We start from the raw sequence: 57,283 nt of genomic DNA, 5'->3' as shown, positions 1-57,283 counted from the left end.
GACAGCAGCGCACGGGTATAAGGGTGTCGCGGATGTTGGAACACCGTATCAACCGTACCTTGTTCGACAATCTGGCCCAGATACATTACGGCGACGCGGTCGCTCATGTGCCGGATCACGGCCAGATCATGGGCGATGATGACAACCGTCAATCCCAACTCGTCGCGCAGATCGCCCAGCAGATTGATGACTTGGGCCTGCACCGACACATCCAGCGCTGATACCGGTTCGTCCCCGATCACCAGTTTTGGTGCCGATGCCAGCGCGCGGGCGATGCCGATGCGTTGGCGCTGGCCGCCGGAAAATTCGTGCGGATAGCGTTCGGCGTGTTCGGGTCGCAGGCCGACCCTGCCCAAAAGTGCTGCCACCTTGTCCCGCCGCTGTTGCGCGGTCATGTCCGGAAAATGGGTTTCCAGCGGTTCGCCGATCAGCTTGCCCACGCTCATGCGCGGGTTCAGCGATGAAAACGGATCCTGGAATATGAACTGCATGTCACGGCGTAGCGCGGTCAGATCGCGGCCCTTCAACGCGCCCATATCAACCCCGTCAAAGGTCACGTCGCCTTCGGTGGGCGTCAGCAACCGCATCAACAGCCGCGCCAGCGTGGATTTGCCACAGCCCGATTCACCGACAATGGCAAAAGTCTCGCCGCGTCGGATATCCAGCGACACATCGTCGACGGCGCGGATCAGGCCACTGGCCCCCATCATGCCGCCGCCGGTTTTGAAATGCTTTTTCAGTCCGTGGGCCTGAAGAATGCTGTCGCTCATGCGCTTTCCTTCAGCTTGATTTCCAAGGGCGCGAAATGGCAGGCCACCTGATGACCGTCACCTGCTTCAACCAGCGGCGGTTCGGTGGCGCAAACCGGGCGGGCAAAGGGGCAGCGCGTTGCAAAACGACAGCCCGTTGGCATGTTTTGCGCTGTTGGCACCATGCCCGGAACAGTCGAAAGCCGCCCGCGCGCGCCGGTCAGTTGCGGAATCGAGGACATCAGCCCGATGGTATAGGGGTGCTGCGGGTCGTTGAATATCCGCTCGGCGGGCCCTGTTTCCACGACAGTTCCGGCATACATCACGGCCACCGTATCAGCGATTTCCGCAACCACACCCAGATCATGGGTAATCATGATGGTGCCCATACCGGTTTCTGCCTGAAGATCACGGATCAGTTCCAGAATCTGAGCTTGAATGGTCACGTCCAGCGCGGTCGTCGGCTCGTCTGCGATCAAAAGTGCGGGATCGTTGACCAAAGCCATTGCAATCATCACGCGCTGGCGCATCCCGCCCGAAAGCTGGTGCGGATAGTCGCGCATCCGCTTTTCAGGGGCGGGGATGCCGACCCGTTGCAACATGGCCACCGCACGGTCGCGGGCTTGGGCGTCGGTTGCATCGCAATGCGCTTTGACGGCTTCGACAATTTGGTCGCCGATGCGAAACACCGGATTAAGCGAGGACATCGGTTCCTGAAAGATCATCGTCATCCGGCTGCCGCGAATTTTGCGCATGGCCTTCGGATCGGCAAGGTTCAGGGTCTGCCCTTCGAACAGCATTTGGCCCGAATTGATCTGTGCCGCCCCGACGGGCAAAAGGCCCATCATGGCAAGCGAGGTCACGCTTTTGCCGCAGCCGCTTTCGCCCACGATACACAGGGTTTTACCCGCGCTGACAGAAAAGCTGACGTGGTTGATCTGATCGCTTGGCGCACCGCGAAAGCGCAGGCTGAAATCCTGCACAACCAGCAGTTCCGGCGGTGCGTCGGTGTTGACCAAAGACAAAGGGTGCGCTCCTTGAACCAATAGTGAAACCAATATGGAATTGGTTGAATATGCGGTGCCTGATATTGGCCTGTCAATCAACTGTTCCGGTTTTTCCGGAATCGTTGATGATTTTGGCCGGAATAGCCCGATTAGGTAGCAGGTTCTGCGGGTGGGGGAATTGCCCCCACCCCCACCCAAGTGCCATCAGAATCCGGCGGCCTGACCGTCTTTGCGCGGGTCCGAACCGGCGGCATAGCCACCATTTTCCAACCTTTGGACCAATTGCGCGCCGCCAAAGCCAAAGGCGTTGTCCGGTGCCTCAATCTGGATGTGGTGGCCCAGTTTTTGCAACCCTTCGATCACGCCGGATGGCATGGTCGGCTCGCAGGCGACATCCAGTTCCTTGATCGTGCGCCAGCGCGGTGCGTCTGCGGCGGTTTGCGGATCCTGATCCCACAACTGGGTGCGCAGCAGCAACTGCATGTGTCCCATTGCCTGAATCGGGCCGCCCATCATGCCGAACGCCATCAAGGGCGCGCCATTTTTCATCGCGAAACCCGGAATGATGGTGTGGAAAGGGCGCTTGCCCGCAGCCACCTGATTGGGATGACCCTGTTCGGTGGTAAAGCCCAACCCGCGGTTCTGCATTGAGATACCGGTGCCTGGCACCACCACGCCAGAGCCGAAACCGGCATAGTTGGACTGGATAAAGCTGACCATCATACCCGAGGCATCCCCAACATTCATCAACACCGTGCCGCCCAGCTTTGGCGCTCCTGCGCCAAAATCCTGAGCCCGATCAAGGTCGATCAGCGCGGCGCGTGACTTGAGGTAGTCCGGATCCAGCAGGGCCGTTTCGTCAACCTCGTCCATGTGGTCGCGGTCCGAGACATAAGCATGCAAGTCGCTATAGGCCAGTTTTACTGCCTCGATTTGCAGATGGACGGCGGCCAGATCATCGGGGCCGTGGTCGCGGATCGCGGTGTGTTGCAAAATGCCAAGCGCCATCAACGCCGCGATGCCCTGACCGTTTGGCGGGATTTCATGCAGTTCCACCTCGTCAAAGCTCTGGCTGATTGTTCCACACCAGTCGTTGCGGTGTGCTGCCAGATCCTCGACCGTCATCGCGCCGCCGTGCGCTTTGGCAAAGGCCGCGATTTCCTGTGCTATTTCGCCTTCGTAGAACGCGCGACCTTTGGTTTCCGCAATCGCGCGCAATGTGCGCGCCGCGCCGGGATTGCGGAACATCTCACCCGGTTTTGGCGCACGGCCATCGGGCATGAAGGTTTCCGCAAAACCGGGCTGGTCTTTTAGAATAGCGGCCCCTTTTGCCCATGCCGTGCCAACAACCGGCGATACTATAAACCCGTCTTCGGCATAGCGGATCGCGGGGGCCAGCACAGTAGCAAGACCTAGCTTTCCGAATTTCTCGGAAAGCTCGACCCATGCGCTGACGGCACCTGGAACGGTGACAGAATCCCAGCCGTGCTCGGGCATGCCTCCGGCGAAACGCTCGGGTGTCCATGCAGCAGGTGCGCGGCCAGATGCATTCAGCCCATGCAGTTTTTTGCCATCCCAAAGAATGCAGAACGCATCTGAACCCAACCCGCAGCCAGTCGGTTCGACGATGGTCAGGGTTGCGGCCGTGGCAATGGCTGCGTCTACGGCGTTGCCGCCTTGTTGCAGGATCGCAAGACCGGCTTGGGTGGCCAGCGGCTGTGACGTGGCCACAACATTTTCTGCAAGAACCGGCGAACGACGGGAAGGGTAAACAGGATCATGACGCAGGTGCATCGGGCGACCTTTCTGTGGGTTTTCGGGATTTGATGTGATTGTGAACCGCCCAGACGATCGAAGCCATCGCAGCGACTAGAAAAATCAGACTGATTGGGCGGGTGAAGAAAAGTGTCGGGTCTTCATCTGTCATCAACGCGCGGCGCAGATTGGTTTCCGCAATTGGCCCCAGGATGACACCCAGCACCAGGGGTGCCAGCGCATAGCCAAGGGCGCGAAGGGCATAGCCCGCGATGCCGATGAAGATCAGCAGATAAAGGTCGGTCACGCGGTTGTTAAGCGCAAAGGTGCCCACCACACAGCAGGTCATCACAACCGGCACGATTAGCCATTTCGGCACTTCGGTAAGCCGCAGGAACAGCCGCATGGAAAACACCGATACGACCAGCATCATAAACGAGGCCACAACCATTGCGATGAACATGCCATAAACCAGATCGCCATGATCGAGAATCAGCCTCGGCCCGACCGAGATGCCATGCACCATGAGAGCGGCCATCAGAATGGCATCTACCGCCGACCCCGGAATACCGAGTCCGATCAGCGGGATCAGCCCGCCGCCTGCCGTGGCAGAATTGCCCGCCTCCGAGGCGACGATACCGTCAGCTTCTCCAGTTCCGAATTTTTCGGGGGTCTTTGAGGCCCGCTTGGCCTGATCATAGGCGACAAGGTTGGCGATGGACCCCCCCGCGCCCGGAAGTGCGCCGATCAGCACGCCCGCCAGCGAAGACCGCAACAGATTGATGGGCCGCATCAGTACTTCTTTCATCACCTTCCAAGTCTGAAAATCGATGGCCCCTGTGATCAGTGATCTCCCCGACCTTACGTTGTCGGCATCCTCGACTTCTGAAACCAGTTGCGAGATGGCGAAAACGCCAATCAGGACCACGAGAAACGGCAGGCCTGTCTGCAACATCTCGATGCCGAAATCAAACCGTGGCCTGCCCATGATAGGGTCAGTGCCCAAGGTCGAAATTGCAAGGCCGATCAGCCCTGCAAGCATTCCGCGAATAACTGAAGTGCCCACAAGACTAGCCACAATCGTCAGTGCAAAGACGATCAACGAGAAATATTCCCATGGCCCCAGCCGCACCGCAAACAGCGCCAACGGCGGCGCGGCAAAAATCAGCACGACGGTCGAGATCAGCGTGCCGAAGAACGACGCCCAGATACCGATGGACAGAGCCCGCCCCGGCTCTCCATTGCGGGCCATCGGAAAGGCGTCAAAGGTTGTGGCAACCGACGACGGTGTGCCGGGAATGCCCAGAAGTGCCGCGGAAATCAGCCCGCCGGTATAACCACCAACATAGACCGACAACATGACGGCAATACCCTGCAACGGGTCCATCGCGAAGGTCAGCGGCAGCGTCAGTACGATTGCCATTGTCACGGTAAAGCCCGGAATGGCGGCGGCCACGATTCCCGCGATGGATCCGGCCAGCATGCAGATCAGGGTTGAAAGGGTAAGAATTTGCGCGGCACCGCTTAGGAAATCCGACATTTCAAAGCACTCCACGCGGCAGGAATACGGTGAACACTTCGGCAAAAAGCCAGTTCAGCCCGAACGAGAACACAAGTGCGACCACGGCGGCAATGACAATGGATTTGGTCTGGCGCGGCATCAGCACCAGTTGCAGGCCGAACAGAAACGCAAAGCTGGCAATCGAAAACCCGAGCAAGGGGATCGCCAGCAGATAGACCGTGAGGGCCGCGAGACTGACAAACACCAGATAGCGCCGTTTGACCCACGCCTGCGTCTGGCTGGAAAAGTCGCGGTAGGCGGCAAGCGGTATCTGCCGCAGGGCATCGATAACCGCCAGGGCCGACATCAGAACCATTGCCGCAAATACGATTTTGGGAAAGGCACCTGCCCCTAGTTTTTCAAACCGCGACGCGGGGATGGCTGTTGCCGAAATGAACAGCCCGCCAGAGGCTGCGAACAGAAACACATAGCTGAGAAGGCGGGCAATCATGCCCGCCTCCTGCTCTTTTACAGGGGCATTGCCGCTCATGGGGCCAGAACCGACGACAGCGATTTCACCGTTTCATCCAGTTTGGCCAGATATGTGCGATAGGCGTCTTGTCCGCGAAACCCGACGTCGGCACCGGCGTTGTTTGTCTTTTCGATATAGTCGGGGTCTTGTGACAGATTCCGTAACGCGACCTCAAGCGAGTCACGCACCTCTTGCGGTGTGCCTTTGGGTACCACGATGCCACGGGTCACGTTCAGTTCCGGATCGTGACCCAGCTCTTTGAATGTGGGCACATCTGGCGCAGCTTCCATGCGGTTGGCAGAGCCTACGGCAAGAAAGGTCAGATTGCGGCTGTCCACAAATTGCTTGGCCGAACTGATATCGCCAATGGCCAGATCCAGATTGCCGCCGACCAAGGCGCGGATACGTTCGCCTGTTCCTTCATAGCCTACATATTTGAATTGTAGCCCGAACGCCTGTTCGATCATCGCGGCGTGCAGATGCGGCACGCCGCCAAGGGTCACGCCAATGGAAATTTCGCCGGGATTGGCCTGTGCATAGGTCACGAATTCTTCGAAGGTGCTGTAGTTGTCGCTGGCACCGGCCACCAGATACTGGGGCGAGGCTGTCATCAACGCGACGGGTTCGAAATCATCCCACGCCAGATCGGTGATGCCGGTTTCGGTCGCAACCAGAAGGCCTTCGTGAATCTGGCTGATGGTATAGCCGTCTGCGGCGCGGCGCGATGTTTCGCGCAGGCCTACAGTGCCGCCAACACCCGCTATGTTGATAACAGGCATCTCGGCACCCAGAAAAGGTTCTACATTGTTTGCGATCAGGCGCATCAACGTGTCAGACCCGCCACCGGGGGACCACGGCACAATAAATTCGACAGCGCGTTCAGGATAGGTATCGGCGCAGGCCGGCGCTGTAACAAGCGTGGCTGCGGTAATCAGGGCGGTCAGGCCTGCGCGAAATGTCATGATGTGGCTCCCGTTGAGAGAACGCAGCGGTTTGATCGCCGCAGGTTGTGTTTGCAGCACAGATAACACAAGAATAACCATGACAAAGTGCGTAATTATTGCCTTTATATATAGAATATCTTATCTTGATGCATGGACACTCGCCAACTGGAAACCCTTCTTGCCATTCAGCAACACGGTGGCTTTGCTGCGGCAGCACGGGCTGTCAATTTGACAGCTTCGGCAGTGAGCCAGCAAATCGCCGCTTTGGAGGCCGAGTTGGGCACACAGTTGTTCGACCGTTCCCGCCGCCCGCCGGTGCTGACTGTAAAAGGTGCCGAAATGGTGCGTTCCGCACAGTCGATATTGCAGATCGTGCGCGAGACGAAAGCGTCGGTTGGCAGTGGACCTGTGCGCGGCACTATGGCCTTCGGGTCGTTGCGCACGGGGGCCAGTTCGCTGGTTCCCAAATCGCTTGCCACACTCAGGGCCAGCTATCCCGACCTGCACTTTCGTTTGCGCGTCGGCATGTCCGAGGAATTGATGAGCGAGGTCGTGTCGGGGCAGCTTGATGCAGCACTTGTTGCCGATCATGTTGCCGTTCCGGCCAGCCTGCGCTGGACGCCGGTGATGACTGAGCCGCTGATCGTTCTGACGCCACCGGCAACCGGTGGCCTGTCCATCGATGAATTGGTAAACACTGTGCCTTACGTCCGCTACCGCACACAGGTGCCGCTGGCGCGTCAGATCGACACCGAAATTGCGCGGCTTGGTGTGGCACCCCGACAGATTGTTTCTGTCAATACCATGTCGGCGGTGGTGGGGTGTGTGCAGGCGGGGCTGGGGTTTGCCATTGTTCCGCAGGTTGCATTGCAGGATATGGTCACTGCGTCGCTGGACTGGTTTCCTTTCGGCTCGCCACCTATTCATCGCAGGCTTGGCCTTGTGCGGCGTGCCACGTCACGTCGCGAGGAAGTTCTTGTGGCTCTTGTCGCCGCGTTGACCCATCATGGCCGCCCGCGCGACACCCATGACTAGATACATTCGTATCACTTGGAGAGGTTGCATCGTCAAAGCCGACGGGGAAGATGGCCGTAACCGGGACGCGCATGTCCTCCAGTTCATCTGATAGCCCCTGAACAAGACCCGCCTGTGCGAACCTTGCAGCAGTAAATACCATCGACACCCTTTCAAGCAGAAGGTTTTGCACCCCGCTCATCGATACGATCATGTGGATGTCGGTATCCTCCCTCGCTTTCATACACCGGAGGAAATGGCGGGTCAGGATCAACGATGTAGTGGTGCAGACCCGGCGCAGGTCTCTATTTCAATGTCGGAATGCTCATTCGCAACGAGCGGACCCGCGACCTGACAAATTTCATTATCGACAAGGTCACAAATGACCGTACCCCTAACCAGACCTTTGCGCGATTGTATCGGCCCTTGTTCAAAGCGCTGCCTTAATGCGGCCTAATAAGATAAGGCGCGGACCTGCATCGGCCATAACAATGGTCAACGCGGCACCAAGCCCACGCCCGTAGTCGGGTATTTTTCGATCGGTAATTCGCATCTGTTTATCTTCACTATGTTCTAGCGTCGCGACTTCAGAGGTTGATGGCTGCAATTTCAAGTTAACTTGAGGTTAAAAGTTACTTTTAGGGCAATAGAAAGCTCAGGTGAACATATTGCGATACTCACTCAACTGAACTCCGAGTCGGCGCTGGAATGCCCGGCGCATACGTTGTATATCGCCAAAACCGCTCTCGGCGGCAATTTGCTTCAGCGGCAGGATGCCTGACAACAGGCTGCGGGCGTGATCAACGCGAACCTTTTCCACGAACTGCGCCGGTGTTTCGTTTGTGTCGCGCTTGAACCGCCGCGTCAGGGTACGTGCGTTCATCCCCGCCGCATCCGCCAAGGCGTCAAGCGACCAGTCCAGGTGCGGTGCTGCAACCACCTTTTCAATAAGCTGCGTTAGGGTTTCGCCCTTCGCGAATTGTCCGGCCAGGTGAAAGGCATACTGGCTTTGCCCGCCCGTGCGGCGCAACTGGACAACAAGTTCGCGCGCAACCGAAAGCGCGACAGTCGGCCCGCAATCAACCTGAATGATGGAAAGCGCAAGATCGATGCCGGTGGTCACGCCAGCGGATGTGAAAACCTTGCCCTGGGTGATGCTGATGCGATCCAGGTTCCAGGAGATGTTGGGATAGTTGCGGGTGTCTTCCTCGCGCGACCAATGTGTCGTCGCCTCCAGTCCGTCCAGAACGCCTGCCGCGGCCAAGATCAGTGCCCCTGAGCAAACAGAGATCACGCGACCCTCGGTTTTGGCACGTTGTTGGATAATTTCGCGCAAGCTGGCGTTGCCGATCAAGGCATCGACTCCCGCGCCCCCGGGGATCAAAAGGTCTGCGCCCCTCGCTGCAGATGTAAGCTTGTCATCGGCAACCAGCCGCAAGCCACAGCCCGAGCGCACGGGTGCCCCGTCAATTGAAACAAACTGGATCTGGTACCTGTTGCGACCATGCGTATTCGCCGCCTCGAACGCCTGAACCGGCCCTGCCGCGTCCAGCAGATTCACATCGTCGAATAGCAACACATCTATTTTGCGACCGCCGCGGTGATTGTCCATAATTGAGACCTTATTGTCATTTAAGACATATCCTGTCCGCCCTATACGTGACTGTGTCAACCCGGGCGAACAGGAATTTTGCAGATGTCAGTTGTGTCATTTACCCGAAACGGGAATTTTATAGGCCTGCTGTTGGCCAACACGATTCTCGGGTTTGCGATGCCGATGCTGCTTATTCTGGGCGGCTTGACGGGACTGCAACTGGCCTCGGACACGGCGCTTGTCACTTTGCCTGCTTCAGTTCAAACGCTGGCTGGGATGCTGGCAGCAGCGCCATTTTCCGTGGTAATGGGGCGGTTTGGCCGCAGGGCTGGCTTTGCTGCCGGCGGCATATTGGCCCTTGTGGGGGCCGGGATCGGTGCGTTTGCACTAATCACGGGCAACTTTGTTCTGTTGTGCCTGGGGCATTTTATTCTTGGCGCGGCCTTGTCGTCGTTTCAGTATTTCCGCTTTGCCGCTGCCGAGGTAGTCAGCCCTGATTGGCAACCAGTCGCGATCTCGCTGATGCTGACCTCTGGCCTCGTGGCTGCGATTGGCGGGCCGCAAATTTTCATCATGGCCAAAGATGCACTTGCGCCAATTCCCTTGGCGGGTGCTTACGTGGCTCTAGCAGCTGTGATTGTGGTCGGTATGGTGCCGTTGGCATTGGTCCGCATCCCAACGGCACCCATTGCAAAGACCCATGCAACCACCAAACGATTTGCGTCTTTTGCTGTTTTGCGGCGCGGCCCTGTGCGGCGAGCGGTCGGCATTGCGGCAATTTCTCAAGGCGTGATGATTTTCATGATGATACCAACACCTCTCGCGATGTTGGGTTGTGGGTTTACCGAAGCTGTCGCGGGCGATGTCATACGGTGGCACGTCGTTGCAATGTTCGCGCCAAGTTTTGTGACGGGGTTTCTGATAAAATGGTTCGGCAAGGAGAGCATTGCGCTGACTGGGTTGGTGATCCTGGCGATCGCCGCGGTTGCGGGTGCTGCTGGCCTGTCCTCAGCGCATTTCTACGGGTCGCTGATCTTGCTGGGGGTCGGCTGGAACTTTAGCTTCATAGGCGCCACGAGCATGTTGGCAAGTGCGGTTACAGACGCCGAAAAGTCTGCGGTGCAGGGGGTGAATGACACGATCATTGCGCTTGTATCAACGATTTGCGCTTTCGCGGCGGGATTGGTTGTTACCGGGCTTGGTTGGGCGGTGGTTGCCATTGTTTCGATGATCATCGTGGTGCTGGCGGTTGGGGCGCTTGTATTGAGCAAAGCGCAACCCGCCTCCGCCTAGCAATTGTGTTTATCAGCCCGCCTGATGCCTCCAATTCTCACCGGTTTTGAGGATCGCGTTTGCGATGGTGATCAGCCTTCGTGCGATGGCAATGATGACTACCTTGTGCGGCTTTCCGTGCTCTTTCATGCGCTTTGCCACTGTCTTCAGCAGCGGGTTGTGGCATGCGGCGGCAAGTGCTGCCTAGAAGAGGACGTGTCGCAGTGCCCGTCGTCCTCCAGCGATTGCCCGCCTGCCTCGCATTGCGCCGCTGTCATGAGGCACTGGCGCCAAGCCCGCCATGGCTGCAGCCTCGCCTGCTGTCATGCGGCCGAGCTCCGGCATCTCCGCAATCAACATGGCTGCAGAAACCGGGCCGATGCCGGGAATGGAACGAAGAAGGTGAGCTTTGGTGGCGGACGTTTCTTCGCTTGAAATGGCGCGGTTGATGCGCTGCTCGAGGTCGCTGATTTGAGCATCCAGCATGGCTTTCAATTCGGCATCGAGATCCTCGATGTCTGCGGGGATGCCTTGTTTCTTGCGTGCCGAGATCTGCGCCGTCAGCCGCTTGCGCATTTCGACGATCTGAGCGCGTCGCGTCGTCAGGGCCCTGAGAACACGCAAGTTATCACTTGGCAACGTCCGCCCGGCCTCGGGCCGGAACATCATGAAATGGGCGATGAGTTCTGCATCGATCCGGTCCGTCTTGGCCCGTGTACCCCGCGACATGGCAAAAGCCTTGATCTGGGCGGGAGGAAGTTGCCGCGCCTCGTCCCCCGCCTCGACAAGCGCGGCCCACAATGCCCATTCCTGTCCGCCGGTTGCCTCAAACCCGACCTGAACGAGTTCGGACATCTGACAGATCATCGAAATCAGTTCTTCATGCCCTTCTGGTGAATTGGCCAAGCGAAACCTCTGCAGGCCAGGAAGACGAAATCCGTCCAACCAGTCGCGGGACACATCTATCCCGATCACATTAATTGCTGCTATCATGTCACTCTCTCTTCCTTATGCTTCGCGGTCCCACGAACGGGCCGCCGTCAATTGTTCGAGACGGTGAGGAGAGGTAGGATCAGCCGGCTAGCGCACGTGGTCAGGCCACAAGGTGTTCAGCGCTGTATCCTACCCCGTCGTTGGCCCTGGCCGGGGCCGACGACGGGCCGAATATAGCAGAGACGGGACACATAAGATGTTTGATCCCACGGTTTGATGGGGCGATCCTTTCGCAGGAATGGAAGGAAGCATAGCGGGACAAGTTCGTCACGAAAGCGCCACGGCCATGCCCGCCGTCAGAGCCGCAATACAGGGTTCCACTGTCCGGCAGTGCATTGGGCAGTAATGGTCCGAAAGGGGAAATCTTCGCTCGCGCAGTTGAGCAAGGAACTGGGTATCAATCCCAAGACCGTCGCGAAATGGCGCAAACGTGCGACGGTCGCGGATTTGAAGACCGGGCCGAGGGAGTCGCGTTCGACCGTTCTGACCGAAGCGGACGAGACAATGATCGCCGCATTCCGGCGGCACACACTGCTGCCGCTGGATGATTGTCCCTATGCTCTCCAACCGTCCGTTCCGTATCCATACGATCCTGATTGTGAGCGGCATCCAGTCCGCCAAGCGGTCACATAATCCGAGCACAACATTTTCGCGGCAGATGCGGTTCGACATGATCTGCGAGGCAAATGGGATCGAGCATCGACTGACCAAGCCAAACCTTCCGTGGTCCAATGGTCAGGCCAAACGAATGAACCGCATGATCAAGGAGGCGACAGGAAAGCGATGCCATTACGACAGCCATGATCAACTGCGCACGTACCTCGCCGACTCCATGGCCGCTTACAACCTTGCACTTCGGCTCAAGTCCCTCAACGGCGCTCACGCGCTACGAAAATATCTGCAAGATCTGGACTTCTGCGTCAGACAGATTCATCATCAATCCGATGCACCAAACGCAGTAACTGAGCACATAAAACCGTTTGAGCGCATCAACCTTACTGCGGTTGCACGGCTTTGCTGCGTGCCATATCTTGGCGAATTCGTCGCTGTTGTGGTCTTGTTTGCGCACGATCTGTTCATACTCCGTGCCGATAAATCCGGACGCTTCAACGCCCAGCAAGCCGCAAAACCGTTCGTTGATCGACATGATCTTGCGGTCGGGCGAGACGCGGGCAATGATATGGTCGGCTTTGGACATTCGCAATTCCGGTTTCAAATCGTCCAACCCGGGATTGTTTTCTTGGCCCAAACCATCGCGGTATCCGGGGGGCCAATTCACAACTTCGGCCGCCAATGACTTTAAAACCGTAAAGATGCCTGCAATTGGGCGCCTCACCTCTTTTTGTGAAATTGCCGATAGAGCGTACCTTTTGTTGGGCAGATCGCAATAACGCCCACGTGCGTAACGCAAGGTTTTGCCCTGTTTCCAAGCGATTGGTCGCAATTGCAGCCTGGTAGAGCTACATTATCCGCGAAACCGCATGTTAGACGTTGCTGCGACCCAAGCGCGGCGCGATGGTGCGCGAAAGGAGACTTTCATGTCGATCACCGCAAGCATCTATCACCTGACGCATTATAAGTATGACCGCCCCGTCACGCTCGGGCCGCAAATTATCCGTCTGCGGCCTGCGCCGCATTCACGCACGCGAGTGATTTCGCACGCTTTGTCGGTCTCTCCATCAGAGCATTTCGTGAACCACCAGCATGACCCCTATGGCAACTGGATGGCGCGGCTGGTTTTTCCCGAACCGGTTCGGGAATTCAAGATCGAGGTGGATCTGGTTGCGGATATGTCCGTTTATAACCCGTTCGATTTCTTCGTCGAAGACAGCGCCAAGGATTTTCCGTTTACATACGGTGAAGAGATCGCGGATGACCTCTCAATCTACCTAAAAACCGAAACTGCGGGCCCGTTGCTTCAGCAATTCCTGACATCGGTGCCGCGCGACAAGATGGTTACGATCGACTTTCTAGTGGCGTTGAATATGCGGCTGGCCAACGAAATCAACTATGAAATTCGCATGGAACCCGGTGTGCAAACGCCCGAAGTCACGCTGGGCCGCGCCTCCGGGTCGTGCCGCGACAGCAGTTGGTTACTGGTGCAGATTCTGCGCAATCTCGGGATAGCCGCGCGTTTTGTTTCGGGCTATCTGATCCAGTTGAAACCGGACCTCGTCGCGTTGGACGGGCCTGCGGGTACAGACCATGATTTTACCGACCTGCACGCATGGGTCGAGGTTTACCTGCCCGGTGCGGGCTGGATCGGTCTGGACCCGACTTCGGGATTGTTGGCGGGCGAAAGCCACATTCCGCTGGCCGCGACTCCGCACTACGCCAATGCCGCACCAATCACGGGCGTTGCAAGTTTTGCCGAGGTTGCTTTTTCCTTTGACATGCAGGTCAAGCGCACAGCCGAACATCCGCGCATCACCAAGCCGTTCTCGGATGCGTCATGGGACGCGTTGAACGCCTTGGGCCAGAAGATCGACAAACGGCTTGAGGATGGCGATGTGCGTCTGACCATGGGCGGCGAGCCGACATTCGTGTCGATTGACGACTTTGAAAACCCCGAGTGGAACTCGGATGCTGTTGGCCCCACAAAACGGGTGCTGGCCGACAAATTGATCCGCCGTTTGCAAGACAGGTTTTCAAACGGTGGGCTGCTGCACTACGGACAGGGCAAATGGTATCCGGGCGAGACGCTGCCGCGTTGGACCTTTTCGCTGTACTGGCGCAAGGACGGCAAGCCGATCTGGAACAATCCCGACCTGTTGGCCCGCGAAGATACCAACGAGGACGTTGGCCCCGAAGACGCCAAGGCATTGCTGGACAGTATCGCCGAACATCTGGCCGTGCCGCAGGAAAACGTGCTTCCCGCTTTCGAAGATCCTGCCGACTGGATTATCAAAGAGGCCAGCCTGCCGGAAAATGTGACACCCGAAAACAACAAGCTGAAAGATCCCGAAGAGCGCGCCCGTATCGCGCGGGTGTTCGAACGTGGTCTGACCACACCTGCCGGATATGTGTTGCCGGTGCAGCGTTGGCAGGCGCGTGCCGAAAGCCGCTGGATGTCCGAAGTCTGGAACATGCGCCGCGGCAAGGTTTTTCTGGTCGCCGGTGACAGCCCTGTGGGCTATCGTCTGCCGCTGGGAACGTTGCCGCATATCCCCGAGACCGACTTTCCCTTCATCAATCCGCAAGACCCGATGGAAGAGCGGGCACCGCTGGCCAACCCCGCTGACATCGCGGCGCGCCCGCAGGCTGTCGCGCACCGCACCGATGCCACTGCAGGGCAGGAGGTTGTGGAACAAACAATGGCCAAGGACGGCGATCTGAGCGGCGCCGTGCGCACCGCCATCTCGGTCGAGCCGCGCGACGGACGTTTGTGCGTCTTCCTGCCGCCTGTGGAAACGCTGGAGGATTATCTTGAACTGATCGCTGCGACCGAAGCAGCGGCCAGAACGACCGGCCACAAGGTGCTGATCGAGGGGTATAGCCCGCCCGGCGATCCGCGTATCGACGTGATCCGCGTGGCCCCCGATCCCGGCGTGCTCGAGGTTAATATTCACCCTGCGTCCACTTGGGGTGAATGTGTGAACACAACCGAGATCGTTTATGAACAGGGGCGCCAGTGCCGTCTGGGCGCGGACAAATTTATGATCGACGGACGCCATACGGGCACCGGCGGTGGTAATCATGTGGTTGTCGGCGGTTCCAAACCCGCCGACAGCCCCTTTTTGCGCCGTCCAGATCTGCTGAAAAGCCTGATCCATTTCTGGCAGCGTCATCCCAGTCTGTCCTATCTGTTTTCGGGCACCTTTGTCGGCCCGACCAGTCAGGCGCCGCGCATCGACGAGGCGCGTCATGACCAACTTTACGAGGTGGAAATCGCGCTGGACCAGATATGGCCGCCAGAAAAGGGCGATGTGCCACCACCTTGGCTGACCGACCGTTTGTTGCGCAACAGCCTGATTGACGTCACCGGCAACACCCACCGGACCGAGATATGCATCGACAAGTTGTATTCGCCCGATGGTCCGACGGGCCGCTTGGGTCTGGTCGAATTCCGCGGCTTCGAGATGCCGCCCAACCCACGCATGAGTCTTGCGCAGCAGGTGTTGATCCGCGCGATCATCGCACGGTGCTGGGATGACCCGATCAGCGGTAAACTGACCCGTTGGGGTACGCAGTTGCACGACCGCTTCATGCTGCCCGAGTTTATCTGGGACGATTTCCTCGAAGTGCTCGACGACCTTCAGGCGCACGATATGGCGTTGGACCCGATGTGGTTCGAGGCCCAGGCCGAATTCCGTTTCCCGTTCTGCGGTCAGGTCACTTACGAAGGGTTGACACTGGAATTGCGTCAGGCACTTGAGCCATGGCATGTGCTGGGGGAAACCGGCGCGATTGGTGGTACTGTGCGCTATACCGACAGCTCGGTCGAGCGATTGCAGGTCAAACTGACGGGCGCAAACCCCGACCGCTATCAGGTTACCGCCAACCAGCGGGTCGTGCCCTTGGCCCAGACCCGTGCGCCGCAGTCGCGTGTGGCGGCAGTACGCTACAAGGCGTGGAAGCCTGCGCAGTCGATGCATCCAGTGCTTGAGGTTGACGCGCCGCTGACCTTTGACATCTACGATACGTGGACAGGCCGATCGCTTGGCGGGTGCCGTTATCATGTGGCACACCCCGGCGGGCGTAACTTTGACACGTTCCCGGTCAACGGAAACGAGGCCGAAGCGCGGCGCTTGTCGCGGTTCGAACCGCTGGGTCACACCACGGGTGCCTTTACGCCACCATCGGAAATACCACACCCCGAGTTCCCATTGACGCTTGACCTGCGGAGACGCGCGGGGTTGTAGTCAGCCGGATATGGCCAGCAGACAAATAAACACAGGCGTGGCAGGCAATGACTTGCTTGCCAACTACGCCACACAACCGGGCGTCCACGACGAGATGATCGGCGTGGACGGCGCAGTGAAACCTGCATGGCGTGACCTGATGGACCACCTTGGCGGGTTGACCACCGAAGGGTTGGCCCACCGCTTTGCCCGTGGCGACCAGTATCTGCGCGAGGCGGGCGTGTTCTATCGTCAGTATGACGACACGGTGTCGTCCGAACGCGAATGGCCGCTTAGTCATATTCCGGTGGTATTGGGCGAAAGCGAATGGGCCGAGATCGGCGCAGGGCTGGTTCAGCGTGCCGACCTGCTGGAATATGTGGTGCGGGATTTCTACGGCGCGAACGATCTGGTCCGCTCGGGTCAGATCCCCGCAGCACTGTTGGGTCAGAATCCTGCGTGGTTGCGCCCGATGATGGGCGTCCAACCCAAATCCGAACCCTTTCTGAATTTCCTGTCTTTCGAGATCGGGCGCGGTCCGGATGGCAAATGGTGGGTCATCAGCGATTTGGTGGAAACACCTTCGACCACCGGCTTTGCCATCGAAAACCGCGTGGCCCTGTCGCGTGTGTTTCCGAACTTTTTCAGCAATTCCAACGTGCATCGTATCGCAGGTTTTTTTCAGGCAATCCAGCAGCGTCTGTTCGACCTCAAGGGCAAGGGCGCGGGCCAGATCGCCATGCTCAGCCCCGGACCGATGAACCAGCACTATGCTGAACACACCTATCTGGCGCGCTATCTGGGTCTTTTGCTGGTCGAGGGCGAGGATCTGATCGTCTCGAACGGTCAGGCGATGGTGCGCACGGTCTCGGGGCCAAAACCACTGAGCCTGCTTTGGAACCGTGTCCCTGCGGCGATGATCGACCCGCTGGAACTGGATGCGGGATCGCTGATTGGCACGCCGGGCTTGCTGGACGCACTGCGCAGGCGCACGCTGCGGACCCTGAACGCAGAAGGTGCCGGCCTGCTAGAGACCCGCGCATTGATGGCCTTTCTGCCCAAGATTGCGCGGCAGCATCTGGGCCAACCCCTGATTATGCCCAATATCGCGACGTGGTGGTGTGGCCATGCCGCCGAGCGCGATCATGTGATCAAACATTGCGAACAGATGATGGTGGGCTCGGCCTTTTCCACCGTGCCGTTGATGGCGGATCCAAGCATGTTCGTGTTCGATGCGGACAAACAGGGCAGTTTTCCCGATCATGTGATCAAACTGTTGCAGACCTCAGGGCGCGAACTGGTGGGGCAAGAGACCGTGACCCTGTCGACCACGCCGGTCTACGAAAACAACCAGCTTGTGGCGCGGCCAATGTGTCTGCGGGTGTTTCTGGTACGCACGGCCAGCGGCTGGCAGATGATGCCCGGTGGCTATGCCCGCGTCAGCGGTGGCAACGACCCCAAGGCGTTGGCAATGCAGCGCGGCGGGCAGGTGGCCGACGTGTGGATCGTATCCGACACGCCAGTGCCGCAAACCAGCCTGTTGACGCCCAAAGCCGATGCGCCCGCGCGCGCCTTCTCGGAAGCGGCGCTGCCGTCGCGCGCCGCCGACAACCTGTTCTGGGTCGGGCGCAACGTCGAACGCGCCGAATTCAACGTGCGCCTGTTCCGCGCCTATTTCGCCCGCGTCAGTGACGGCGTGCGCCACGATGCACCGATCCTGCGTTATATCCGCAAGCATCTGATGTACGGCGTGGCCCAAGACGTGGCAACGATGGCCGGACGGTTTGAAACACCACTGTATCAGGCGTTGCAGGCCGCAACCAAGATCGGTGACCGCTTTTCGCCCGACGGGATGAAGGCGCTTAAGGACATTGTGTCGGACGTGGACCGTCTGCGCGCGGAAAAGGTCGAGCCGGACGAAATTCTGTCGGAAATCAGCCTGCTCTTGCGCAAGATCACCGGGTTTTCCGGCTTGGTGCACGAGAACATGTATCGCTCGCACGGGTGGCGCTTTCTCAGCCTCGGCACTTCACTTGAAAGGGCGGCCGGCATGACGCGGGTGCTGCGCGAACTGGGGCACAAGGATGCGCCCGATGGCGCGCTGAATCTTGCGCTGGAACTGGGCGACAGCATTGTGTCGCACCGCGCGCGGTTCTCGGTGGTGGCAGACATCGCATCGGTGTTTCACATGCTGGCGCTGGATACCTACAACCCGCGCTCGATCCGGTTTCACGTCGCCCGCGCCAACGAGCAGATCAAAGAGCTTCCGGGCCAGACGGGCGGCGCGGTTCTGGGCGATGTGGCGCGACGCATCTTGCTGTTGGACACCCAACTGGCAACCATCACCACCGACGGGCTGACGCCCAAGCTGTTTGACAAGATCGAACGCGAACTATGGGCGCTGTCCGACGCGCTGACCGAAGCCTATCTGGTGTGACAATGGAATATGATATCCGCCTGTCCCTGTCCCACACCTATCATTTGCCTGCAGGAAACGGGCGGCATGTGGTGCGTGTGGTGCCGCGCGCACTGGGCCAGCGCCAGCAGTTGAAGCTGTCGATGCTGACGATCACGCCGTCACCGTCCGAGCAGTTCGACAGCGTTGATTTCTTTGGCAACCAGACCACCACCTTTGTTCATGCGGATGTGCACAGCAAAATGGTGATTTCGATGGCCTGCCGGGTTGCGGTGCAAGCGCCCGCGCCGTTGCTGGACTTTCCGTTGGACGCGGCGCAACTGGCGGTCGAACTGGCGGACCTGCGCGAAATGGGGCCGCTGTCACCCACGCATTTTCTGGGCCCGTCGCCGCGTCTGGCTGCAAACTCCGAAATCTCGGCCTTTGCCCACAGCATCCGCCGCGATGCAGAAAGTGTTGCGGACACAGTCGTGCGGCTGGGCGAGGCGCTGCACGCGCTTATGACCTTTGATCCGACAGCCACCACCGTGGACACCAATCCGGTCGATGCCTTTATCCAGAAACGCGGGGTCTGTCAGGACTATAGTCATATCATGATCCTCGCCCTGCGGTCTCTCGGCATTCCCGCAGGCTATGTCAGCGGCTACTTGCGCACCTTGCCGCCCAAGGGGGGCACCCGTCTGGAAGGGGCCGATGCCATGCACGCCTGGGTCAAGGCGTGGTGCGGTGCGGCGTTGGGATGGGTGGAGTACGACCCCACCAACCGCTGCGTCGTGGGTACGGATCACATCGTTGTGGGTTACGGGCGCGACTACGCCGATGTCAGCCCCGATATCGGCCATCTGCGATCGGCAGGGAACCAGACCACCGTACAGTCTGTTGATGTCAAAGTGGTGACCTGAGCAGCGCCACCTGCCCAGACCCCGCGCCGCACGCGCAAATACCGCCCTGATCCCTTCGCCCTGTCAAACGGCAGGGACACCGCCAAGACGGCCTTTTAGAACGGACCACACGCAATGCGTATTCATGCCTGCCCCAACTGCAAGGCCACCGCTTACTTCTCGAACCTGCGCTGCATTTGCGGCAACACACTGGTCTATGATCCTGAACAAGATGGCTTTTTCGCTGGCAGGAAAAGCTGTGCCAACCGGTCGCGGATCGGCTGCAACTGGGTGGCCGAGCAGGGCGACACGGACCTTTGCCGGTCGTGTGCCATGACTGAAGTGGTGCCCGATATCGAACAGGGCGACAATCTGGCTCTGTGGTCGCGCGCCGAGGCGTCCAAGCGTTGGGTGCTGGCGACGCTGGGCCGCTGGGGCTGGTTCACCGATGCCGATCAGGGGCCGAACCCGCGTTTTCATCTGCTGTCCGAGGACACCGCCAAAGGCCGTACCAACGTCATAATGGGTCACCAGAACGGACTGGTCACCATCAATTTGGCAGAAGCCGATCCCATCGAAGAGGTCCGCCGCCGCGAGGCGCTGAGCGAACGGTTGCGCACCATGACAGCCCACTTTCGGCACGAGATCGCGCATTTCCTGTACGAACGTCTGGCCGTCGATCACCCCGATTTTGCATCCCGCTTCGGTCGGGTCTTTGATGATCCGCAGGCGGATTACGGTGCTGCGCTTAAACGTCACTATGCCAACGGCGCGCCTGCCGACTGGAACAACCGCTTTATCACGCCCTATGCTTCGGCCCACGCGCACGAGGATTGGGCAGAGACATCGGCGCATGTGATGCACCTGACCGACATGCTTGACAGCGCGGTCGAGGCAGGGCTGACGCTTCCGGTCCTGAACAACCTCAAATACGACGCCTATGCCGAATCCAGCGCCAAGGCCCTGATCGAAACGGCGGGGGCATATGGTCTGGCGCTGAACCATGTGAACCGGTCCATCGGTCAGAACGATATCTATCCCTTCGTGCACAGCCGCATTGTTCTGGAGAAAATGGTGTCAGCACACGGCTGGCTTTGCAGGGCAGGGGGCCGTGCCTGATTATTGCACCGGCGTTTGTTCGTGTTTGCCGCGGACAATACCAGTGCAAAAAGCCCCATTATAGTGTGACCGACACGGCAAACCCGTCTGTTGTTCTGTTCAGCCCGGTTGAGCAATCACCACAAGGTGGTTGTCGTAGGCAAGTTGGGCTGCGTTCAGTGTCCGCGCTTTGTTGTCGGCATGGATTACGCGGCCAAGTCCGGTGGTCGCCAGCAATCCATCCTGTGCCGCGGCCACGCCGCAAATGTCCGCCTCGGCCAGTCGCTGAGCCAGTGCGCGTGTCTTTACGTCGAATACTTCAAGCGTGCCGCCACGGGGGGACGTAATTGCCACCTGCGTGCCATCACCGGAAAAGGCGATGCTGCCCACGTAACCTTCCAGCGCCGAAGCATCCCCCAGCAGCTGCAACGGTCCACCGCGCCGGTGTAGCGCCACAAGAGCAGGTGCGCGCGCCACGTCGCCCTGCCATTGCATCCCCACCGCCACTAGCCCGTCACCGCGCACGGCCAGATGACGGGTCGAGGCGAGGTGCTGCTCAGGTTCGACCACCTCAAGCAGATCGCCGTCTTCGGATAGATATGCCAGATTGGGCCGCATGGTCGGCAAGTTCAGCTTCAGCCGTCCACTGTCGGGATGGGTGTCGATGCCGCCGTTGGCAACGACAAAGCCGCCCGTAGGCAGCCGCTTGATGTCATGCGGACCGACACCGCCCGAGGCAAATTCGCCGATGCGGGCAAAGCCCTGTTGCACGTCCCAAACGCCAATTCGCCCTGCGCCAGCATCATAGTCGTTTTCGGTGGTGAACAAATATTGGCCCGTCGCGTCAAAGCTGCCATGACCGTAGAAATGCCGCCCTTCGGGGCTGTCCAATTGCGCCAGAACCGTGCCATCGCGGCAATCCAGCGCCAAGGCAAAGCGACCCGGCCTGCGGGCGAAAGCCACTGCAACGGGGCGTGTGGGGTGAGCGGCGGCAGCATGGCCGCGATCGGGCAACGGAATGCGAAAACGCTCGGTGCCTGCGCGGTCCAGTCCGGTCAATACATAGCGCCCGTCGGGCAGACGGGCCGCCGACAGATAGGCGGGGCTGCCCGCGTCGGCCCATGTGGGTACAGGGGCAAGGCCAGAGGCCAACAGCCCTGCAAGGAACTGACGGCGGTTGGCCATGTCAATCGCCGTCCAGAGAGTTGAAGCCGACGCTTACGCCCAGTTGCGGCCCCAGTTTCATTGCCAACAGGTCGCGGATGCTGTCGATGTTCTGTTGCAGAACTTCCAGCTTCAGACGGTTTTGCGGTTGATCGACCAGACTGAAATCAGCGCCGCCGTCGATCCGGGCGATCTCGTCGGCGCGGGCAAATGCAACGTCGAATGCGGCGTCTATTTCACGCGCGAGCGCAGGGTCTTGCGATGCCAAGGCCTGCGCCAATTGTTGCAGGCTGGTCAGCGACACCACTACGTTGTTGAGGGACCGTCCCGACCGGCGCATTTCGGCGCGGGCTGCGCGGGGGCGGTCAAAGCTGCCCAAGGGGCGCCCGATGCGGGTGTCCGAGGTAAACTCAAGGCCCGTTTGCAAGGCCTTGTACAGCTCTTGCAAGGCTTCGGTATCGGATTGATAGGTCGGGTTGGACGGGTCACGCAGCAGAGCGGCATAGCGGTCGGTCCAGTCCTGCGCTATGGCCGTGGCCGTTGCGCTGGCGTCATCGGCCAGTGCATGCATCAGCGCGCACCGCGTTTCGCTGGCAGGATAGGCCGGATCGAACAGCAGGAACTCCATCGCATAAAACCCGCGCCCTGCCACCGATGCATCAGCCACAGCGGGGGCCGCATCACCCAGCAAGGTGTTCAGCGCCTTGGGCGTTGCGCCGCGCGGGTCAGGCCAATACGCCAGCGCAAAGCCGCGGATGTCCACTTCGGTGGGGCCAAAGCGCAGGTGCGATACCGCCTGCCAAGCGTCCGATGCCTGCGCCCATGCCGCGATGGGTGCGCAGTCCTCAGAACCTGCAAGCGCGGCGGTGCTGTCAGCCAGACGGGCCAGACTCGGCAGAATGTGCTGGTCAAGTGCAGCATCAACCCGCCCGTCGGCCAAAGCAGAAAAGGGTAGCAAGGCAAAGAGGATGGCAAAGCGCATCAGAGGCTCTCCAGATAGGCTATAAGGGCGTCGCGGTCCGGTTCGGGCATGGCCAGTATCCGGTCACGGGCAGGTTGGGCTTCGCCACCATGCCACAAGATCGCCTCCATCAACGACCGCGCGCGACCATCGTGCAGGAACAGCGTATGGCCCGAAACCTGTTGCGTCAAACCGATCCCCCACAGTGGTGCGGTGCGCCATTCGGTGCCACTGGCCACCGCTTCGGGACGGTTATCGGCCAGACCAGGGCCCATGTCGTGCAGCAACATATCTGTGTGTGGCCAGATCAGCTGAAAGCTCTGCTCGGGGCGATCGTTCAGGCGGTGGGTGACAAAGGATGGCTGGTGGCAGGCAGCACAGCCGGTGTCGTAAAACACCTGCTTGCCGCGCAGCACCTGCGGGTCGTCCACATTGCGCCGCGCTGGCACCGCCAGATTGCGCGAGTAGTACACCACAAGGTCCAGCCCCTCTTGGTCAATCTCGAAGCCGCGCACATCGCCAGCTCCGTGCGGCGCCTTGCGGCAGGCATCCTGAATGGTCGAACATTCGCCAAACGGGTCAGAAAACAGCGGGTTGGAAATGCCCATGTCGCCCGCAAAGGCACCCGCGCTTTGCTGCATCACCGTCGGCGCGCCAGCCTTGAGGCCAAAGCGGCCTAGCATCGGGCGGTCGAACTCGGCGGACCAAATCACATTGGGGCGACCGGAAATGCCGTCGCCGTCGGCATCGTCGGGGTCCGCCAGCGCGATGATGTCGGCGGCTGGGATCGCTTCGAGCAGCCCAAGCCCGATCATCTGCGGCGCAACACGCGGCGACAGCATCGCCTGCGGATGCAGCGGACCATAGCCAAGATCGGCAGCGGTATAGGTGGGATCGCGCAGCACGATAGTGGTGCCGTCGGCAAAGGTCACGGGGCGGTCGGAATAGTCGATCTGCAAACGATATTCGGCAGGCAGACCGGGCAGGGCAAAATCCTGCAGTTGGGTGCCATAGGTCGGATCGGGTGCGGTGCCTAGATAGTCCTGAATATCGGCAATCCCCGCAGTCTCGTCCGGAATAGAGATGCGCAGGAACATCGACACCGCGTTGTCGTCATCCGGTGCAGGCGGGTGGCCGCGTCCGTCCTTGATGTGGCAGCGCTGGCATGACCGCGCATTGTAAAGCGGCCCCAGTCCGTCCGAGGCCAATGTCGAAGAGGGCGATGAAACCCAGATTTTGCGGAACAGCCCGTTGCCGACCTTGAACAACAGTTCCTCTTCAAAACCGATGTTGCCCGAAGGTTGTGAAAACGCATCGGCGTCCGGCTTGACCCGCACCGTTGCCGCTCCGCCCGGCAGATCCTCGAACCGTTGCGGTGTGTTGAAATCATGCGGGGGCGCCAGCACCTTGGCGATACGCGCGGTTTCGGCTGCGGTGCGCGGTATCACGTCCAGATGCGGATCGTCCGTTATGGCGATATAGCGGTCGGGTTGCGCGCCAGCCGCAGAGAGCATGACAGTGCTGAAACAGCTGGCAAGAAAGAGTGAACTTGTGTCCTTCATAAACCTGAGCAATATTGTCGGAAATTCGAATCGTCCAGTTCAAAGTGACTAAAACAAACGGGTTTGACCATGAAAGCCTCTCACATTCAGCCTTGGTATGCCTTTGGTTCTGACCAAGTGGAACCCGATCGTGCCACCTTGGCGTTGCTGCGTATTGCCGCATGCGGGTGCCGTGCGTCGGCGCGCATGGAAGTCGAGCAGGCCTGCGCGATCATTGACGCATCCCCGGACAAGGCATTGCACACATTGCTGGCCGCGCTTCCGGTGGCGTTTGGTCGCCCCACACGGTTCTATCAACTCGGCTCTTCCGAGCTGAGCTTTGACGAGCGGTGGTTGCTGTCTGCAATTGATGCAGCCAGACGCGAGGATTCGGACAGTGAGTATTTTCTGATCACCCGGCGCGTTCCAGCCCATTTTCGTCGTTGGGTCGCTTTTTTGGTGCGTCGCGTTGCCGACGCAATGGATCGTAGTACATTATATGCGAACATTTAAAGGAGACGTTCAATGGGACAACCCGTAACAGAGATCAGCACCAGCGCCCGCGAAGCCATCGCGGAAGCGCTAAATCAGGCTGTGGCGGAAACAGCCGTGGCGACCATGTTGGCACAGAATTTCCACTGGAACGTCAAAGGCATGTCCTTTGGCCCGCTTCATACCTTGTTCCAGACCATGTACGAAGACCACTTTGTCGCTCAGGACGATTTGGCCGAACGTATCCGTGCGCTGGACTGCCACGCCGAAGGCCAGTTGGCAGGCATGTTGAAACGCTCGAAGATCGCCGAGCAGGATGGGCACCAGTCTGACAAGGAAATGATCCAGATCCTGCTGGACGCGCAGGAGCAGCTGTCGGCAACCATGTCGGGGGTCGAACACGTGTCATCTGAAAACGGCGACACGCTGACCGAAGATCTGGCGATTGAACGGGGACGCGTTCATGAAAAATTTGCCTGGATGCTTCGCTCGCATCTGGCCTGATCCGGCAATGGATCAGTCTTCGGGAATGTGCGGAACGGATACACCCTTTTTGCGGCATTTCTTTTCGTAGGCCGCAGGCCACGCCCTGAACTTGCCCATCTGCGCTTGTTGGGCCATGACCAGCTGCACAAACCCGTGCCGTTGGTCTTCTTTTTTCAGCGATTTGAATGCTTTTTTCTGTGGTTTCGTCATCGAACAGGCGATGCAGTGGCCCGCGCGCTTGTATTTGCAGACGTCGATACAGGGGCTGGGCAATTTGGCCATGGCAGTCTGTCGTTTCCGATAAAAAAATAAAGGCGGGGCGCACGGCTGCGCACCCCGCCTGATCGCGTCTTGGCCTGATTATTCGAACACAGCGCCGGGATTGTCGAGACTGTCCGAACCTTCAAAAGCGATTTCGTCCACGCCCAGAATTGTGACCACCCGTTCGATCGACCGCGTCTGATCAATCAGCGCATTGACGCCACCCATCACCAGATCCTCGCCACCGGCGTTGCCTGCTTCCAGCATCTGGTCATAGGCAAAGCCACTTTCGGCAGCGGCTTTGATCTCGCCCAACTCGCGCATGGTGGCCGCCAGTTTCAGTCGCATTTCGGTGTCCAGTGCCGTGTCTTGATCGGCCACCAGATCGGACAGGGACGCACCCGATACGGTTGTGCCATCCACGCGGGTATAGCTGCCAAGGTACACGTTCTGAATGCCCAGACCGTCGTAATAGTGGCTGTTGTGCGTGTTGTCCGAGAAACAGTCGTGTTCTTCTTCGGGGTCGTTCAGCATCAGTCCCAGACGCATACGTTCGCCCGCCTGCTCACCATATGACAGGCTGCCCATGCCGGTCAGCATCGCCGAGATGCCTGCATTTTCGTCCGCCATCACGTGGGCACGTCCGGCACCATCGTCGGCCCACTGGGAGGTCATCCATTCCAGATCGGACACCAGCAGATCGGTTGCTGCCTTCAGGTAATCGCCGCGACGGTCACAATTGCCGCCGGTGCAGGCATCGCCGGTCGCATAGTCTGTCCACGGACGGTTGCCCGCACCCGGGCCGTTGCCGTTCAGATCCTGTCCCCACAGCAGGAATTCGATCGCATGATAGCCGGTGGCCACGTTCGCCTCGACGCCGTCGGCCTCTTGCAGGGTATCCGACAGCAGGGCGGGCGTGATCTCGGTCGCATCCACTTCGGTGCCAGACAGGGTAAAGACGGGGTTGGCAATCACGTTCAGCGCGGCGGCGGCGTTTTCGTCGGTGGCCCCGCCATATGTGGTGTCGACATAGTCGATCAGACCCTCGTCCAGCGGCCATGCGTTTAAACGTCCCTCCCAGTCATCCACGATCGGATTGCCAAAGCGGAAAACCTCGCTTTGCTGATAGGGCACGCGCGCTGCCAACCAAGCAGTGCGGGCGGCGTTCAGGTTCGTCTCGGATGGCTCGGCGATCAGCGCGTCAACGGCGGCCTTCAGGGTTTGCGCTGTGGCCAGACTGTCGCCATAGGTCGCAGCAGCAATGTCGGCATAGGTGGTCAGCACATCGGCGCGGGTATCGGCGAACGACGCTGCGGCCGTCAGGCAAAGTGAGGTCGTCAAAAACAGGCGTTTCATCATTGGTCCTTTGGGGTCGGATATTTCGGTGACTTGGGCCAAGCCCGCCCGCGAGGCGTGCAGTGACCTTGAAGATGCCCGAAAGCTGACTAAATCCATCAGAATTGTCAATCCCGATTAAAATAGTTGGTCTCTGGTTGGCCCCTCTGCCACCAACCGCACTGCGGGTGGCTGGACAAGGCAAGAGGCGACGACTATTTGCGCCTGAGGATCTCAGCCGCAAGGGAACACGCCATGCTGGACAAGCGTCAGTTCTATATCAACGGCCAATGGGTTGATGCGAAGGCCGGAACCGAAAAGCCGGTGATTGATCCGTCGACGGAATTGCCCTTTGCGACCATTGCACTGGGCGGTCAGGCCGATACAGATGCCGCCGTCGCTGCAGCCCGCGCGGCATTCCCCGCTTGGCGCAAATCGACCAAAGCGCAACGGCTGGACCTGATCCGCGCCATCCGCGATGTCTATATGCGCCGCTCGGACGAGATGGGCGCCGTGATCAGCCGCGAAGTCGGCGCGCCGCTTGAGATGTCGATCGCCCAACAGGCTCGCACCAGCAAATCGCATTTCACAGGGTTTCTGGATGCGCTCGAAGCGTTCGATTTCGACCACCCATTGCGTGCCGATACGCCGCATGACCGTATCCTGTACGAACCGATTGGCGTGGCTGCGTTGATAACACCGTGGAACTGGCCGATGAAGCAGATCGTGCTCAAGGTGATACCGGCGCTGGCGTCGGGCTGCACCGCGGTGCTGAAGCCTTCGGAACAGGCACCTTTGTCCGCGATGTTGTTTGCCGAAATATTGCACGAAGCGGGCGTGCCTTCGGGCGTGTTCAACATGCTGAACGGCGACGGTCAGGGTGTGGGGGCGCAACTGTCGGCGCACCGTGATGTGGATATGGTCAGCTTTACCGGATCGACTGACGCAGGTCGCGCGATCACGCGGGCAGGGGCGGATACGGTGAAACGTGTCTGTCTTGAACTGGGCGGCAAGGGTGCGAATATGATCTTTGCCGATGCGGACGCTGATGCGGTGCAAAACGGGGTCATGCGCTGTTTCAACAATTCGGGACAGTCGTGCAACGCGCCCAGCCGGATGCTGGTCGAACGGTCGCGCTATGACGAAGCGGTGGCGCAGGCCAAAGAAACCGCCGAGGCATTCACCGTGGGCGGAATGTCCGAAGCCGCCCCGCACATCGGCCCCGTGGTCAATGCCTCGCAATTCGACAAGATCCAGAACCTGATCGCCGCAGGTATCGACGAAGGCGCACGACTGGTTGCGGGCGGGCTTGGCCGTCCTGACGGGCTGGATCAAGGCTTTTATGTCCGGCCCACGGTCTTTGCCGATTGCACGCCCGACATGGCGATCATGCGCACAGAAATCTTCGGCCCCGTGCTGTCGATGATGCCCTTTGACACCGAAGACGAAGCCATCGCTATCGCCAATGACACCGATTACGGGCTGACAAACTATGTCCAGACTGCCGACCCCGCCCGCGCACGGTGCATCGCCCGCGAGGTGCGTTCGGGCATGGTCGAGATCAACGAACAACGCCGCAGCACAGGTGCACCCTTTGGCGGCATGAAGCAATCGGGCAACGGGCGCGAAGGCGGTATCTGGGGGCTGGAAGAGTTTCTGGAAGTCCGCGCGATCAGCGGCTGGCCAGCGGAATAGCTACAAATCCGCCTGCATCGTGTGACCGGGGGCAAACAGCAGCCGTACGCGGGTGACAGCGACGGGACCGTTCCAAGTGTTGCGCGTCAGGGCGAACAGTGCGGCGCCTTCGTTACAGCCCAGTTCCTGCGCCTCGACATGTGTGGCGTTGTGCGCCGACAGGGCAATGTCGCCGCCTGTATAGGGCGTGTGTTCCAGCAGCCATTCGTTCGCGCTGGTTGTGTCGAACGGCTGGTCCAGAACGTCCGGTGCGCCCTGCGGATTGATCCAGCGATCTTCCAGCGCATAGGGCAGGCCGTCGGCAAAATGCATAGCGCGGACATGCAGCAGAGCGGCGTCAGCGGTGTTTAACGTCGCACGCACGGGGGCGGGCGGGCGCACCACTGCGCGTTCCAACAGCGCATAGCTATAGCGCGCGCCCTTGTCTTCGACCTCTTGCCGGATCACGGCAATCGACAACGTGGCCCGCGCAACCGGTTGCAGGGCAACGCGGGTGCCTGCCTTGCGCTTGCGGTCCAGCAACCCGGCTTCGGCCACCGCCCGCAAGGCACGGTTGACCGTGGCGCGGGCACAGCCGAATTCGGCGGCAAGATCGGCCTCGTTCGGAATCAGATTACCCGGTGCCCATTCGCGCGCGTGGATGCGGCGCAGCACTTCCTGTTGCACTGCCTGCCAGTTGCGAAAAGCTGTTGTCACAAACCGTCCCCCAAAGTTTTCAGCACCTTGCAATAGACTGTCACGATGGCAACGCAAGCCATCTGTCGGTTGTCCGAAGCGGCCCAGTGCCCAGCGGCAGCGGTGCTTTGAATGTCGTCATCATGCTGCGCTTGACAGATTAATATGTGCAGACATAATAAATACAAACCTGCACAAATAACAAGTGAGTCGTGATTATGTTTTTGACCAATGCCCGTATCGCCACGATGACCGCCCCAAGCGGTTATGGCATGATCAACGACGGCGCGATCGTGATCGAAGGTGACCGGATCGTCTGGGTCGGGGTGTTGGCGGATGTGCCCTCCGACCACGAAACACAGGATGCAACCGATCTGGGCGGGCGGCTGGTGACACCTGCGCTGATCGACTGTCACACCCATCTGGTCTTTGGCGGCAACCGCGCGGGCGAGTTCGAGCAGCGGCTTGAGGGCGTGTCTTACGAAGAGATCGCCCGCAGCGGTGGTGGTATCGTCTCGACTGTGCGGGCCACGCAGCAGGCGTCGCCCGATGCCCTGTTTTGCGATGCGCTGACACGCGTCGACGCGATGATCGCCGAAGGGGTCAGCACCATCGAAGTCAAATCTGGCTATGGTCTGGACCGCGACACCGAGTTGAAGATGCTGCGCGTGGCGCGGCGGATTGCCGATGCGCGCCCCGTGACCGTGTGCACCAGTTTTCTGGGCGCGCACGCGGTGCCGCCCGAGTTTGCGGGCAATGCTGACGGCTATATCGATCAGGTCTGCATCCCGACGCTGCAGGCGGCCCATGCCGAAGGGCTGGTCGACGCAGTGGACGGCTTTTGCGAGGGCATCGCCTTTGACACGGACCAGATTGCGCGGGTCTTTGACGCGGCCCGTGCGCTCGGCTTGCCGGTGAAATTGCATGCCGAGCAACTGTCGAACATCGGCGGCACGCAACTGGCCGCCCGATACGGTGCGCTCAGCGCCGATCACGTCGAATATGCCAATGCCGCCGATGCGCGGGCCATGGGGCAGGCGGGCAGCGTTGCGGTTCTGTTGCCCGGTGCGTTCTATACCCTGCACGAGACGCAAATGCCGCCCGTTGCCGCATTCCGCAAAGCGGGCGTGCCGATGGCCATCGCAACCGACTGCAACCCCGGATCGTCGCCGCTGGCATCGCCCTTGCTGGCGCTGAACATGGCCTGCACGCTGTTTCGCCTGACACCTGCCGAAGCGCTTGCGGGGCTGACACGCACAGCGGCGCAGGCGTTGGGTCTGTCCGACCAAGGTCAAATCGCGCCATCCATGCGTGCCGATCTGGCGGTCTGGAACGTCACCGAACCTGCCGAGCTTGCTTATCGCATCGGCTTTAATCCCCTACATTCCCGCATTTTCGGAGGCACCCTGTGAACGTAACCCTGACACCCGGTACAACGACGTTGGCGACCCTGCATCACATCTGGGCGCATGGGCCTGCAGCGGCCCTGACCCCCGATGCCCGTGCGGGCGTCGAGGCGGCGGCGGCGCTGGTCGCACGGGCGGCTGCGGGCGAGGCGGCTGTTTACGGCGTGAACACCGGTTTTGGCAAGCTGGCCTCGGTCAAGATTGCCACCAAGGACACTGCGCGGTTGCAGCGCAACCTGATCCTGTCGCATTGCTGCGGTGTCGGCACACCACTGGATTCCGCCACCACGCGGCTGATGATGGTGCTGAAACTGTTGTCGCTGGGACGCGGGGCGTCAGGTGTGGTCTGGTCGACCGTGGCCCTGATTGAAGGGATGCTGGCCAAGGATGTGATGCCGGTGATTCCCGATCAGGGTTCGGTCGGTGCGTCGGGCGATCTGGCACCGCTGGCGCATATGGCGGCCGTGATGATCGGTGAAGGCGAGGCTGTCTTTGACGGTCAACGCATGGCGGGAGGTGAAGCCTTACGCGCCGCAGGCTTGCAGCCGATTACGCTGGGACCCAAGGAGGGGCTGGCGCTGATCAACGGCACGCAGTTTTCCACCGCCTGCGCGCTGGTGGGGCTGTGGGGCGCGTGGGCCAACGCGTCGGCCAGTGTGGTGACCTGCGCGCTCAGCACTGATGCGATCATGGGCAGCACCGCACCCTTGGAAGATGCCATTCACACCCTGCGCGGTCATGCGGGCCAGATCGCCGTTGCCCGCGCGCAGCGCGCGTTGATGGCCGGATCGCAAATCCGCGAAAGCCACCGCGACGGCGACACGCGTGTGCAAGATCCCTATTGCATCCGCTGCCAGCCGCAAGTTACCGGCGCAGCGATGGACCTGCTGCACGCTGCTGCCCGCACGCTGGAAATCGAGGCCAATGCCGTCACCGACAACCCGCTGGTGCTGGTGGATGACAGTCACCCCGATGGCGGCATGATCGTGTCGGGCGGGAACTTTCACGCCGAACCCGTGGGCTTTGCCGCTGACCAGATTGCCGTGGCAATTTCCGAGATGGGCGCAATTGCCCAACGCCGTGTGGCGCTGATGGTCGACCCGACGCTCAGCTGCGATCTGCCGCCCTTTCTGACGCCTGATCCGGGTCTGAATTCGGGTCTGATGATCGCAGAAGTCACCACCGCCGCCCTGATGAGCGAAAACAAACATCTGGCCAATCCCTGTACCACCGACAGCACGCCCACATCCGCCAATCAAGAGGATCATGTAAGCATGGCTGCCCATGCCGCCCGCAGGCTGGCGCGGATGAATACAAACCTGAACGTGATCCTTGGCGTCGAGGCGATCTGCGGTGCGCAGGGTATCGGCTTTCGTGCGCCCTTGCAGACCAGCGCCACCCTGCAATCGGTTATCACCACGCTGCGCCAGGCAGTGCCAGAGGTGGTCGAAGACCGCTACATGGCCCCCAGCCTCGAAGCTGCAGCGGCATTGGTCAAGGACGGTCATCTGGTCGCGTCCGCCGATTTGCACGGCTTTGTTCGGGGCGAGACGACATGACGCGCAGCAAGCCCAACCACACATATCTGACCCTCCAGTTGAAAGGCACATCATGACCAACCCGCGCCATAACCTTCGCGACGTCTATCCCGATACCGGCACCACGATCACGGCCAAAAGCTGGCTGACCGAGGCACCGATGCGGATGCTGATGAACAACCTTCATCCCGATGTGGCCGAGAACCCGCACGAGTTGGTGGTTTACGGCGGCATCGGCCGCGCCGCACGCACATGGGAAGATTTCGACGCCATCGTCGCGGCCCTGAAACAGCTGGAAGACAACCAGACCCTGCTGGTGCAATCGGGCAAACCCGTGGGCGTGTTCCAGACCCACAAGGACGCGCCACGTGTGTTGATTGCAAACTCGAACCTTGTGCCGCATTGGGCCAACTGGGACCATTTCAACGAGCTGGATAAAAAGGGTCTGGCGATGTACGGCCAGATGACCGCCGGATCGTGGATCTACATCGGCACCCAAGGGATCGTGCAAGGCACCTATGAGACGTTCATGGAGGCGGGCCGCCAGCATTACGACGGCGATCTGAAAGGTCGCTGGATTCTGACCGGCGGACTGGGCGGCATGGGCGGCGCGCAACCTCTCGCGGCGGTGATGGCGGGGGCCTGCTGTCTGGCGGTGGAATGTGATGAGACCCGCGTCGATTTCCGCCTACGCACCCGTTACGTCGATGAAAAGGCACACACGCTGGACCAAGCGCTTGAGATGATCGAGACGTGGACCAAAGCGGGCGAGGCGAAAAGCGTCGGGCTGATCGGCAATGCCGCCGACGTCTTTGCCGAACTGGTCAAACGCGGCGTGCGCCCCGATATCGTCACCGACCAGACGTCGGCGCACGATCCGATCCACGGATATCTGCCCCAAGGCTGGTCCGTTGCCGAATGGCGCGCCAAGCAGGAAAGCGACCCCAAGGCGGTCGAGAAAGCCGCCCGCGCGTCGATGAGGGTCCACGTCGCCGCGATGGTCGATTTCTGGAACGCGGGCGTGCCGACACTGGATTACGGCAACAACATTCGGCAGGTCGCACAGGAAGAGGGGCTTGAGAATGCCTTTGCCTTTCCCGGCTTCGTGCCCGCCTATATCCGCCCGCTGTTCTGCCGTGGCATCGGCCCGTTCCGCTGGGCAGCATTGTCCGGCGACCCCGAAGATATCTACAAGACCGACGCCAAGGTTAAAGAGCTGATCGATGACCCCCATCTGCACAACTGGTTGGACATGGCCCGCGAGCGCATCGCATTTCAGGGGCTGCCCGCCCGTATTTGCTGGGTTGGCCTTGGGCTCCGTCATAAACTGGGGTTGGCGTTCAACGAAATGGTGCGCAACGGCGAATTGTCGGCACCGGTCGTCATTGGCCGCGATCACCTTGATTCAGGATCGGTCGCATCGCCCAACCGCGAAACCGAAGCGATGAAGGACGGATCGGACGCGGTCAGCGATTGGCCGCTGCTGAACGCGATGTTGAACGTGGCCAGCGGGGCGACATGGGTGTCGCTGCACCACGGCGGCGGGGTCGGCATGGGCTTTTCCCAACACTCGGGCATGGTGATCTGCTGTGACGGTTCCGAAGACGCCGACCGCCGCATCGCCAATGTGCTATGGAACGATCCGGCAACAGGCGTGATGCGCCATGCGGATGCGGGCTATGACATCGCGCTGGACTGCGCGCGCGAAAACGGGCTGAACCTGCCCGGTATCCTGCGGGGATGATTGCAGAGCTGCGGGGGCGCAACAGCCCCCGCGGTGGTGTGTCTAGAATTCGCGACGCAGGGCGACTTCTTCAAGCTGTTGAAGAACCCTGAAAAACGTCTCGACCTCGTCCTTTTGCAAGCCATCGGTCAGCGCCTGCTGACGGCGCATCATCACCGGCAGCAATCTGTCCTTCAACTCGCGCCCTTCGGGCGTGGCGCTGAGCAATTGGCGGCGCTGGTCGTTTTCATCCTGAACGGTGGCGACATAGCCCTTTTCCACCAGCGCTTTGACCGCGCGGCTGATCTGCGCCTTGTCCAGACGGCTTTCCTGAACGATCATGCTCATCGTGGCTGTGGACATGGTGCGCAGAATGAACAGGACGCGCCATTCGGTCAGGGTAAGGTTGCTGTGTGCCGAAAGCATCTGTGCCGCCTGCGCGTTCAATGCGTTTTGTAATTTGGCCAACCGATAAGTCAGGTACTGGCGCATATCAAATTGCGAGGGGGGCTGTGCGTTGTCTTTCATGCGATCGAGTGTCCGGTAAACGGTGAAGATGTTGCGGGTTCGTGATGCAACCTCTAATGGAGAATATGAATGTCCCAAGATAAGACGGCGATTGCTTTGCATTGTCAACTTGCTGGACCGTATGCTTTTTATAGCGGAGACTTTCCGCCAACGGGTTCCTGCAGATTTCGGGCGCAGGGGCACGATTAACTGTTGAAACGCCGGACGGCTGTGACACATATGGGCTATGGATCATGCCGAACTGGAAGATTTGATTTCTCGCTGCGCCCTACGTGATCGTGCGGCTTTTGAAATCCTGTTTGATGCCACCTCGGCGAAACTTCTTGCGGTTTGCCTGCGTGTCTTGTCCAACAAGGCCTCAGCAGAGGATGCAATGCAGGACGCTTATATCAAAATCTGGACGCACGCCGGACGGTATCAAACCACGGGCCACAGCCCGATGACGTGGCTGATCACGATTGCCCGCAATACCGCCATCGACCGGCTGCGCAAACGCAAGTTCGCCTCGGACGTGGATGATCCGGCGCTGGCGCTTGCCTCGCCCGACCCTGGCCCCGAGGCGCAGGTGGTTGCCGCCTCGTCGGCGCGCAAGCTGACGGGTTGCATGGATGAACTGCCCCCCGACCGCGCCGCCGCCGTGCGCGGTGCCTATCTGGACGGTCGCAGTTATGCCGAACTGGCCGAAGAATTCAAACAACCCCTGAACACCATGCGCACATGGCTGCGCCGTGGGTTGATCGCATTGCGCGAGTGTATGTCCGATGGCTGATACAGATACACTCACCGATGAAGACCGCGCACTGGCCGCAGAGTATGCGCTGAGCCTGCTTGAACCCGAGGAGGCAAGCACAGCTGCCCGCCGCATGCGCGATGATGCAAATTTTGCCAAGGAAGTCGTCGCATGGCAACGCGACCTGTCGGCGCTTGCGGATGCGTTGGAACCGGTGCAACCATCGGCTGCCGCGCGCCGTGCACTGATGGCGCAGGTCTTTGGTCCCAAACCGGCAAACGCGCTGCGCTGGCTGCGCCCGCCGCTGTGGATCGGGCTGATCACCGCTGCTTTGGTCGCCGTGGCCGTGTTTGTCTATGCGCCCGACCGTATGCAACCCACCGGACCGGTCTATACCGCGCAACTGACGCCAGAGCAGCGCAGCTTTGTGCTGACCGTGACACTTCAACCTGAAACGGGCCTGCTGAACCTTGTGCGCAGCAGCACATCGGCCCCGCCTGCGGGCCGCGTGACCGAGCTGTGGGCGATTGCACCCGATGCGTCCCCTGTTTCGCTGGGTGTATTGCCGCTGAACGACGAATGGCAGCTTACCTTGCCTGATAACCTGCGTGCTGTGGCGGCCAGCCTGACGCTGGCCTTGTCTGACGAACCGCTTGGCGGCTCGCCCACGGGCGCACCGACTGGGGCGGTTCTGGCTGCGGCTGCGGTGGAACAGGCGCTGTAAAAAGCCGCGCCAAAACGCACTGCCGAAAAAAAATCGGAAAAAATGAACGCCGCGTGAAACTTCACGCGGCGTTTTGCGTGGCTCGGGTCAAGCAGGGGGGAAACGCCGCTGCACAAACTTGGAAGGAATGAAGTTATGACACCGATCAAAACGCTTGCAGCCCTCACTTTGGGCACCGTGCTGGCCACATCCGCATTTGCCGCCAACCCCGACGTGGGCGGCGCGCCGATGTTCGAAGACAAAAACATCATCGAAAACGCCGTGAACTCGGCAGATCACACCACGCTGGTTGCAGCCGTCAAAGCCGCAGGTCTGGTTGATGCCCTGCAAGGCGCGGGGCCCTTTACGGTCTTTGCACCCACCAATGCGGCATTTGCAAAATTGCCCGACGGTACGGTGGACACGCTGTTGATGCCTGAGAACAAGGGCATGTTGACCAAAGTGCTGACAGCCCACGTCGTTGCAGGCGATTTGTCGGCCGCAAGGATTGTCCAGAATGCGAAGAATTCCAAAGACGGCTTCTTTCACATGCAAACCTTGTCGGGTGATGCGCTCTCGGCGCAGGTGAAGGGACGAAACGTCTATATCTATGATGAAAACGGGAAAGTCGGAAGAGTAACGATTGCGGACGTGAACCAGTCGAATGGCGTCATTCATGTCGTCAATTCGGTTCTTGTGCCGAAGTAAGTACGCGTATTTTCCGACCGGGTTGGTTGCCGGCCCCCCATGTCAGCGGCCAACCCACTTTTTGACACGATCCCCTTCAAACCTACCTTTGTCTTGAAAGGATCACCTTATGTTACGCCGAAATTTTCTAGCCTCAGGCACCGCGCTGGTCTTTGCGCGTCCGGGGTTTGCCGCCACCTCCGAGGGCGGTTTCGAAATCACACGCACCGAGGCCGAATGGCGCGCGATGCTGACCGATACCGAATATGCCGTCATGCGCGAGGAAGAGACCGAGCGCGCCTTTACCAGCCCCCTGAACGATGAAACACGTGCAGGCATCTTTCACTGTAAGGGCTGCGATCTGGCGCTGTATGACGCCAAGACCAAATTCAAAAGCGGCACCGGCTGGCCCAGCTTTTACCAAGCTTTGCCCAATGCGATTGGCACCAAAGACGACCGCAAACTGCTGTTTTTTGTGCGCACCGAATGCCATTGCCGCCGCTGCGGCAGCCATCTGGGCCATATCTTTGACGACGGGCCCCAGCCTACGGGCAAACGCCATTGTCTGAACGGTGTCAGTCTGACGTTCACCCCAGAAACCGCGTGACCGGTTGCCGGCTGTGGTCGTTTCGCGCAGGGCGCGTCCTTTTGGGCGCGCTTTTTGCGGCTGGGGCAGTTCAGAAAATCACCGATCCGGTTCCAACGATGGACCTGCTACGCGGCATTGGCCTGCCCGCTCTGCTGGTCTGGCCTGCAATGGTGTTCAACGTGCTGGGGGCCTTTTGCCTTTGGTTCGGCATCCGCCTCGGCCTGATGGCGCTGGCACTGGCCGCTTATTGCATGGTCACATCGGTCTTTCACTTCATCCCCGAAGATCCGTGGCAGATGACGATTTTCGTCAAGAACTGGGCGATTGCGGGCGGTCTTCTGGCACTGGCAAGCCACCCTGATGCAAGCTGACACAACCAGACTTGGCCCCGCCACAGTCCGGGGGTAAAACGGCGCCATGCGTGCGCCTCTTTTCCTTTTCCTGATCTCGCTCTTTGGTATTGCCGTTGCTCTTGTCGTGCCCGGCTGGTCTGACCTGTTGTTGCTTGCAGCTCCGATGGCCTTGGCTGCCGCGATCTTGCTGTTGCGTCAGCAAAAGCCAGCGCCGAAACGAAAGAGGTCCTCGGGTCCACCGGTCATCCTCGACGGATCAAACGTTATGTACTGGAAAACCCAAACCCCCGATCTTGCCCCCGTCCGCGAGGTGATCGCCGCCCTGACCGCGCGGGGCTTGTCCCCGTCGGTGATCTTTGACGCCAACGCAGGGTACCTGCTGAAAGGAAGCTATTGGCACGACAATGACTTCGCCGCAGCCCTTGGCCTGCCGCATGGTCAAGTGAGGGTGGTGGACAAGGGCACGCCCGCCGATCCGCTGATCTTGCAAGCCGCCCGCGATCAAGGCGCGCGTATCGTCACCAACGACCGCTACCGCGACTGGCTGGACACCTTCCCGGAGGCGCGCAAACGCGGCCACCTGATCCGTGGCGGCTACCGCAAGGGTCCGCTCTGGCTCGGCCTGCCAAAGCCGCAGGCCTGAACCCGTCTTCATCTTGCCAGAAAAACTCCGGGGGAGGCCGTAGGCCGGGGGCTGGCCCCCGTACCGGCCTATCCGCCGAACGGATTGTCGGGGTATTGTACACCCGCCAGATACAACCCCTGCGGCGGACAGACCGGCCCGCAGGCAGCACGGTCACACGCTATCAGGGCGCGGCGCACATCATCGGGTGTCCAGCCACCATTGCCCACCCGTTCCAGCGTGCCGACGAAACTGCGCACCTGATTGTGCAGAAACGACCGTGCCCGCACGGTAAACTGCACCTCTGGTCCCCAGTCCGTTTCGACGCGCACAATATCCAGCGCATCCAGCGTTTTTACGGGGCTTTCCGCCTGACAGATCGATGACCGGAAGGTGGTGAAATCATGCAATCCCAGCAAATGCGCCGCCCCTTCGCGCATCGCGTCCACATCCAGTTCGCAATTGACCCGCCAGACCAGACCTTCTTGGTGCGTCGCGGGTGGTCTGCGCATCAGCAAGCGGAACAGGTATTTGCGCTCCAGCGCCGAAAACCGCGCGTGCCAGTCTCCATCGACCACGGCGCAGTCGACAATTGCCACCGGCGCGGGCTTGAGGTGATAGTTTAGCGCCTCGGAGAGACGAAATGGGTCCCAGTCCTTTTCCATGTCGCAATGGGCGACTTGCGCCAGCGCATGTACGCCCGCATCGGTACGTCCTGCGGCTGCGATCGTGTGGGCGCGCGGTTCAAGTTTGGCCAGCGCAGCTTCGATGGCACCCTGAACCGACGGCTGGTCCGGTTGCCGCTGCCATCCGACGAATGGCGCACCATGATATTCGACTTTTAACGCGTAACGGGGCATGGCGCATGCCCTAGCGCCACGCAGCCCCACTGGCAAGCCTGTGATGGACTGCCTATGTTGTTTGAAACAGGACGGGCCACCACAAGGCTGGTCACAGGTTACAAGGGTGCGACGGGTGGTCATTTCAGCAATTGCCGATAGTCTGGTGCGCAGCGTCGAGACGGTACAAGACACGGTATCAGAAACACTTTTTGAACCGGTCGTGCGCCTTGGTGTCACCGGCCTTGCGCGGTCGGGCAAGACGGTGTTCATCACCTCGCTGGTGGCCAACCTGCTGGACCGTGGCCGGATGCCGCACCTTCTTGCGGCTTCCGAAGGGCGGATCGAGGCGGCGTTCCTGCAACCGCAGCCCGACGATACGATTCCGCGATTCGATTACGAAAGCCATCTGGGCGCGCTGACTGCTGATCCCGCCCACTGGCCTGACAGCACGCGCTACATCTCGGAACTGCGGGTCAGCCTGCGGGTGCGGCCCAAGGGGCTGCTGGCGGGGCTGAAAGGGCCGCGCACCGTGCACGTCGACATTGTCGATTACCCCGGTGAATGGCTGCTGGATCTGACGCTGATGGACAAAACCTACAGCGAATGGTCCGCAGCAACGCTGAAGTCGATTGCCGGCCGTGAAGAGGCCGCCAGCTACCGCGCGAAAGTCGCGCAGGTTCAAGGTGCCGCCAAGCTGGACGAACCCGTAGCCCAAGATCTTGCCGCCAGTTTTGCCGCCTATTTGCAAGACGCGCGGCGGGCGGGATACTCTGATTGCGCACCGGGCCGGTTCTTGTTGCCGGGCGATCTGGCGGGTTCTCCGGTGCTGACCTTTGCACCACTGCCTGCAGGGGGCGCCCCGCGCGGGTCACTGCTGCGCGAGATGGACCGCCGCTACGAGGCCTATAAATCGCAGGTGGTCAAACCGTTCTTTCGCGACCATTTCGCCCGCATCGACCGTCAGGTGGTGCTGGTTGATGCCTTGGGGGCCGTTCACAACGGTCCCGTAGCGCTTGAGGATCTGCGCGGGGCGCTGACCGACATCCTGTCGGCCTTTCGTCCCGGGCGGAACGCGTTTCTGACGCGGCTGCTGATGGGAAAACGGGTCGAGAAAATTCTGTTTGCCGCGACCAAGGCCGACCATTTGCACCACAGCCAGCACGCGCAACTGACGGCGATCATGCAAGCCTTGGTGCGCGATGCGACGGACAAGGCGCGCTTTGCGGGGGCCGATACCCAGTCGCTGGCCATCGCGTCGTTGCGTGCGACAACCGAAACCGACATGCCGCATGACGGCGAAACGCTGGGCATGGTGCAGGGCAAGCTGCTGGACACTGGCAAGCAGGCCGCGTTTTTCCCCGGTCACCTGCCAAGCGATCCGTCGCACTTGTTGAATCCGCAGCGCGGCGAAAACTGGCTGGCAGGCGACTATCAGGTGATGCGCTTTGCCCCTGCCACGCTGACCCTGCGCCCGGGCGACGGGCCGCCGCACATCCGACTGGACCGTGCCGCGCAATTCCTGATCGGGGACAAGTTGTGAACGCTGTGCAAATCTGCGCCGCCCGCTCGCTGGATGCAGGCACGGTGGGTGCGATCCTTGGCGCGAATGTCGACGCAACGCCGTGGTTGCCACGGGTCCATTCGCGGGCCGAAGAGATCATGTTTGTCGCTGACATGATCGACGCAGGCTGGGTGACCACCGCCCGCACCGATGCGGGTGTGGTTGGGTTTCTGGCGTTGCAATACACCGAAATCCAAGGCCTCTATGTCGCGCCCGAGGTGCAGAACCGCGCCGTTGGCACCGCGTTGCTGGACCATGCCAAGGCGTGCAGCACGCGGCTGGGGTTATGGTCGTTCACCGCGAACACGGGGGCCAACCGCTTTTACGAGCGCGCGGGCTTTTGTGCAGTGCGACACACAGACGGGGCGGGCAATGATGTTGGCCTGCCCGATGTGCGCTATGAATGGCGCGCAGACAAGGAGACGCTGTAATGGCCAAAGGTCCGGTTTTGATAGATCTTTCCCAGACGCCCTCGGTGGCCGATGCGCCTCCGGTGCCTGACACCATCGAGGCACCGATGCCACAAGGGCGCGCCATGCAGACCGCCGCGCGGATGGCCGCGCGCCGTCCGTCACTGTTGGCGCGGCTGTTCTGGTGGGTGTTGACGACGCTGACCGGCACGGTGGTTTCGGTTGCCGCGTGGGATTTTGCCAACGACCTGATCGCGCGGGCACCCGTTCTGGGCTGGATCGTCACGGGGTTGTTTACGCTGTTCGTTGTGATCCTGCTGATGATGGCCATCCGCGAACTGGCAGCACTCGCGCGGCTGACCCGTATCGACGACCTGCGCCATCAGGCCGCCACTGCGATCGAGGCCGCCGATCTGGTGGCTGCGCGCAAAGTTACCGACCGGTTGGTGGCGCTTTACAGCCGCCGCGAAGACACCCGCTGGGGCCGCGACCGGCTGAACGAATTGCGCGGCGACCAGATGGACGCCGCCGCTTTGCTGACACTGGCCGATGCCGAATTGCTGGCCCCGCTGGATACCGCCGCCTCGCGCGAGGTTGAAGCAGCGGCACGGCAGGTGGCCGCAGTGACCGCGCTGGTGCCGCTGGCGCTGGCCGATGTGGCTGCAGCGCTGACCGCCAATTTGCGCATGATCCGCCGCGTGGCGGATGTGTATGGCGGGCGCTCGGGGTTCTTTGGAAGCTGGCGGCTGACCCGTGCCGTGCTGTCGCATCTGGTGGCCACGGGGGCCGTGGCTGTGGGCGACGATATGTTGGAACCTGTGCTGGGCGGGTCGCTTCTGGGCAAGCTGTCGCGACGTTTTGGCGAAGGGCTGGTCAACGGCGCGCTGACCGCCCGCGTCGGTGTGGCTGCAATGGAGGTGTGCCGCCCTTTGCCCTTCCCCGCAGGCAAACGTCCCACCAGCCGTGGCATCGTCCAACGCAGTCTGACCGGCCTGTTCGGGTCCAAAGATCGCTAGGTCAGGATTTCCATGCTTTGCGCCGCTTCACCAAAGCGTTATCGTGCGTTTTGAACGTTGGGCAAGGGTAGAGCGGAATGGAAGGTCTTCTGGTTGTGATCGGAGGAATCGTTTTAGCGATTCCCGTGGTGTTGATTTATTTGCTGATCAGCCACAGCGGTGTGAAATCCCGTCTCGAAGACGTCGAAAAGGAACTGGCCCTGCTGCGGCGCACCAGGGGCCTGCCCGTGCCGTCCGAAACAGATGCGCCAGCCGGTGCGACCATTGCGGATGTTGCCCCACAGGTCAGGCCAGAGCCGTCCGAACGGCCCAAGCGGCCCGAACCGCCCGCCGCGGCTGTGATCGCTGCGCGTCAGGCTGCGGCCGCCAAACCGCCAACGCCGTCGCGCGCGACAGAGTGGGTGCAACGGCTGAGCGCATGGCTGGCAGACAACTGGTTCTATGCCGTTTCGGCGCTGTCGCTGGCATTGGCGGGGCTGTTCTTGGTGCAATACGGTGTCGAGAACGGTTTGTTGCCGCCTGCCGCACGGGTTGCTGCGGCGCTGGTCTTTGGCGCGGTGCTGATCGGCGCGGGGGAATACATCCGCCGCCGGTTCGGAGACGGAGAAGACACAAGCACCGCCTATCTGCCGTCGGTCTTTTCCGGCGCAGGGATCGTATCGCTGTTCGGCGGCGTGCTGTCGGCGCGGCTGCTCTATGACCTGATCGGGCCGGAAACGGCGCTGGTTGGCATGATGCTGGTGGCGCTGGTTGCCTTGGTGTTGGGCTGGTTCTACGGGCCGCTTCTGGCGGCTGTTGGCGTGATCGGCGCCTTTGCCGCGCCCTTTGTGGTCGGCGGCTCGTCGGATGATCCGACGATTTTCTACGGATATTTCGCCATTATCGCAGCGCTTGGTCTGGGCATCGATACGCTGAAGCGCTGGGCTTGGGTTTCGGTGCTCAGCCTTGTTCTGGCCTATGTCGCGGGCTGGCTGCTGGTGGCGGGTGCGGATCACACGATTGCAGCATTCGTGGCCTATGTTTTTGCGCTGGCGCTGATGGCGCTGCTGATTCCGGCGCGGTCGGTGATGCCCGACCACAGCGGGGTTTTGATCCACCAGCTTCGCAAGGATGCACGCCCGATCTTTCCGACGCTGCTGTCGGTGGGGGCGCTGGGTGTGACCGTGGTGTCGCTGGTGATGACCGCGCATGGCGGCGTGGCCGAGTTCTGGCTGTCGATTCTGGCGTTGGCACTTCTGGCGGGGGCCTGGACCTGTTGGTCGGTGCCCGCACCGGCCTTGCAGGATCAAACTTTGCTACCACTGGCGGGCCTTGGTGCCGCAGTGGCGCTGATCGGGTTGGATCATGCAGAGGTGGTGTCGGATTATCTGAACACTTATGTTGACGCGCCCGAAGCCAAGTTTCCGTGGGCGGTCAGCGTGTTGGTGGCGATTGGTGCGGTGTTGTCCTTGCTGGCCGCGTGGCGGTCAATGCGCGGAGGGGCGTTTGCCCCGCTTTGGGCGGCTGCGGCGGCGGTGATCGCACCGGGGTTGGCGGTGCTGATCGAGGTGACATGGCGACCCGCGCTTGCGATTGGCGCATACCCTTGGGCGCTTCATGCGGCGGCACTGGCGCTGATGATGGGGGTAATGGCAGAACGCTTTGCCCGCGTCGACGGGCCGGAGCATCGCCTGCGCACCGCGTTTTTTGTACTGTCGGCGCTGTCGTGCATCACCTTTGCGCTGGTGCTGATCCTGTCGCTGGCGGCGTTGACTGCGGCGATTGCGGTGACGGTGGTGGTGGCCGCATGGCTGGACCGGCGGTTTGATTTGCCGCAAATGGGCTGGTTTGTCGCTGCGGGCGTGGCCACGCTGGGCTACCGGCTGGTGGTCGATCCGGGGCTGATCTGGGCCATCGACGTCACCCTGCCCGAGATGCTGCTGGCCCATGGCAGCGCTTTTGCCGCGATGGTGGCAGGGCTGTGGCTGCTGCGTCCGCGCGTCGAACAAGGACGACGGGACGAAGCGGTACTGATCCTTGACAGCGCAGCATGGTCGTTTGGCGGCATACTGCTGACGCTGCTGGTCTATCGCGCCATCGCTTCGGTGCTGGACGAGGACAGCGTCGGATCGCATTGGGCGATGGGGCTGTTTGCGTCGATCTGGTTCGGGCTGGCGCTGGCGCAAGCTCAGCGTATGGCGAGACGGCCTGTGCTGCGGTGGGTGCGGGCGGGGCTGGCAACGGTCTTTGCCCTGACCGGGCTGGGCGCACTGGCCTTGGGGGCAATCTTGCTTTCGCCGCTTCTGAGTTCGTGGTTTGCCGATGTGGCGGGACCGCCGGTTGTCAACACGCTGGCACCGGCCTATCTGGCACCGGCGCTTGTGCTGGCCTTGGGCGTGTGGCGGATCGACACCTTGCCACGGCTGCTGCGGCTGGCAATGGCGGGACTGGCAGGTGCGCTGGGGGTGCTCTGGCTGTTCTGCGTGATCCGCCATTTCTGGCAGGGACCGGACGCGATGGAACTGGATCGCGGCATGGGGCAGGGCGAGCTTTATACCTATACCGTGGCACTGCTGCTGGCAGGTGCTGCGCTGTTCTATCAGTCAATGGCGGCCAATTCGGCACTGATGCGGCGCGCGGGGCTGGTGGTGATAGGACTGGCAGTGGCCAAAGTGTTCCTGATCGACATTTCGGGGCTGGGCGGTCTGGTGCGGGTGTTTTCGTTGTTGGTGTTGGGATTGTCGCTGGCGGGGCTGGCATGGCTGAACCGTTGGGCGCAAGGCAAGACGGTGGCGCGTGCACCCGAGGGCGGCTAGGGGGCAGCCCCCCCGGCCTGCGGCCGCCCCCCGGGATATTTGACGCCAAAAGAAGGGGTCTTGTAGGGCTTTGCCGCGCTGCTTATAAGGCGGGCATGATGATGCTACCTGCGCTCATTATTCGAATTATTTCCCCGGCGCTCTGACACCTTGAGACGCCGGGCAACAGGTGTTCGAGCCATCGCACCGACCCTCACTTTACGCTTATTCCCGACCTGATCCGAAGGACGCCCGATATGTGCGCCGATACGCCTGAATACAAAACCACACTGAACTTGCCCCGCACCGATTTTCCGATGCGCGCGGGCCTGCCCAAACGCGAGCCCGAGTGGCTGGCACGCTGGGAAAAGATCGGTGTTTACGACCGACTGCGCGAGAAAAAGGGACGCACGCCCTTTACGCTGCACGACGGACCACCCTATGCCAACGGGCATCTGCATATCGGCCATGCGCTGAACAAGACGATCAAGGACATGATCGTGCGCAGCCACCAGATGATGGGCTTTGACGCGCGGTATATCCCCGGTTGGGATTGCCACGGTCTGCCGATCGAGTGGAAGATCGAAGAGGAATACCGCAAGAAGGGCCGCGACAAGGATCAGGTGCCGATCAACGAATTCCGTGGCGAATGCCGCGATTTCGCGCGTGGCTGGGTGGACATCCAGCGCGACGAGTTCAAGCGTCTGGGTATCACGGGCAATTGGGAAAACCCGTACCTGACGATGGATTTCCACGCCGAGCGGGTGATCGCCGAGGAGTTCATGAAGTTCCTGATGAACGGTACGCTTTATCAGGGGTCTAAACCCGTGATGTGGTCGCCGGTCGAAAAGACCGCGCTGGCCGAAGCCGAGGTCGAGTATCACGACAAGGAGAGTTTTACGGTTTGGGTGAAGTTTCCAGTCGTTGGCACCGGCGGTGATCTGGACGGTGCCAAGGTGGTGATCTGGACCACGACACCATGGACCATGCCCAGCAACAAGGCCGTGGTTTTCGGCGCGGGCATCTCCTATGGCCTGTACGAAGTGACCGCGACGCCCGAGGAATGCTGGGTCGAGGTGGGCGAGCGTTTCCTGTTGAGCGATGCGCTGGCCGACGAGGTGATGGGCCGCGCGCGACTTGAGGGCGGCATGTATACGCGTGTGCGTGACGTCACTCAGGACGAGTTGGCCAAAGCCAGCCTCGAGCATCCATTGAAGGGCGCTGAGGGCTCCAACGGCGAATGGGATGACCTGCGCGACTTCCGCGCCGCCGATTTCGTCACCGACACCGAAGGCACCGGCTTTGTCCATTGCGCACCCTCGCACGGGTTGGAGGAATACGAGCTCTACCGTGATCTGGGCATGCTGGAGCAGGTCATCACCTATAACGTCATGGAAGACGGGCGTTTCCGCGATGATCTGCCGTTCTTTGGCGGCAAGGCGATCCTGAAGCCAAACGGCAAGGAGGGCAACGCCAACGCCGCCATCATCGACAAGCTGGTCGAGGTCGGCGGCCTGCTGGCGCGTGGCAAGATCAAGCACAGCTATCCGCACTCGTGGCGGTCCAAGGCGCCGGTGATCTACCGCAACACGCCGCAGTGGTTTGCCGCCATCGACAAGGTCGTGGGTGACGGACTGGACACATTCGGCAAGACAATCCGCGAACGTGCCCTGACCGAGATCGACAACGTCAACTGGACGCCCAAATCGGGCCGCAACCGTTTGCATTCGATGATGGAGGCGCGCCCCGACTGGGTGTTGTCACGTCAACGCGCATGGGGCGTGCCGCTGACCTGCTTTACCAAAAAGGGCGCGCTGCCGACCGATGCAGATTTCCTGCTGCGCAACGCGGACGTGAACGCGCGGATCGTCGAGGCCTTCGAGACGGATGGCGCGGACGTGTGGTATGCCGATGGTGCGAAACAGCGGTTTCTGGGCGGCATCGTCAACCCCGACGATTACAATCAGGTCACCGACATTCTGGATGTGTGGTTCGACAGCGGTTCGACCCATGCCTTTACCTTGCGCGACCGCGAAGACGGCTCGGAAGACGGCATTGCCGATGTCTACATGGAAGGCACCGACCAACACCGCGGCTGGTTCCATTCGTCGCTGCTGCAATCGGTGGGCACGACGGGCCGCGCGCCCTATCGCAATGTGGTGACGCATGGGTTTACGCTGGATGCCAAGGGCATGAAGATGTCAAAATCCATCGGCAACACCATCGTGCCGGACGAGGTGGTGCGCCAGTACGGCGCCGATATTCTGCGTTTGTGGGTGGCGCAGGCCGATTATACCGCCGACCAGCGGATCGGGCCGGAGATTCTGAAAGGTGTGGCCGACAGCTATCGGCGTTTGCGCAATACCATGCGATTCATGCTGGGGTCGCTTTCGGACTTTACCGAAGCAGACCGCACCGCAGCCGCCGATATGCCCGAGCTGGAACAATGGGTGCTGCACCGTCTGGCCGAGCTGGATGAGGTGGTGCGCACGCGCTATGCCGCCTTTGATTTTCAGGGCGTCTGGCAGGCGGTGTTCAACTTTGCCACGCTGGATTTGTCGGCGTTCTATTTCGATGTGCGCAAGGATGCGCTGTATTGCGATGGCGATACGCTGCGCCGCAGGGCCGCGCGCACGGTGCTGGACCTGTTGTTCCAGCGTCTGACCACATGGCTGGCGCCGATCCTTGTGTTCACGATGGAAGAGGTCTGGCTGGAGCGGAATCCGGATGCGGACAGTTCCGTTCACATGGCCGATTTCCCCGCGACGCCTGCGGACTGGCGCAATGATGCGCTGGCCGCGAAATGGTCCGGTGTGCGTGCCGCCCGTCGTGCCGTGACCGCCGCCTTGGAGGTGCAGCGCACCGACAAGGTCATCGGTGCCTCGCTTGAGGCGGCTCCGGTGGTGCATGTCGAGGATGACAGCCTGCGTGCCGCCCTGCAATCGGTGGCATTCGAAGATCTGTGCATCACGTCCGACATCGCGATCACCGCCGACGCGTCCCCCGCCGAAGCGTTCCGTCTGCCGGAAGTCTCGGGCGTGGGTGTGGTGTTTGAAAAGGCTGCCGGTGCAAAGTGTCAACGCTGCTGGAAAGTGCTGCCGGATGTGGGCACACACGCGCACGCAGGTGTATGTGGCCGCTGCGACAAGGCACTGACCTGAACGCAGCGCGGTCTGAAACTTCTTGCGGCCTGCTCCTGAAAGGGGGCGGGCCGTTAGCATTTCAAGCGACCGGTGAACTGCCATGACCCTGGGTTAACTACGTTCTATGCACGGCATACGGGATGTGGCAGGTTCGCTGTATCGTGGTGCAACTTGCGCCAGGGAACAACAGGGCGCCAAGGCCAAAGGCCGCCGTCCGCATATTTTTCGCACAAGAGCGAGGGACACTTATGACCATGCATACCGACACATCAACCGGCGGGGACGGCAATACGCTGAACCCTGTCAGCCCGTCCGAAAAGAACTGGGGCGCGTTCGCAATCTTCAACATCTGGGCCAATGACGTACAGTCGCTTTTCGGCTATTCTCTTGTCGCTTCGCTGTTCATCTCGTTTGGGGTCAGCGGCTGGACCGCCTTTGCCGCGCTGATCTGCGCGGGATTGTTCGTGATGTTTCTGGTGAACCTGTCAGGTGCGCCGGGCGAGAAGTACGGCATTCCCTATCCGGTGCTGGCGCGCGCCAGTCTGGGCACCCAGGGGGCCAAGCTGCCCGCGATTCTGCGGGCCATCGTGGCGGTGTTCTGGTACGGGGTGCAGGTCTATTTCGCCTCGACTGCCGTGGCGCTGCTGATCCGGTCGCTGACGGGTATCAGTGGCGGTGCCGAGGTGCTGGGGCTGACAGGTGTTGACTGGCTGGCATTCGTGGTGGTCTGGGCCTTTCACATCGTGATCTTCTGGCGCGGCATGGACTGGGTAGAGACGTTTTTGAACATTGCAGGCCCGTTTGTGTATCTGGTGATGATCGGGCTGGTGATCGTTCTGTGGCAAAAGGCGGACGGCCAGTTGCTGAACGCGGTACAGACGATCTTTGTGCAGCCGGATGCGACATTCTTGAGCGAGTTCAACGGCTTTGTTGCCATCGTTGGCACAATGGTGGCCTATTTCGCTGCTGTTATGATCAACTTTTCGGACTTTTCGCGCTATGCCAAGGACAAGCCGGCGATGGTGCGGGGCAACCTTGCGGGGCTGCCGTTCAACATGATCCTGTTCTCGGCCCTTGCGCTGCTGACCACAGCGGGGGCCGCAGTGGTTTATGGCGAGGCGATCATCAACCCGACCGAGATTGTCGAACGTACCGACAGTGTGCTGCTTAGCGTCATTGCCGCGATCACGTTTTTTGCGGCGACCGTGGGGATCAATCTGGTCGCCAACTTCATCCCTGCGGTGAACGGTATTGCCAACCTTGCGCCCGACAGGATCAGCTTTCGCATGGCGGGGTTGATTACATCGGGCTTTGCCTTTGTCATCGGCGGCTTGTGGGTCAGCTTTATCGCCAGCTTCGGCATCGGCGGTTTCGTTAACACGCTGGGGGCGACGCTGGCACCGATCTACGGGATCATGATCGTCGATTATTACATGCTGCGCCGTCAAAAGCTGGACTTGGCGGGATTGTACGACATGACGGGCGGACCGTACCGCTTTGGCAATGGTTGGAACAATCCGGCTGTGGTGGCCTTTGCTATTGCGGCTGTGTTCTCGGTGGCGACGGTCTGGGTGCCTGCGTTGGCGGCTCTGTCGGGCTATGCTTGGGTGATCGGGGCGCTGATCGGTGGCGCGCTGTATTACATGCTGGCCAAACGCTAAGGCTTTTGCGCACCGTCAGAAAGCTGGCGGTGCGCATTGCGCAGGTTACGGGTTGAGAGATCGCTGATTTGGTCGCATCCTGCCGTGATGAACCTGTATGATGTACCTACACAATTCGGCACCCTGTGCCTGACCGAAAACGACGGGGCCATTACGGCGCTGTCTTGGCAGGCGTCGGGGCGCACGGACGACACGGCTGTGCTGCGCGAGGCTGTGGCGCAACTGCGCGCCTATGATGCCGGCGCGTTGGAGCGGTTCGACCTGCCGCTGCGCGTGGCGGGGTCTGATCTGCAACGCGCGGTTTGTGCGGCGATGTCTGCGATTCCCTACGGCTTTACCCGCACCTATGGCGAGATTGCCAAAGACGTCGGCGCATCGGCGCAGGCGGTGGGGCAGGCGTGCGGTGGCAATCCGGTGCCGGTGATTATTCCGTGCCACCGCGTGATGGGGGCAAAGGGGCTGACTGGATTTTCGGGGGCAGGCGGAGTCGAAACCAAGGTGGCCCTGTTGCGCCATGAAGGCGCGGGCGGTTTTTTGATCTGACGGGGTCAGCCGTCAGGGCCGTACAACGCTTGTTGTGCGATGCCTGCAAACGTCAGGTAGACGGATGTGAGCGCCAGCCCGTATACAGCCCAGGTGTCGGGATGAAAGTTCACCCAAGCGGCCCAGCCCGCAAACACCGTCCACGCCAGCGCCACCGGCAGGCTAAGCTTGCGCCAGCGTACGGTGCGCACGGGGTGGATGAATTTCAGCGGCAGGAACATCGCCACCGCCAGAATGGTGACCAGCGCCAGCGATACCCAAAAGTTCGGCTCGATCGCAAAAATCACTAGAACCAGCATGTTCCAGCACCCCGGAAACCCCGCGAAAGAGTTGTCTTTGGTCTTCATCCGCGTGTCCGCAAAATACAGCGCCGAGGCAAAAGTGATCAGGATGATCGCCACCCAGCCGGTCCAGCCGTCCATCAGCCCCGATTTGAACAGGGCAAAGGCGGGAATGAACACATAGGTCAGATAGTCGATGATCAGATCCAGCAGCACGCCGTCAAATTCGGGGGCGTTGGATTTCACATCATACTTGCGCGCCAGCGGGCCGTCGATGCCGTCCACGGCAAAGGCCACCACCAGCCACAAAAACATCAGATCCCATTTGGCGTCGACCGCAGCCAGCATGGCCAGCATGGCAAAGACCGCGCCCGTAGCGGTCAACAAATGGACGGAGAGGGCTTTCATCTGGCGAGTCATGTACCCGTTGATGGCTTATTGGGCGGGTGGATGCAAAAGGAAATGCGGGCTTTTGGCCGGATTGGCCTGTTCGGGTTCGCAATCCGCACGATCAGGCTTTGGGGTGGGCACTGTTGTAAACATCCATCAACCGCGCAGTATCAACCGCTGTATAAGCTTGCGTGGTCGACAGCGACGCATGGCCCAGCAATTCCTGAATGCTGCGCAGATCACCGCCCGCGTTCAGCAGATGTGTCGCAAAGCTGTGGCGCATTGCGTGGGGCGTGGCAGTGGCGGGCAGGCCCAGCTGCATCCGCGCCGTTTCCATCGCCTTTTGGATCGCACGCGGTGCCAGCGCGCCACCGCGCACGGCACGAAACAGCGGTTGGTCATCTTGCAGGATGTGCGGACAGGCGGCGATATAGGCCTCGACAGCCTGCTGTGCCGCACCCACCACGGGCACGATCCGTTCCTTGTTGCCCTTGCCGGTGATCCGCATGACCTGCGGCAGCGGCGCGTCGCCGCCACGCAGCCCCAGCGCTTCGGATATCCGCAGCCCGCAGCCCCACAGCAGCGTCAGCACGGCAATGTCGCGCAGCCCGACCCAAGTGGTTGCGGACTGCATCCCGATTGTCTCGACCAGATCATGCGCCGCATCCACCGCCAGCGGGCGCGGCAGCTTGCGGGTGTATTTGGGGGCGCGGGTGGACAATACGGCAGTTGGCTCGAATCCCTCGCGGGACGCCAGCCAGCGATAGAACGATTTTACCGCGCTCAGCTTACGCGCAAGCGACCGTGGCCCCACATCAGACGAACGGGTGTATGCCATCCATGCACGCATGTCGCTGACAGTGATATGCGACAGCGCGCCCAGCCCTTGGGGCGATCCCTTGTGGGTGGTGATAAAGGCCAGAAATTCGCCCAGATCGCCCGCATAGGCGATGATCGTGTTGGCAGCCGCACCCTTAAGCGCCCGCTGGTGGTCCAGCCACGTCTCCAGCGCGTCGCGCGCCGCCGGAGAGATCAGGCTCATGACAGCCAGCGGCGCATGGTGCGTTCAAACACGCCGGTAAAAAAGGTTAGCAGATCGGTGCCCTGTTGCGGGCCGAACATATGCGGGTCTTCGGCGCCCATCACCAGCAGACCGGGCAGACGGCCCGCGCCAAAGTTCAGCTTTAAACACGCCTCTGAGCGGATCCAGTCGCAGTTGCTGCCGTAAATCTCGGCGTTGCCGTTCTGTATCTGACGCAGGGTGATCTGACGGACGGGGCCGCCACGGCCTTGGGTCAGGTAGCTGTCGATAAAGCCCGGCTCGGCCACGCTAAGCACATCACCCAGACGCTGCACCGCAGGGTCATTGTCGTTCTGCACGCTTTCCAGCACCAGTTTCACCGCGTCCACACGCAAAATTTCGGCCACTTCGCCGCCCAGATCGCGCAGAAAGGTTTCAAATTCCACAGGGTCCAGCATCCGCAGAATCGCGCGGTGAACCTGATTGGTGCCCGCCAGATTTTCATAAGCGGCGGCGATCACGCTGCGGTGGGTGTCTTCCAGCCGGTCCAGCCGCGATTCCAGCCGTTCCATTGCGATGCCGCGCAGATCGACGATATTGCCACCCATGCTGCGTTCATTTGCGGCGATCAGGGCGTGCATCATGTCCTTGTCATCAAGGATCACATCGGGACGCGAAATAATCGCCTCGCGCAGGGCGTCGTCGATTTTCGGGCTGCTGGTCATGGACTGCTCATTTTATTTTGTGGGACCGTAACACGCGGCCGCTTCAAAATCTGCCCTTTTTTGGTGAAAATTGCAGGTTTTGAAAACGGGTCTTTGATGTGTTGCCAGAATTCCCGCCCAGGGGGAATTGTGGTGCATATTCCCTAACCTAGGCGGAAACGCAGTGCCGTCCGGCTCAGGGCCGGACGGTGCAATGGTTAAACCCGCAAGTTTACAGAATTTTCTGACCGGTTTTCGCCCAGTCTTTCATGAATTGGTCCAGACCGGCATCGGTCAGCGGGTGCGTTGCCAGCTTCTTGATCACTTCGGGCGGTGCGGTCATCACGTCGGCGCCGATGCGTGCGCAATCCTGTACATGGGCGACAGACCGGATCGAGGCGGCCAGAATGTTGGTTTCAAACCCGTAGTTGTCATAAATGGTACGGATGTCTTCGATCAGGTCCATACCGTCGACGCTGATGTCGTCCAGACGCCCGATAAAGGGGCTGATGAACGTGGCACCTGCCTTGGCTGCCAGCAACGCCTGATTGGCCGAAAAGCACAGGGTGACGTTGACCATCTTGCCTTCGCCCGACAGCACTTTGCACGCTTTCAGGCCGTCCCATGTCAGGGGCAGTTTGACGGTGATGTTTTCAGCGATTTCGGCCAGTTTGCGGCCCTCGGCGATCATCGCGTCGGCGTCCAGTGCGACGACTTCGGCGCTGACCGGGCCTGCGACCATATCGCAGATTTCCTTGGTCACTTCGAGGATATTACGCCCCGATTTCAGGATCAACGAAGGGTTGGTTGTTACCCCGTCGACCATGCCCAGATCGTTCAGTTCGGCAATGGCGTCGATATCGGCGGTGTCTACAAAGAATTTCATGTTGAAGGCTCCAGTGGCTGTTAGCGCAATCACAAGGCCGCACACGATCAGTTCGCGATGGTCTTGCTTTGTGTTTGCATGTACCCCAACTGGACACTCACTGAAACCCACAATTGCCGAGGCCAGAAGTGACGCGCCCCGAATTCTACGATGAAGGTGCCCTTGTCGGCGTGCTGACCACGCAGCCGTTGGACCGTCTGCTGGACTATAAGGCGCCAGAGGGCGGTTGCATGCTGGGTGCCTTTGTCGAGGTGCCATTGGGCCCGCGCAAGGTTCTGGGCATTGTCTGGGGGCCGGGGCGCGGCGATTGGGACATTGCCAAAGTCCGCTCGGTTATTCGCGTGCTGGACGCGGCCCCGATGCGCGAGGAGATGCGCACATTTCTGCTGCGCGCCGCCGAATACACGCTGACGCCAATGCCTGCGATGCTGCGGCTTGCCACCCGCGCGCCGGGCTTGGGTGATCCGCCGTCGATGCGCAAAATCTACCGTCGGGGCGAAGGGGAGCCGGACCGCGCCACCGATGCCCGCCGTCGTGTGATGGAGACCTTGGCCGAATACGGTGATCTGTCGTTCACGCTCAAAGAGCTGTCCGAGATGGCGGGTGTCACATCCTCGGTTGTCAAAGGGTTGGTCAAGCAGGGTGTCGTGTCAGAAGAGGACGCCCCGCGCGATGTGCCGTTCCGGCGGCTGGACCCGTCACTGCCCGGCAAGGAACTGACCGACGATCAGGCCGCAGGCGCTGCGATGCTGGCCGAAGCTGTCCGTTCGGAAACCTACGGTACGACCTTGCTGCGCGGTGTCACCGGATCGGGCAAGACCGAAGTCTATCTGGAAGCCGTTGCCGCCTGTCTGGCCCAGGGTCGTCAAGCGCTGGTGCTGCTGCCCGAGATCGCGCTGACTGCCGAATTTCTCAAACGGGTCGAGGCACGGTTTGGCGCGCGGCCCGCCGAATGGCATTCGGGTGCCACGATGACCGAACGCCGCCGCATCTGGCGCATGGTCGGGCAGGGTGGTGCGCAATTGGTGATCGGGGCACGGTCGGCACTGTTCCTGCCCTATCAGAACCTTGGCTTGATCGTCGTGGATGAGGAACACGACACCTCGTACAAGCAAGAAGACGGGGTGCTGTATAATGCCCGCGACATGGCCGTGCTGCGCGCGTCGATCTGCGGGGCGCATGTGGTTCTGGCCTCGGCCACGCCCAGTCTGGAAAGCTGGGCCAACGCCGAGGCGGGCAAATACAAGCGGTTGGAACTGACTTCGCGCTTTGGCCCTGCGGTGATGCCGGTGATGGGCACGATCGACATGCGCGCCGCCGCGCTGCCCGCAGATCGCTGGGTGTCGCCCGATTTGCAAAAGGCGGTGCAGGCGCGAATTGATGCGGGCGAACAGGCGATGCTGTTCATTAACCGGCGCGGCTATGCTCCGATCACGCTGTGCCGTGCCTGCGGGCACCAGATCGCGTGCGATCAATGCGATGCGCGTATGGTCGAGCACCGGTTTCTGAAACGTCTGATGTGCCACCAGTGCGGCGAGACCAAACCGATGCCCACCACCTGCCCGTCCTGCGAGGCCGAGGACCGGCTGGCCCCCGTCGGTCCGGGGGTCGAGCGGTTGGGCGAAGAGGCCGCGTTGTTGTGGCCCGATGCGCGCATTGCCACGCTCAGCTCGGATATGTACGGCAGCGCCCGCGCACTGAAGGCCGAGATCGAGAACATCGCGCAAGGCGGGACCGACATCGTGATCGGCACGCAGCTGGTGGCGAAGGGGCACAACTTTCCCAACCTCACGCTGGTCGGTGTGATCGACGCCGATTTGGGGCTGCAAGGGTCAGACCTGCGCGCTGCCGAGCGGACGTTTCAGTTGATGCGGCAGGTGGCGGGGCGGGCAGGGCGCGCCGACAAACCCGGCACGGCGCTGTTGCAGACCTATCAGCCGGAACATCCGGTGATCCGCGCGATTCTGGCGGGCGACGAGGAAGGTTTCTGGCGGGCCGAAGCCGCGCAGCGCGAGGCGGCGGGGGTGCCACCCTATGGGCGCATGGCGGGCATTATCCTGAGCGGGCCGGATGTAGCGGCGGTGTTTGACATCGCAAACAAGCTGGCGCGGGCGGACGGGCCGTTGCGGCAGGTGGGCGCGCAGGTTTACGGACCAGCGCCTGCTCCCATCGCCCGCGTGCGCGGACGGCATCGAGTGCGGATGCTGATCAAGGCGGACAAAGGCGTGGCCCTGCAAGGCGCGCTGCGAAAATGGGTCAAGCAGGTGCAGATCAAAGGTGACATCCGGCTGGCCATAGATATCGACCCGCAAAGCTTTTACTGACGGCCGCGATTTGGTTGTTCTGTCAAGTGACTGAAATCGCCGCAAATATGTACGAAATTCCGGGTTTTTGGTACAATTCTCGTCTCGCCTCGATTTCACAAAAGGCGTAATGCAGAGCCCATGACACGTTTCGTAAAAACCGGCGATGCTGCCGCCCTGCCGTATTGGCGCCGCCCCATTGCTTTGCTGTTCCTGATGGCAATGGCCATGCCGATTGCGTTCAACACGTGGTCGGCGCTGTTGAACAACTTTGTCATCGAAGCTGCGAATTTCGACGGAGCCGCCATTGGCCTGCTGCATACGGTGCGCGAAATTCCGGGCTTTCTGGCCATCGGTGTCATCGCCATCATCATCTTTGTGCGCGAACAGGTGCTGGGGCTGGTGTCGCTGGTGCTGCTGGGTGTTGCCACTGCGATCACCGCGCAATTTCCGTCGCTGGGCGGTATCCTGACGCTGACCATGCTCAGTTCGATCGGGTTTCACTATTACGAAACGGTGAACCAGTCGCTGCAACTGCAATGGATCGACAAAGAACACGCGCCGCGCGTTCTGGGCTGGCTGCTGGCGATCGGATCGGCGGCTACATTTGTGGTTTATCTGGTGATCCTGTTGCTGTGGGAGCCGCTGAACCTGACCTATAATATGGTCTATATGGCTGGTGGCGGCGTGACGGCGGCCATCGCCATCTTTGCGATGCTCGCCTATCCGCAATTCGAAGCGCCCAATCCGCAGCGCAAACAGTTCATTCTGCGCAAACGCTATTGGCTGTACTATGCGCTGCAATTCATGGCGGGCGCGCGGCGGCAGATATTTGTTGTTTTCGCGGGCTTCATGATGGTCGAAAAGTTCGGCTTTAAAGTCGACGAACTGACCACGCTTTATCTGGTCAATCTGCTGATCAACATGCTGGTGGCGCCGTTGCTGGGGCGCGTCGTGCAACGCTATGGCGAACGCAAGACGCTGGGGTTTGAATACATCGGTCTGGTGGCCGTGTTCCTCAGCTATGGTGGCGTTTATTATATGGGTTGGGGCATCGCAGTGGCTGCGTTTCTTTATGTGGTCGATCATGTGTTCTTTGGTCTGGCGCTGGCGCTCAAGACCTATTTCCAGAAGATCGCCGATCCGCAAGACATCGCGCCCACTGCCGCCGTTGCATTTACCATCAACCACATCGCCGCCGTGGGCCTGCCTGCGCCGCTGGGGTTGTTGTGGCTGGTCTCGCCTGCGGTGGTGTTCTTTCTGGCTGCGGGGATGGCGGCCACGTCGCTGATGCTGGCACTGCTGATCCCGCGGCATCCGGTGCCCGGACACGAGACAGTGCTGACGCGGACCATGCCCGCAGTGGCCGAGTAAAGTGTCGGGGCAAGGCCGATTTCTGACCGGCTCCACTATGGGCCACGTGGTGCGGATGACGGCGACGGGCGCTTTTGGCATCACATTCGTGTTTCTGGTCGATGCGGCCAATCTGCTATGGCTCAGCCAGTGGGGCGCGCCGCAGCAGGTTGCGGCCATCGGTTTTGCCTTTGCGATCCAGTTCTTTTCGGTGTCGATCGGGGTGGGGTTGATGATTGCCGCAACCGCGCTGGTGTCGCGCAGCATCGGGCGCGGTGAACGTGTGCTGGCCCGTCAGCAGGCGGGGGC

Annotated in this window: 50 protein-coding genes and 1 pseudogene (2 of these 51 only partly in view); 29 read left to right on the top strand and 22 right to left on the bottom strand. The window is 60.7% G+C overall.

Going from position 1 to position 57,283, the window contains the following annotated elements; all coding sequences use genetic code 11:
- The 6 genes from SULPSESMR1_RS11170 to SULPSESMR1_RS11145 form a co-directional block, all read right to left on the bottom strand.
- On the bottom strand, positions 1-770 hold the 5' portion of the coding sequence (locus SULPSESMR1_RS11170; protein WP_089420891.1) for an ABC transporter ATP-binding protein. The gene continues 349 nt to the left of window position 1, outside the view; the window shows 770 of its 1,119 coding nt (coding positions 1-770); its start codon is at positions 768-770; its stop codon lies off the left edge, out of view.
- Positions 767-1,774, bottom strand: a complete 1,008-nt coding sequence (locus SULPSESMR1_RS11165) for an ABC transporter ATP-binding protein (RefSeq protein WP_089420890.1) — start codon at positions 1,772-1,774, stop codon at positions 767-769. Before SULPSESMR1_RS11165 ends, SULPSESMR1_RS11170 begins: the two co-directional genes overlap by 4 nt.
- A 186-nt stretch (positions 1,775-1,960) precedes the next feature.
- Positions 1,961-3,550 carry a gamma-glutamyltransferase family protein gene (locus tag SULPSESMR1_RS11160; RefSeq protein WP_089420889.1) on the bottom strand — a complete coding sequence of 530 codons (1,590 nt, stop codon included), beginning with the start codon at positions 3,548-3,550 and terminating at the stop codon, positions 1,961-1,963.
- Entirely contained in the window at positions 3,534-5,051 is a 1,518-nt protein-coding gene (locus SULPSESMR1_RS11155; protein WP_089420888.1) for a tripartite tricarboxylate transporter permease, read from the bottom strand. The genes SULPSESMR1_RS11160 and SULPSESMR1_RS11155 overlap by 17 nt, the downstream gene beginning before the upstream one ends.
- A 1-nt stretch (position 5,052) precedes the next feature.
- Positions 5,053-5,523: a tripartite tricarboxylate transporter TctB family protein gene (locus SULPSESMR1_RS11150; protein WP_240311469.1), complete on the bottom strand. Its 471-nt coding sequence runs from the start codon at positions 5,521-5,523 to the stop codon at positions 5,053-5,055.
- Between the two features lie 35 nt (positions 5,524-5,558).
- Complete coding sequence (locus SULPSESMR1_RS11145; RefSeq protein ID WP_089422286.1) at positions 5,559-6,506, bottom strand: Bug family tripartite tricarboxylate transporter substrate binding protein; 948 nt, start codon at positions 6,504-6,506, stop codon at positions 5,559-5,561.
- A 132-nt stretch (positions 6,507-6,638) separates the two neighbouring features.
- Between SULPSESMR1_RS11145 and SULPSESMR1_RS11140 the strand changes: the two genes are divergently transcribed.
- On the top strand, positions 6,639-7,523 hold the full coding sequence (locus tag SULPSESMR1_RS11140; RefSeq protein ID WP_089420886.1) for a LysR family transcriptional regulator: 885 nt from the start codon (positions 6,639-6,641) through the stop codon (positions 7,521-7,523).
- On the opposite strand, the gene SULPSESMR1_RS25825 is transcribed toward SULPSESMR1_RS11140, so the two are convergent.
- On the bottom strand, positions 7,408-7,776 hold the full coding sequence (locus SULPSESMR1_RS25825) for a hypothetical protein (protein WP_157729008.1): 369 nt from the start codon (positions 7,774-7,776) through the stop codon (positions 7,408-7,410). The genes SULPSESMR1_RS11140 and SULPSESMR1_RS25825 overlap by 116 nt on opposite strands.
- Positions 7,777-8,157: 381 nt before the next feature.
- Complete coding sequence (locus SULPSESMR1_RS11135; protein ID WP_089420885.1) at positions 8,158-9,114, bottom strand: GlxA family transcriptional regulator; 957 nt, start codon at positions 9,112-9,114, stop codon at positions 8,158-8,160.
- Positions 9,115-9,198: 84 nt separating this feature from the next.
- Between SULPSESMR1_RS11135 and SULPSESMR1_RS11130 the strand changes: the two genes are divergently transcribed.
- A complete protein-coding gene (locus SULPSESMR1_RS11130) occupies positions 9,199-10,389 on the top strand; it encodes an MFS transporter (RefSeq protein ID WP_198362788.1) in 1,191 nt (396 codons plus the stop codon).
- Between the two features lie 183 nt (positions 10,390-10,572).
- Here SULPSESMR1_RS11130 and SULPSESMR1_RS11125 read toward each other — a convergent pair whose 3' ends face one another.
- Positions 10,573-11,361, bottom strand: a complete 789-nt coding sequence (locus SULPSESMR1_RS11125) for an IS110 family transposase (RefSeq protein WP_198362787.1) — start codon at positions 11,359-11,361, stop codon at positions 10,573-10,575.
- A 238-nt stretch (positions 11,362-11,599) separates the two neighbouring features.
- Here SULPSESMR1_RS11125 and SULPSESMR1_RS11120 point away from each other — a divergent pair.
- Positions 11,600-12,323, top strand: a pseudogene (locus SULPSESMR1_RS11120) (integrase core domain-containing protein).
- On the opposite strand, the gene SULPSESMR1_RS11115 reads toward SULPSESMR1_RS11120, so the two are convergent.
- A complete protein-coding gene (locus SULPSESMR1_RS11115; protein ID WP_157729007.1) occupies positions 12,248-12,559 on the bottom strand; it encodes a hypothetical protein in 312 nt (103 codons plus the stop codon). The pseudogene SULPSESMR1_RS11120 and the gene SULPSESMR1_RS11115 sit on opposite strands and share 76 nt — an antisense overlap.
- Before the next feature lie 340 nt (positions 12,560-12,899).
- Between SULPSESMR1_RS11115 and SULPSESMR1_RS11110 the strand changes: the two genes are divergently transcribed.
- From SULPSESMR1_RS11110 to SULPSESMR1_RS11095, 4 genes are all read left to right on the top strand, one after another.
- Positions 12,900-16,223 carry a DUF2126 domain-containing protein gene (locus SULPSESMR1_RS11110; protein ID WP_089420882.1) on the top strand — a complete coding sequence of 1,108 codons (3,324 nt, stop codon included), beginning with the start codon at positions 12,900-12,902 and terminating at the stop codon, positions 16,221-16,223.
- Positions 16,224-16,233: 10 nt separating this feature from the next.
- On the top strand, positions 16,234-18,639 hold the full coding sequence (locus SULPSESMR1_RS11105) for a circularly permuted type 2 ATP-grasp protein (protein ID WP_089420881.1): 2,406 nt from the start codon (positions 16,234-16,236) through the stop codon (positions 18,637-18,639).
- Positions 18,640-18,641: 2 nt separating this feature from the next.
- Positions 18,642-19,520 carry a transglutaminase family protein gene (locus SULPSESMR1_RS11100; protein WP_089420880.1) on the top strand — a complete coding sequence of 293 codons (879 nt, stop codon included), beginning with the start codon at positions 18,642-18,644 and terminating at the stop codon, positions 19,518-19,520.
- 114 nt (positions 19,521-19,634) lie between these two features.
- Positions 19,635-20,618 carry a zinc-binding metallopeptidase family protein gene (locus SULPSESMR1_RS11095; protein WP_089420879.1) on the top strand — a complete coding sequence of 328 codons (984 nt, stop codon included), beginning with the start codon at positions 19,635-19,637 and terminating at the stop codon, positions 20,616-20,618.
- Positions 20,619-20,717: 99 nt separating this feature from the next.
- Here SULPSESMR1_RS11095 and SULPSESMR1_RS11090 read toward each other — a convergent pair whose 3' ends face one another.
- Genes SULPSESMR1_RS11090 through SULPSESMR1_RS11080 form a run of 3 tightly spaced genes read right to left on the bottom strand, consistent with a single transcriptional unit; the run spans position 20,718 to position 24,236 of the window.
- On the bottom strand, positions 20,718-21,782 hold the full coding sequence (locus SULPSESMR1_RS11090; protein WP_089420878.1) for a DUF1513 domain-containing protein: 1,065 nt from the start codon (positions 21,780-21,782) through the stop codon (positions 20,718-20,720).
- A gap of 1 nt (position 21,783) precedes the next feature.
- Positions 21,784-22,743, bottom strand: a complete 960-nt coding sequence (locus SULPSESMR1_RS11085) for an imelysin family protein (protein ID WP_089420877.1) — start codon at positions 22,741-22,743, stop codon at positions 21,784-21,786.
- Positions 22,743-24,236 carry a di-heme oxidoredictase family protein gene (locus tag SULPSESMR1_RS11080; RefSeq protein ID WP_240311490.1) on the bottom strand — a complete coding sequence of 498 codons (1,494 nt, stop codon included), beginning with the start codon at positions 24,234-24,236 and terminating at the stop codon, positions 22,743-22,745. The genes SULPSESMR1_RS11085 and SULPSESMR1_RS11080 overlap by 1 nt, the downstream gene beginning before the upstream one ends.
- A gap of 111 nt (positions 24,237-24,347) precedes the next feature.
- On the opposite strand from SULPSESMR1_RS11080, the gene SULPSESMR1_RS11075 reads away from it, so the two are divergent.
- Positions 24,348-24,776: a hypothetical protein gene (locus SULPSESMR1_RS11075; protein ID WP_157729006.1), complete on the top strand. Its 429-nt coding sequence runs from the start codon at positions 24,348-24,350 to the stop codon at positions 24,774-24,776.
- 12 nt (positions 24,777-24,788) lie between these two features.
- A complete protein-coding gene (locus SULPSESMR1_RS11070) occupies positions 24,789-25,259 on the top strand; it encodes a Dps family protein (protein ID WP_089420874.1) in 471 nt (156 codons plus the stop codon).
- Positions 25,260-25,271: 12 nt separating this feature from the next.
- Here SULPSESMR1_RS11070 and SULPSESMR1_RS11065 read toward each other — a convergent pair whose 3' ends face one another.
- Together SULPSESMR1_RS11065 and SULPSESMR1_RS11060 are read right to left on the bottom strand one after the other, a co-directional pair.
- On the bottom strand, positions 25,272-25,523 hold the full coding sequence (locus tag SULPSESMR1_RS11065) for a DUF1289 domain-containing protein (protein WP_089420873.1): 252 nt from the start codon (positions 25,521-25,523) through the stop codon (positions 25,272-25,274).
- A gap of 78 nt (positions 25,524-25,601) precedes the next feature.
- Positions 25,602-26,858, bottom strand: coding sequence for an imelysin family protein (locus SULPSESMR1_RS11060; protein ID WP_089422285.1), 1,257 nt, complete (start codon positions 26,856-26,858; stop codon positions 25,602-25,604).
- A 234-nt stretch (positions 26,859-27,092) separates the two neighbouring features.
- Between SULPSESMR1_RS11060 and SULPSESMR1_RS11055 the strand changes: the two genes are divergently transcribed.
- Positions 27,093-28,532, top strand: coding sequence for an aldehyde dehydrogenase family protein (locus SULPSESMR1_RS11055; protein ID WP_089420872.1), 1,440 nt, complete (start codon positions 27,093-27,095; stop codon positions 28,530-28,532).
- Here the strand turns inward: SULPSESMR1_RS11055 and SULPSESMR1_RS11050 are convergent, their stop codons facing one another.
- A complete protein-coding gene (locus SULPSESMR1_RS11050; protein WP_198362786.1) occupies positions 28,533-29,228 on the bottom strand; it encodes a GntR family transcriptional regulator in 696 nt (231 codons plus the stop codon).
- A gap of 197 nt (positions 29,229-29,425) precedes the next feature.
- On the opposite strand from SULPSESMR1_RS11050, the gene hutI reads away from it, so the two are divergent.
- The 3 genes from hutI to hutU are packed head-to-tail and all read left to right on the top strand — an operon-like array spanning position 29,426 to position 33,895.
- A complete protein-coding gene (hutI, locus tag SULPSESMR1_RS11045; protein ID WP_089420871.1) occupies positions 29,426-30,619 on the top strand; it encodes an imidazolonepropionase in 1,194 nt (397 codons plus the stop codon).
- Entirely contained in the window at positions 30,616-32,172 is a 1,557-nt protein-coding gene (hutH, locus tag SULPSESMR1_RS11040) for a histidine ammonia-lyase (RefSeq protein ID WP_089420870.1), read from the top strand. The genes hutI and hutH overlap by 4 nt, the downstream gene beginning before the upstream one ends.
- A 52-nt stretch (positions 32,173-32,224) precedes the next feature.
- Complete coding sequence (hutU, locus tag SULPSESMR1_RS11035; RefSeq protein WP_089420869.1) at positions 32,225-33,895, top strand: urocanate hydratase; 1,671 nt, start codon at positions 32,225-32,227, stop codon at positions 33,893-33,895.
- A 42-nt stretch (positions 33,896-33,937) separates the two neighbouring features.
- On the opposite strand, the gene SULPSESMR1_RS11030 is transcribed toward hutU, so the two are convergent.
- Positions 33,938-34,402 (bottom strand): MarR family winged helix-turn-helix transcriptional regulator, encoded by a 465-nt coding sequence (locus SULPSESMR1_RS11030; RefSeq protein WP_157729005.1) that lies wholly within the window; start codon positions 34,400-34,402, stop codon positions 33,938-33,940.
- A gap of 226 nt (positions 34,403-34,628) precedes the next feature.
- Between SULPSESMR1_RS11030 and SULPSESMR1_RS11025 the strand changes: the two genes are divergently transcribed.
- The 6 genes from SULPSESMR1_RS11025 to SULPSESMR1_RS11000 all read left to right on the top strand — a co-directional run bounded on the left by SULPSESMR1_RS11025 (position 34,629) and on the right by SULPSESMR1_RS11000 (position 38,107).
- Positions 34,629-35,171 (top strand): sigma-70 family RNA polymerase sigma factor, encoded by a 543-nt coding sequence (locus SULPSESMR1_RS11025; RefSeq protein WP_089420867.1) that lies wholly within the window; start codon positions 34,629-34,631, stop codon positions 35,169-35,171.
- A complete protein-coding gene (locus SULPSESMR1_RS11020; RefSeq protein WP_089420866.1) occupies positions 35,164-35,856 on the top strand; it encodes an anti-sigma factor in 693 nt (230 codons plus the stop codon). Before SULPSESMR1_RS11025 ends, SULPSESMR1_RS11020 begins: the two co-directional genes overlap by 8 nt.
- A gap of 135 nt (positions 35,857-35,991) precedes the next feature.
- Complete coding sequence (locus tag SULPSESMR1_RS11015) at positions 35,992-36,543, top strand: fasciclin domain-containing protein (RefSeq protein ID WP_089420865.1); 552 nt, start codon at positions 35,992-35,994, stop codon at positions 36,541-36,543.
- A gap of 109 nt (positions 36,544-36,652) precedes the next feature.
- Positions 36,653-37,129: a peptide-methionine (R)-S-oxide reductase MsrB gene (gene msrB / locus SULPSESMR1_RS11010; RefSeq protein WP_089420864.1), complete on the top strand. Its 477-nt coding sequence runs from the start codon at positions 36,653-36,655 to the stop codon at positions 37,127-37,129.
- A complete protein-coding gene (locus SULPSESMR1_RS11005) occupies positions 37,126-37,482 on the top strand; it encodes a DoxX family protein (RefSeq protein ID WP_089420863.1) in 357 nt (118 codons plus the stop codon). The genes msrB and SULPSESMR1_RS11005 overlap by 4 nt, the downstream gene beginning before the upstream one ends.
- A gap of 46 nt (positions 37,483-37,528) precedes the next feature.
- The gene (locus SULPSESMR1_RS11000; protein WP_089420862.1) at positions 37,529-38,107 is read left to right on the top strand and encodes an NYN domain-containing protein; all 579 of its coding nucleotides are present in this window, start codon (positions 37,529-37,531) and stop codon (positions 38,105-38,107) included.
- Positions 38,108-38,175: 68 nt separating this feature from the next.
- Here SULPSESMR1_RS11000 and truA read toward each other — a convergent pair whose 3' ends face one another.
- On the bottom strand, positions 38,176-38,946 hold the full coding sequence (gene truA / locus SULPSESMR1_RS10995; RefSeq protein ID WP_089420861.1) for a tRNA pseudouridine(38-40) synthase TruA: 771 nt from the start codon (positions 38,944-38,946) through the stop codon (positions 38,176-38,178).
- 115 nt (positions 38,947-39,061) lie between these two features.
- Here truA and SULPSESMR1_RS10990 point away from each other — a divergent pair, with 115 nt between their 5' ends.
- From SULPSESMR1_RS10990 to SULPSESMR1_RS10960, 7 genes are all read left to right on the top strand, one after another.
- Positions 39,062-40,468 (top strand): YcjX family protein, encoded by a 1,407-nt coding sequence (locus SULPSESMR1_RS10990; protein WP_198362785.1) that lies wholly within the window; start codon positions 39,062-39,064, stop codon positions 40,466-40,468.
- Entirely contained in the window at positions 40,465-40,920 is a 456-nt protein-coding gene (locus tag SULPSESMR1_RS10985; RefSeq protein ID WP_089420859.1) for a GNAT family N-acetyltransferase, read from the top strand. Before SULPSESMR1_RS10990 ends, SULPSESMR1_RS10985 begins: the two co-directional genes overlap by 4 nt.
- Positions 40,920-41,915: a YcjF family protein gene (locus SULPSESMR1_RS10980; protein WP_089420858.1), complete on the top strand. Its 996-nt coding sequence runs from the start codon at positions 40,920-40,922 to the stop codon at positions 41,913-41,915. Before SULPSESMR1_RS10985 ends, SULPSESMR1_RS10980 begins: the two co-directional genes overlap by 1 nt.
- Positions 41,916-41,992: 77 nt before the next feature.
- Positions 41,993-44,710 (top strand): DUF2339 domain-containing protein, encoded by a 2,718-nt coding sequence (locus tag SULPSESMR1_RS10975; protein ID WP_089420857.1) that lies wholly within the window; start codon positions 41,993-41,995, stop codon positions 44,708-44,710.
- Positions 44,711-44,946: 236 nt separating this feature from the next.
- Positions 44,947-47,850 (top strand): isoleucine--tRNA ligase, encoded by a 2,904-nt coding sequence (gene ileS, locus SULPSESMR1_RS10970; protein ID WP_089420856.1) that lies wholly within the window; start codon positions 44,947-44,949, stop codon positions 47,848-47,850.
- 230 nt (positions 47,851-48,080) lie between these two features.
- Positions 48,081-49,493 (top strand): NCS1 family nucleobase:cation symporter-1, encoded by a 1,413-nt coding sequence (locus SULPSESMR1_RS10965; protein WP_421086489.1) that lies wholly within the window; start codon positions 48,081-48,083, stop codon positions 49,491-49,493.
- An 87-nt stretch (positions 49,494-49,580) separates the two neighbouring features.
- Complete coding sequence (locus SULPSESMR1_RS10960) at positions 49,581-50,036, top strand: methylated-DNA--[protein]-cysteine S-methyltransferase (RefSeq protein WP_089420855.1); 456 nt, start codon at positions 49,581-49,583, stop codon at positions 50,034-50,036.
- A gap of 5 nt (positions 50,037-50,041) precedes the next feature.
- Here the strand turns inward: SULPSESMR1_RS10960 and SULPSESMR1_RS10955 are convergent, their stop codons facing one another.
- From SULPSESMR1_RS10955 to fsa, 4 genes are all read right to left on the bottom strand, one after another.
- Entirely contained in the window at positions 50,042-50,737 is a 696-nt protein-coding gene (locus tag SULPSESMR1_RS10955) for a CDP-alcohol phosphatidyltransferase family protein (RefSeq protein ID WP_089420854.1), read from the bottom strand.
- A 91-nt stretch (positions 50,738-50,828) separates the two neighbouring features.
- On the bottom strand, positions 50,829-51,749 hold the full coding sequence (locus SULPSESMR1_RS10950; protein WP_089420853.1) for a tyrosine recombinase XerC: 921 nt from the start codon (positions 51,747-51,749) through the stop codon (positions 50,829-50,831).
- Positions 51,746-52,453: a DUF484 family protein gene (locus SULPSESMR1_RS10945; RefSeq protein ID WP_089420852.1), complete on the bottom strand. Its 708-nt coding sequence runs from the start codon at positions 52,451-52,453 to the stop codon at positions 51,746-51,748. Before SULPSESMR1_RS10945 ends, SULPSESMR1_RS10950 begins: the two co-directional genes overlap by 4 nt.
- 211 nt (positions 52,454-52,664) lie before the next feature.
- A complete protein-coding gene (gene fsa / locus SULPSESMR1_RS10940) occupies positions 52,665-53,318 on the bottom strand; it encodes a fructose-6-phosphate aldolase (RefSeq protein ID WP_089420851.1) in 654 nt (217 codons plus the stop codon).
- Positions 53,319-53,446: 128 nt separating this feature from the next.
- Between fsa and SULPSESMR1_RS10935 the strand changes: the two genes are divergently transcribed.
- The 3 genes from SULPSESMR1_RS10935 to SULPSESMR1_RS10925 all read left to right on the top strand — a co-directional run.
- A complete protein-coding gene (locus tag SULPSESMR1_RS10935; RefSeq protein WP_089420850.1) occupies positions 53,447-55,642 on the top strand; it encodes a primosomal protein N' in 2,196 nt (731 codons plus the stop codon).
- A 120-nt stretch (positions 55,643-55,762) separates the two neighbouring features.
- On the top strand, positions 55,763-56,995 hold the full coding sequence (locus SULPSESMR1_RS10930) for an MFS transporter (RefSeq protein ID WP_089420849.1): 1,233 nt from the start codon (positions 55,763-55,765) through the stop codon (positions 56,993-56,995).
- A gap of 55 nt (positions 56,996-57,050) precedes the next feature.
- On the top strand, positions 57,051-57,283 hold the 5' end (the start) of the coding sequence (locus SULPSESMR1_RS10925; protein ID WP_250161458.1) for an MATE family efflux transporter. It continues 1,096 nt past the right edge of the window; only the first 233 of its 1,329 coding nucleotides appear in the window; its start codon is at positions 57,051-57,053; its stop codon lies beyond the right edge, outside the window.

Source organism: Pseudosulfitobacter pseudonitzschiae (assembly GCF_002222635.1).
Lineage (GTDB): Bacteria > Pseudomonadota > Alphaproteobacteria > Rhodobacterales > Rhodobacteraceae > Pseudosulfitobacter > Pseudosulfitobacter pseudonitzschiae_A.
Note: the sequence above shows the minus strand (reverse complement) of the source record. Positions and strands in the feature narration are given on the sequence as shown.

Excerpts from the sequence above, each read along its gene's own strand:
- SULPSESMR1_RS11160 (WP_089420889.1), bottom strand. The coding sequence starts at position 3,550 with ATGCACCTGCGTCATGATCCTGTTTACCCTTCCCGTCGTTCGCCGGTT.
- SULPSESMR1_RS11155 (WP_089420888.1), bottom strand. The coding sequence starts at position 5,051 with ATGTCGGATTTCCTAAGCGGTGCCGCGCAAATTCTTACCCTTTCAACC.
- SULPSESMR1_RS11150 (WP_240311469.1), bottom strand. The coding sequence starts at position 5,523 with ATGATTGCCCGCCTTCTCAGCTATGTGTTTCTGTTCGCAGCCTCTGGC.
- SULPSESMR1_RS11145 (WP_089422286.1), bottom strand. The coding sequence starts at position 6,506 with ATGACATTTCGCGCAGGCCTGACCGCCCTGATTACCGCAGCCACGCTT.
- SULPSESMR1_RS11140 (WP_089420886.1), top strand. The coding sequence starts at position 6,639 with ATGGACACTCGCCAACTGGAAACCCTTCTTGCCATTCAGCAACACGGT.
- SULPSESMR1_RS11135 (WP_089420885.1), bottom strand. The coding sequence starts at position 9,114 with ATGGACAATCACCGCGGCGGTCGCAAAATAGATGTGTTGCTATTCGAC.
- SULPSESMR1_RS11130 (WP_198362788.1), top strand. The coding sequence starts at position 9,199 with ATGTCAGTTGTGTCATTTACCCGAAACGGGAATTTTATAGGCCTGCTG.
- SULPSESMR1_RS11125 (WP_198362787.1), bottom strand. The coding sequence starts at position 11,361 with ATGATAGCAGCAATTAATGTGATCGGGATAGATGTGTCCCGCGACTGG.
- SULPSESMR1_RS11115 (WP_157729007.1), bottom strand. The coding sequence starts at position 12,559 with ATGTCCAAAGCCGACCATATCATTGCCCGCGTCTCGCCCGACCGCAAG.
- SULPSESMR1_RS11110 (WP_089420882.1), top strand. The coding sequence starts at position 12,900 with ATGTCGATCACCGCAAGCATCTATCACCTGACGCATTATAAGTATGAC.
- SULPSESMR1_RS11105 (WP_089420881.1), top strand. The coding sequence starts at position 16,234 with ATGGCCAGCAGACAAATAAACACAGGCGTGGCAGGCAATGACTTGCTT.
- SULPSESMR1_RS11100 (WP_089420880.1), top strand. The coding sequence starts at position 18,642 with ATGGAATATGATATCCGCCTGTCCCTGTCCCACACCTATCATTTGCCT.
- SULPSESMR1_RS11095 (WP_089420879.1), top strand. The coding sequence starts at position 19,635 with ATGCGTATTCATGCCTGCCCCAACTGCAAGGCCACCGCTTACTTCTCG.
- SULPSESMR1_RS11090 (WP_089420878.1), bottom strand. The coding sequence starts at position 21,782 with ATGGCCAACCGCCGTCAGTTCCTTGCAGGGCTGTTGGCCTCTGGCCTT.
- SULPSESMR1_RS11085 (WP_089420877.1), bottom strand. The coding sequence starts at position 22,743 with ATGCGCTTTGCCATCCTCTTTGCCTTGCTACCCTTTTCTGCTTTGGCC.
- SULPSESMR1_RS11080 (WP_240311490.1), bottom strand. The coding sequence starts at position 24,236 with ATGCTCTCTGCGGCTGGCGCGCAACCCGACCGCTATATCGCCATAACG.
- SULPSESMR1_RS11070 (WP_089420874.1), top strand. The coding sequence starts at position 24,789 with ATGGGACAACCCGTAACAGAGATCAGCACCAGCGCCCGCGAAGCCATC.
- SULPSESMR1_RS11065 (WP_089420873.1), bottom strand. The coding sequence starts at position 25,523 with ATGGCCAAATTGCCCAGCCCCTGTATCGACGTCTGCAAATACAAGCGC.
- SULPSESMR1_RS11060 (WP_089422285.1), bottom strand. The coding sequence starts at position 26,858 with ATGAAACGCCTGTTTTTGACGACCTCACTTTGCCTGACGGCCGCAGCG.
- SULPSESMR1_RS11055 (WP_089420872.1), top strand. The coding sequence starts at position 27,093 with ATGCTGGACAAGCGTCAGTTCTATATCAACGGCCAATGGGTTGATGCG.
- hutI (WP_089420871.1), top strand. The coding sequence starts at position 29,426 with ATGTTTTTGACCAATGCCCGTATCGCCACGATGACCGCCCCAAGCGGT.
- hutU (WP_089420869.1), top strand. The coding sequence starts at position 32,225 with ATGACCAACCCGCGCCATAACCTTCGCGACGTCTATCCCGATACCGGC.
- SULPSESMR1_RS11030 (WP_157729005.1), bottom strand. The coding sequence starts at position 34,402 with ATGAAAGACAACGCACAGCCCCCCTCGCAATTTGATATGCGCCAGTAC.
- SULPSESMR1_RS11025 (WP_089420867.1), top strand. The coding sequence starts at position 34,629 with ATGGATCATGCCGAACTGGAAGATTTGATTTCTCGCTGCGCCCTACGT.
- SULPSESMR1_RS11020 (WP_089420866.1), top strand. The coding sequence starts at position 35,164 with ATGGCTGATACAGATACACTCACCGATGAAGACCGCGCACTGGCCGCA.
- SULPSESMR1_RS11015 (WP_089420865.1), top strand. The coding sequence starts at position 35,992 with ATGACACCGATCAAAACGCTTGCAGCCCTCACTTTGGGCACCGTGCTG.
- msrB (WP_089420864.1), top strand. The coding sequence starts at position 36,653 with ATGTTACGCCGAAATTTTCTAGCCTCAGGCACCGCGCTGGTCTTTGCG.
- SULPSESMR1_RS11000 (WP_089420862.1), top strand. The coding sequence starts at position 37,529 with ATGCGTGCGCCTCTTTTCCTTTTCCTGATCTCGCTCTTTGGTATTGCC.
- truA (WP_089420861.1), bottom strand. The coding sequence starts at position 38,946 with ATGCCCCGTTACGCGTTAAAAGTCGAATATCATGGTGCGCCATTCGTC.
- SULPSESMR1_RS10980 (WP_089420858.1), top strand. The coding sequence starts at position 40,920 with ATGGCCAAAGGTCCGGTTTTGATAGATCTTTCCCAGACGCCCTCGGTG.
- SULPSESMR1_RS10975 (WP_089420857.1), top strand. The coding sequence starts at position 41,993 with ATGGAAGGTCTTCTGGTTGTGATCGGAGGAATCGTTTTAGCGATTCCC.
- ileS (WP_089420856.1), top strand. The coding sequence starts at position 44,947 with ATGTGCGCCGATACGCCTGAATACAAAACCACACTGAACTTGCCCCGC.
- SULPSESMR1_RS10965 (WP_421086489.1), top strand. The coding sequence starts at position 48,081 with ATGACCATGCATACCGACACATCAACCGGCGGGGACGGCAATACGCTG.
- SULPSESMR1_RS10960 (WP_089420855.1), top strand. The coding sequence starts at position 49,581 with ATGAACCTGTATGATGTACCTACACAATTCGGCACCCTGTGCCTGACC.
- SULPSESMR1_RS10955 (WP_089420854.1), bottom strand. The coding sequence starts at position 50,737 with ATGACTCGCCAGATGAAAGCCCTCTCCGTCCATTTGTTGACCGCTACG.
- SULPSESMR1_RS10950 (WP_089420853.1), bottom strand. The coding sequence starts at position 51,749 with ATGAGCCTGATCTCTCCGGCGGCGCGCGACGCGCTGGAGACGTGGCTG.
- SULPSESMR1_RS10945 (WP_089420852.1), bottom strand. The coding sequence starts at position 52,453 with ATGACCAGCAGCCCGAAAATCGACGACGCCCTGCGCGAGGCGATTATT.
- fsa (WP_089420851.1), bottom strand. The coding sequence starts at position 53,318 with ATGAAATTCTTTGTAGACACCGCCGATATCGACGCCATTGCCGAACTG.
- SULPSESMR1_RS10930 (WP_089420849.1), top strand. The coding sequence starts at position 55,763 with ATGACACGTTTCGTAAAAACCGGCGATGCTGCCGCCCTGCCGTATTGG.